Raw genomic sequence first — 53,761 nt, 5'->3', positions numbered from 1 at the left:
CCCCCTGTTGCACCGCATAGGCCACCGTCAGCGCGGCCATCCCCACCAAGCTGGGACGGGTCAGGGCCGGCATCAAGTAGGTTGTGAAGGCCAGCAGAAAGGGCAATGCCACCCACACCAGCGTCAGCTCAGTCATCGGTAGAAGTGCTCTGCGCCCCTGACGCGAGTGCCTGTTCGATGCTCTCGACTTCGAGGGTGGGATGATTGCGGGAGAGCTTCATCACCCCCACCAACATCAAGGCTTGTACCGATAGGCCGATGACGATGGCCGTGAGGATGATCCCCTGAGGCACCGGGTCGGCATAGTCCAGCTCGCGCCAGGGTTTGTAGATGGGGGTGAACACACCGCTCCGGGCTGCCCAGATCACGAAGAAGGCGATGACCCCGGTGCTCATGACATCCATAGACAGGATCTTCATAATGAGGTTGCGCTTAACCACGACTCCCCAGAAGCCAAGGAAGATCGTGAGGATGACGGCGGCATTTAACATAGACACCTCGCTTGCTGCACTCGAGCTATCCGGTGGCTCAGTCGTCCTAAGGCTACGCCCGCTACGCGACCAGTATCCAGCTTCCGCAGTCACAGCAGCCAGATAGCCTATGGCCGGTTGCAACGCTGCCGGGATCCCCATCTCCCCAGCAAGACCGGGATCCCGAATTCGAAAGAGCTGCAGCTCCCAATGGGCAACTTGCTGCGACTTCTTGCCAGCTCTGGGGCTTGGTGGGATCCTGGTCATACACCTCTCATGCCAAGGTCGGAATTCATGGCTGCTGTTCGCAGTTTAAGTTGTAATTTAATGGCCTTGGCGGAACCGACTTCTGGATGCTGAAGAAAGGTGTTGGAGAAGGGGGTTTAAAAGCCGTGATGCTGCCGGTGGCGGAAGCAGAAGCCCTGATTTTGCAGGCGGCTCAGCCGCTGGGCCCAGAGTGGGTGGAGCTGGGATCCGCCCAAGGCCGCGTTCTCAGCCAAACTGTGTATAGCCCCCAGGATTTTCCGGCCCATCCCACCTCCAGTATGGATGGCTATGCCGTGCGCCATGAAGATGTGCAAGCGGGGATCCCTTGTGAGCTGCAGGTGATTGAGACTCTCCCCGCCGGAAAGGCACCCACCCGAGAGCTCCAGCCTGGACAAGCGGTGCGTCTCTACACCGGCTCCCTCTTGCCCAGCGGTGCGGACACCGTGGTGATGCAGGAATACACGCAGCAACCTTCGCCAGGAACCGTTCGCCTCTTGCAGCGTCCGCAGCGGGGCCAATTTGTCCGGCCTCAGGGAGACTTTGCCCGCCAGGGGGATCCCCTCCTGCCGGCAGGGCAGGCTTTGGGCGGAGCGGAGCTAGCCGTTTTGGCCGCCATCCGACAGGCGATGGTGCCGGTGTTTCGTCAGCCCCGGGTAGCCCTGTTCTCGACAGGGGATGAGCTAGTGCCCATCCAGCAGGTGCCGGGGCCGGGGCAGGTCGTGGATTCCAACCAGTACGGCCTGGCGGCTCTGGTCAAGGCAGCGGGTGGGATCCCGATCCAGTTGGGCATCGTGCCGGATCGGCTCCAGGTGTTGCGGCAGGTCGTCCAGCAGGCCCTGGCCTCCGCCGATGGGGTGATCTCTTCCGGAGGGGTATCGGTGGGGGATTTTGACCTGGTGGAAAAGGTGCTGGAGGAGTTGGGAGGCGAGATTTTCATCCGCAGCGTGGCCATCAAGCCGGGCAAACCCCTGACGGTGGCTCGTTTTCCCAATCCCCACGGCCCCCCCAAGCTCTACTTTGGCCTGCCGGGCAACCCTGCCTCTGCCCTGGTGACCTTCTGGCGCTTTTTGCACCCGGCCCTGCGAAAAATGGGCGGATCCCTGCCCCCCTACTGGCAGATCCTCTCCGCCTTCAGCCCGGTGGATCTGCATGCCGACGGTCAGCGGGAACACTACCTCTGGGGACGGCTGCAGGTCAAGCCCGAAGGGATCCAATTTCAGCCCGCCGCCAACCTCAATTCCGGCAATCTCATCAGTCTGGCCGGCTGTAATGCCTTGGCTGTGCTGCCAGTAGGGACAACCCAGATCCCTGCTGGTTCGCCCGTTCAGGTGCTGCAACTGCCCTGAAGATCCCTAGCCCTCCTCTCGCTGCTGCTGGAATAGCCGCCATAGTCAATCCAAATAACAATGAGACGCTAGCCAGTACAACAGTTCCGTCTGCAACAGCGGACCGCAGGCCTTATCACTTCATCCACAGAAGTTCCTCTATCAGCATGCATCCTTGCCCTCTTGAGAGCACTAAAGTCACCCTCAATCTCATTCAAGTCTGGCGAGGGCCTCAGCAAAAAACCACCTCCTGCCCTGCCGCTTTCATCAAATCCTTTATCCTTCCCTTCCGTTCGCCGAGCAGGCCCTAGGCCTTTGAATCGGCCCATTGCCTAGAGTCAATACAGATGTCCTCTCCAAACTCGGCATTTAGTGTCCCTCAAATTCTTCCGCATTCGAGCTACTTGAAAAAGCGTCGGGGCTATCAAACCCCCTCTCTCCTTCCTCCTACCGGCTACTCAGCTCTCTCTCTTCCCATAAACTTTCTCCCCTCTCTTTGGCCAAGCATAAAACAGGTGCGTATCTCCCCAAACCCTGTCTCGTCATTCTCTCATCATTCGCGTCAGCGGTGCAGAGCCCATTGTAAGCTAAACTCTCACTTCCATACTTCTGAACCAACTCCCTCAAGACCCTAGAGTCGTTGATTCTCTCTTGGATTCTCTCTTGCCAATCCCGCTCTCGGTGCCTTAACTCTTTTTTTTCGCGTTGTTTTCATCTTCCTAAGAGCATAGTAAATAGCGCTGGGATGGACGCCAAACCTCTGGGCTCTATCCTTCAGTCGAGCTTCTGGGTACTGTTCTACGTCTTGCTGCAGAGCGACCAAGTCTATCTTTCGCTTCCGAGTCTTGACTTTTGTCGGCCTCAGGTCTTCTCGGTTCAGCCAGCGATAAACCGTTGCACGACTGACTTTGTACATCTGTGCAGCTGCAGTGGGGCTGCCCCCTTCCTGGACATACCCTACGACTCTCTCTCTCAGGTCTAAGCTATAGGTCATGAAGCTTCCTCCTGAGGTCTACCCCCACGTCATCTTGCCTTTAACACCGTCTCATTGTCAACTGAATTGACTACAACTACACAGACCTGCTTTGTGGTCATTTCAAATGGCACCTGTCTTGCCTTTTGTCTGCCGTCGTCGAGAGAGGGGGCAGCGGCACAGAGGACTAGGAAGGAGGGGGGAGACCGTCTCGAACAGACCTAGAGTAGGCCTGCTGCACCGCCTGGTAGCGCCGTTTGAACGCCTGCTGCTGCACCTTGTGATCCACAATGGGATCCGGATAGCCACAACTTCGCCGTTCCCGCAAAGCCCAGGCTCCCTTGGGGTCATCTCCCACCCACAGCAGAGCCGGCGTATCCAGCCGTGCCAGCTCCGGCAGATAGCGGCGGATGTACTCTCCTTCCGGGTCATAGCGGGCTGCTTGCGTGGCCGGGTTGAAGATGCGCAGGGGCTTGGGATCCGTGCCCACACTGGCGCTCCACTGCCAACCGCCGTTATTGGCCGCCAGATCCCCATCCACTAGCTTTTGCATAAAGTAGCGTTCCCCCCAGCGCCAATCGATAAGCAGATCCTTGGTCAGGAAGCTGGCCACAATCATGCGGCAGCGGTTGTGCATCCAGCCAGTTTCGTTCAGTTGGCGCATGGCCGCATCCACGATGGGGTAGCCCGTCTGACCGGTGCACCAGGCCTGAAACCAGTCCTGCCGATTGTCCCACTCCAGGGCGTCGAAGGCTCGTCGATAGGCTCCGGTTTCCACGTGGGGCCAGTGGGCCAAGACATGCTTGTAAAACTCTCGCCAGCACAGCTCCTGCCGCCAAGTTTGCAAGCTGCTTTCGGCCTCTTGGCTGCGCACCTCGGCTTCCACCTCCCGCGTGGCTTGCCACACCTGGCGAATGCCGATCGTTCCCCAGCACAAGTGGGGGCTCAGTAGAGAAGTGCCCGGCTCAGCCGGGAAGTTGCGGGCTCGCTCGTAGTCCAAAATGCGCAAACCCTGACAAAAGTCTTCCAAAAGGGCTTGAGCCGCTGCTTCCCCCGCTGCTGGGATCCGCTGGTCGCAGACAAAGCCCAAATCTGCCAAAGTCGGTAGAGGCTGCGCTTTTAGTCCCGATACCGGCTGCAGACCCTCGGGGGTTGGGTAGGGATCCCGCTTGGGCAAGCTCGCCCACCTGCGCCAGAAGGGAGTGAAGACCGAATAGGGCTCCCCCGCCTGGGTCAACACTTCCCCCGGCCCGTGCAGCAGCATATCTTGGTAGGAGAAGGACTGGATCCCGGCTGCGGCCAAACTGGCCTGCACTCGACTCTCTTGCTGTAGGGCGAACGGCTCCCCATCGGCATTCCAAAACACGGCCCTGGCTCCCAGGTCTGTGGCCAAGCACCGCAACTCCACCGAGGGATCCCCCAGCCGCCAGATCAGTGGGATCCCCATCTGGGCGTAGCGCTCTTGGAGCTCTTGCAGAGCCTGAAGCAAAAAGGCCACCCTAGCTGGGGCCATGTCCGACCGTCTCAGCATCTGCGGGTCGAAAATGAAGACAGGCACCACCTGAGAGCTGCGCTGGGCTGCCTCATGAAGAGCTGTGTTGTCCCCTAACCGCAGATCGCGACGATGCCAAAGCAAAACGGGGGAAGTCATAGGCTGCCAAGCAATGGGATCCCATCTTGGCTGGTTTCCACCGCCTCTTTCAACTCACCCCCCCCAAGGCTGGGAGCCGGGGCGGCCAGAAGCTACATTCTAAAGAACCTTGAAGAACCCTATCAAAGCTCTAGACTGTCGAACACCCGACTGGGACAATAGCGGCAGCGCTCCTCTGGCTTTTGCTGGCCATCGCTGTATCCCATCGCGTAAGCTGTATCCCCCAACATCACCACCAGCTGAGTCAGCTTCAGCGAGAGCAACGGGTCAAGCGGCTCCGTCACATTCAGCATGAACTGCTCAATGGAGCGCCGCAGCGCCTCTGGCGTCTTGATCATCACGTCTCCATCCATCCATCGATGGCTTTAGGTATTCATACTCAAGGCAAGATGGACATGGACTCAGGATAAAGGTGGAAGGAAGAGATGCTCGTAGCATTGGCTACTGTTCTTGGGATCGAGCCGGCAAGGGCTGAGCTCCACACCAGCCAGAGCAGGCTTGCGGATGATGTTAGCCTAGGTATCCAAAAATGGCGACAGCGCGACGAGTGGCACGGGTAGCAGAACTGATCAAACGAGAGGTCAGCCAAATCCTGCTCTCGGAGATCAAAGATGACCGGGTCGGGGCAGGGATGGTCAGCATTGTGGATGTCGAGGTTTCCAATGACCTGCAAAATGCTCGCATCTTCGTCAGCATTTATGGGGATGAGACAGCTCAACACCGGGCCATGGAAGGGTTAGCGGCGGCCACACCCTTTGTGCGGCGGGAAATCGGCCAGCGCCTCAGCCTGCGACGGGTGCCAACGGTGGTGTTTTTGCAGGATCGCTCTTTGGAGCGGGGATCCCGCGTTTTGGCCCTGCTCAACCAACTGAGACCGACCTTTGAGGCCAAGGCCCAGACTGGGGTTGAGGAACCGCTAGAGAACACCGCCGAGGGCGAAGAAAACCCATCGGGCGGTGAATAATTGCACCGATGGCTAAGCAGACCAGATAGAGAGGCCTTTGCTTTGCAGCAATGCGGACAACATGAAAGAAAGATTTTTTACCGTTCGTGTCGCGTAAGCGGGCCCTGAAGTTTTTGGATTTGTTAGGCTTAAGGGAGCTATACAGCCCTTCCCCCGATCGTCTATCCGTACAGGACTCCATGTCTGCGGCACACTTGCGCAAACCAGAGCGCTCTGCTCCAAAGGGCAGCGGCGTTGTTGTGGTCAACCTGCGAAAGGGCTGTAAGGTTGCTGTCCATGCCTTTCCTGCCTTTTCATGGATGTTCAAAGCCCACTGCAACCGGATCCCTCTCTAGGGGGTGCTACTCCACTCCAAGCTCTGCAGGCCCTAAACCAGAGTGTTGCCGAAGCTTTGGTTTCCTGCTTGAAAGGGCAACCCCAACAGGCCACTCAGCACCTTTTGCTGGCTCTGCCGCAGCTCATGGCGGCTCTGGGGGCCTTGAGGCAAAAATCTTCCCTTCGCGTGAGCGGGCCGGAGGCCTTGGCCGAGCCTGCAGGTTGCCCTTCAGAAGCCAAGCCCAAGCGCATCATGCACATCGAAGGCAATCGCGTGGAAGTGTGGGTGGATAACCAAATTCGCAGCAGTTGGAGCATTTGGTCGGTGGGAGATCTCAAGGAAGTCTGTCGGCTGGCAGAAGAGTTCGACTGTGGCCTCAGCTATTCTCTAGGAGGAAACTCAGAGTCTCAGTCGGAGATGCTGCTGTTGCCCTCCAATTCTGCTGGTGTGTCCGACCGGCTCTCCAACCCCGTTCACGTAAGCGGGCCGGAGGCCCCAGGCTCTGCCGCCTAGCACCCCCAGCTTCGGTTGCTGCTTTTGCTGTTCAAATCCCCATGGCAGAACCCCAACGGCTACAGAAGCTCTTGGCTCAGCAGGGATTGGCCTCGCGTCGCCAGGTGGAAGCCTGGATCCTGGCCGGGCGCGTTCGGGTCAATGGGAAGGTGGTCACTGAGCTGGGCTCCAAAGCCGACCCAGAGCGGGATTGCATCGAGGTGAATGGGCAAGTGATCCCTTTGGCCAAGGATCCGGCGCGCTATGTTTTGCTCCTGCACAAGCCAGTGGGGGTTTTGTCAACCTGTGCAGATCCTTGGGGACGCAAGACGGTGCTGGATCTGCTCCCCCCATCTTGGAAACGGCAAACCCGCCTCTACCCGGTGGGCCGGCTGGATGCGGACAGCAGTGGCGCTTTGCTGCTCACCAATGATGGCGACTTGACCTTGAAGCTGACCCATCCGCGCTATCATCTGCCCAAAACCTACCGGGTACAGGTACAAGGGCATCCGAGTCAGGCCACTCTGCAACATTGGCGAGACGGAGTAGACTTAGAGGGGTACACCACTCTGCCGGCGGAGGTGGAGTTTTGTCCTGCCCCGGATTTCCGGCAAAGGGAGCATCCCAATTGCTCCTGGCTGAGGGTGGTGTTGTTTGAGGGACGCAACCGGCAAATTCGGCGGGTGGCGGAGCGTCTTGGGCATCCGGTGCTCAGCTTACATCGGGAAGCCATTGGCCCACTGGGCTTGGGCAACCTGAAAGCAGGCCAGTTCCGCCAGTTGGATCCCCATGAGCTCCAAGCTTTGCTGGCCCCTCTCACCGGGCACAGCAGCTCATCCTCGCTCGGGAAGCGCCCTCTAAGGCCTCCGGCCCGCTCACGCGATTAGCTCGTCAGAGCCTCTAACTGAGTGCAAACTCTCACAGTAGCCTCCTTTCTTCCGCAGGTGGCCAAATGATGCAAGAGCCAGCACACTCTTTAGAAGCCCTGGGATCCCTGTTGCGGCAAACACGGGAGGCACGGGGACTGACGTTGACAGAAGTAGCTAACGATACCTTCATTCGCTGCCAATATCTGCAGGCGCTGGAGGAAGCTGACTTGAGCCGGTTACCGGAGCCGGTGTATGTGCAAGGGTTTCTCAAGCGCTATGCCGACTATTTGGGGTTGGATGGCGAAACCCTCTCTCGGCGTGCCTCTCCGCTTTTATCGGCCAAAACCCCCCGCGCGCCAGCTCCTCTTGCTGTTGTCGGCCAGCAACCTGCCTTTGCCCTGCGCCCTCTCCACCTTTGGGCTGCTTATGTGGTGCTGATTGTGCTGACGGTGGGGGGATTGTCGGCTCTTTTGGAAGGCACAGGCAATCCCTTTGGGCGTTGGCTGGTGAGCCTGTCAACGGTCAGTCGGGAGGGATCCGGCCAGCAACCGCCTGCTGCCAACTCCCCGGATCCCACTCTGTCGGCAGCTCAGCCCACGGCCCGCCAACTGTTTCCCACCCTCGACCAATGGACGCGCATTCAGGGCGTCTTCCCCGAGGTCTTGGAAGCTCACTCAGGGGGGGCGGGGCGCAAGCCGGTGCGTCTGGATATTCGCGTTGTGGAGCGCCCTTCCTGGTTGCGGGTCATCGCCGATGGGCAAACGGTTTTTGAGGCCACCTTACAGCCAGGGGCCGAGTTGAATTGGGAAGCGGAGCAGTCAATCGTGTTGCGTACCGGCAATGCGGGCGGTGTGTTGGTGACCTTTAACGACCGGGAGCTTGGAGTGATGGGCCGATTTGGGGAAGTGAAAGAGCTGATGTTCGAGCCGGGGTTGGATATTCAGTCGCTGCAGTAGGAACCCAGCCAAATGATCATCCCGTTGCGCTTGGCGTTATCGGCGGCAGAGTAGGAGCAATCTCCCACCCTTGGGAGCCAAGCTGCTGCAGCAGGTGCCGGACTTTGTCGATGTCTTTATCGCCTGGCCGACGTTCCACACCACTGGAGAGGTCGATGCCGCTTGGCTGCAGGTGGCTGAGCGCCTGCAGAACATTGTCCGGGTTCAGCCCACCAGCCAGTAGCCAAGGCAAGGGCAGAGCCCGCTCACGCGAAAGGCGAGCAAGTTCTGGCCAATTCAGGGTTCGCCCCGTTCCCCCCGCCTGTTGGGGGTGATAGGCATCCAAAAGCAGCATCTCCACACAGTCTCGGTAGAGATTGGCCACTTCCAGATCTTGCGGCTGGCGGACGCGCAGGGCCTTGATGCGGCGGATTCCGGGAAGCCATTCCCCCAATTGCTGACAATCTTGCGGGGATTCTTGGCCATGCAACTGGACAGCCGTGAGGCCCACCGTTTCCACCCAGGCGGCGATGGCGCGGGGATCCTGATCCAGGAAGACCCCCACCTTTTCCACAGGGCCGGGCAGGGATCCCACCCAACGGGCCATTTCCGAGAGGGGCAAATAGCGGGGGGTATTGGGCACCGCGATGAACCCAAGGGCACTCACCCCCAGCGCGGCGATGGCCTCCGCCTGATCCTGACGGGTGATGCCGCAGATTTTGACAAACAACCGGCCCATTGGGAGTGCTAGCTAATAAATAGCTAATAAACAAAGAATAAACACGGTTAGCTGCTGGTTCTTTAGATTTTTCTGAGGGTGCCGATACATCTACTTTTGTTCAGGGCGCATTTGCAAGGGATCCGGCTGTTCCGGGTGAAGCTTGTTGATCCGGCGCACCATTTGCCATAGCCGTCCGAAGTTGCGCTGGTTGAAGTGCATCACCAGCCGTGGCAGATGGGCAATATCTTCCTCGGCTTCCTCCGGCAAGGCCCCAGTTTGCTCGATCCGGCCCGAATCGAGAATGTCGGCAAACTCTTCGTTTAAAATCTCTAGGGCTTCCGGTGAAAGTTTGGTGTTCAAGCGCAAAACCAGGAGCTCTCGCACGTAGCGATTGCTGTGAAAGACGCGATAAAAATCGACAATCTGCTGACAGGCATCTCCCACATCGTCGGTTAGGGTGTAGAGGAAGAGATCTTCTGGGCTAATCAAGCCGCGACCAAGCAGGTGCTCCCGCACGTATTCGTCCCATTCTTTCCAGTAGCAGCCACCTGTTCTGTCCACCAGCACCAAGGGCATGAGCTTGGTTTTGCCGGTTTGCATCAGGGTTAGGCATTCAAAGGCTTCATCCTGAGTGCCGAAACCGCCGGGAAAAAGCACCAGCGCGTCGGTTTCTTTAACAAAAAAGAGCTTGCGCGAAAAGAAATACTTGAAGTTGATGACCCGATCGCTGGCAGCAATAACGGGATTGGCCATTTGCTCAAAGGGAAGCTGGATATTGAGCCCAAAAGAGTTTTCCAGCCCTGCCCCTCGGTTGCCGGCTTCCATAATGCCGCCGCCGCCCCCCGTCATGACCATGAATCCCCGTTGACTGATGCAGTAGGCGAACAACTGGGCCTGGCGATATTCGGGACTTTCTGGCCCCAGTCGTGCCGACCCGAAAACGGTGATCTTGCGTTGATGAGCGTAGTTTTGGAAGGCGGCAAACCCCTGCTCCAGATCCTCAAGAGTGGCCGCCAAGATCTTGGCATCCAAACGGCTCAGCTCTAGGGATCCCATGCGCTGCAGCGACTGCAAAATACGCAGCCAGGCCGTCCGGTTGGGGTGATGCTCCAACTGCTTTAGGCGGGTCTCAGCGTTGGAAAAAACTTCTTGCAGAAGGGAAGAAACGGAATCGGTCAAGCTGGGATCCTAAAGTTCTCTGGAATTACTTTAATCAGTTCTCAGCACAAAATGGCAGCTGGGTTCTAATCCAGAACCCAAAAGTTACATTCTGAAACACCCAAGGCATAGCCCTCAGGCTTCGGCAGGTGTGTCGAAGTGCTTTTCCAGGATCGTGGTCAGAGTTGCCTTGGGTACAGCGCCGACCACCACATCCACCTTCTGGCCGCCCTTGAACAACATCAGGGTGGGAATGCTGCGAATGCCGTACTGGCTGGCAGTTTGAGGGTTCTCGTCGGTGTTGATTTTTACAACCTTAACTTTGCCGACATACTGCTCAGCTATCTCCTGAACCACAGGAGCCACCATCCGACAGGGGCCACACCAAGGTGCCCAAAAATCAACCAGAACTGGAATATCGCTGCGCAGCACCTCTGCCTCAAAGGTGGCATCAGCGATATCTATTGCTGCAGACATGCCTGGATAACTCCTGAAACAACACCTGTCACGGTCTCTGATCTTAGCACAGCCCCCAGGCTGCTGGTGACCTCAGCCTGTTCCATTGCTACTACACGGAGCGTTCGCCAAAGGAACTGTCCCTTGGGATCCCGGCCTGAGACCTTCGCTCAGCCAACCGCAGCGCTAGGCAGTTTGGGGACGGCACCGAAAGCATCTGAGCCGTGCTGAAGCAGGCTTCTACGGCATCCATCAAAAGATTTGTCTTGGCAAGGTTCCCGGGATAGTTGAGTGCGTCATGACCAGGCTGCTCCTATCCTATATGGTCACTTTGATTCAAACTAGGACACTGCACCCACACCTAAAACCTTGGTCGCGTCAGCGTTGCGGAGCAATAATGCAAAGGGCTAGAAAGCTTTTCTCAGTAGCCTAGGCGTCTCACCCTAACCTGAAACGACTGTAGTCATTTTAACTAGGAATGAAACTGTTCCATTGGAAGAGGGGTTGAGGATAGTTGTGGAAGCGACGCGGAGTAGTTGGGAAGTGTCTCAGCCTAACTTGAAATGACCATGATCAAGGCATAAACCTTTGTCTAGGTGGTCATGTATGGAACTCCCTTTGAATAAAAGCCAATCTATACCAACCGATCTGGCCAGCTTGGCCTTGGCGAGCCGGGATCCCTCAGACGGCCTTCAGACAAACACCATCGGCTTATGACGGATTTTCTCGAAAGCAGCCGCATCAAAACGGTAGAGGGTTGCCGGTCTGCCTGTTCCTTGGGAACTTTTCTGGCCGGTATCTTGCAAGATACCCAGTTTCAGTAGGCGGGCGCGAAAATTGGAGTAGTCGGAGAACCCCTCGCCCAAAACGGTGCCGTAGAGCTGATAGACCTCCCCTAGCGTGAAGGTGGCGGGCAAAATGTCAAAGGCAATCGGACTGTACTCCAACTTGGCGCAGAGGCGACGGCGGGCATAGCGGCAAATCTCTTCGTGGTCAAAGGCCAAAGGGGGAATCTGGTCGGCGGGATACCAGGCAATGCCCTCCACTCCGTCTGCCAGCAATTCAGCATCCTGGAACCGCACCAGGGCAAAGTAGCTGACCGACAGGTAGCGCACTCCATAGCCATCCTCGGCCTCGCGGGGATCCCGTTCCGGCCCCCCAAAGGTGTAGAGCTGCTCCAGATAGAGGTTTTTAACACGAATTTTCTCCGCCAAGATGCGGTAGGCCGCTGCTTCTAGGGATTCTGAGCGCCGCACCAGCGTTCCCGGCAGAGCCCAGCAACCGCGGAAGGGATCCTCCCGCCGCCGCACCAGCAGCACCAGGAGGCGATTCTGCTCAGTGTCGATGGAGAAAATGACCGCATCCACGCCCACCCGGAACTCCGCCAAGGCGATCCGGTTCTCCGATGGGCCTGCCACGATGCGGGATCCCTGCATAGCTTGGCACTGAATCCTCCACCAACAGCCTACCCAGTTTGTCCCTCCAGAGGGAGCTACCAGCCTGGACCACCGTCTTGCCAGTCTAAGCCCTATCTGGGGCGAAGGCTTTCGTGTCGCGGGGAAGATGGGTTGCTAAAGGTGTGCAAAAGAACCCCGACTCAGGCAACACTTTTACTTTTTGCGCGATTTGGCTCTTTTTCAGCCACGGAGGACCCCTCAGCGAGGGGGAACAGCCGACCTTGCCCAACAGCAATGTGAACCCGCGCGCCCACAGGCAGGGCTTCCCGGGCTAGGGCGTGCAATTCTTTGCCGGCTGCTGTGATCAGGGAATAGCGGTACTCTCGCCCCAAAAACTGTCGATCCCGAATGACAATGCCTCCCTGAGGATCAGGGTGCAAATGCAACTCCTCCTGGCGAACCATCAACTCTGCGCAGCGCAAGCTGGGGTCGGGCTGATCCCTCAAAGCCTGGAATGGGATGTGCAGCAGCTCTTCAGCCTGCCAACCAAACTCCCGCCGCTCACAGCGCAGAAAGTTGGCCTGGGTAATAAACTCTGCCACGAAGCGAGTAGCCGGCTCCCGGTAAACCTCCTCCGGGGATCCCCATTGCTCAATACGGCCTTCCCGCATCACCGCCACCCAGTCGGAGAGGCAGAGAGCCTCCTCTTGGTCGTGGGTGACAAAAATGGCCGAGGTCTGGGTTTGCTTGAGGATTTTGCGGATTTCTTCCCGCAGGTAGTAGCGCACCTGCACATCCAAATTGCTCAGCGGCTCATCCAACAGGATCAAGCTAGGCCTGGGGGCCAAAGCCCGCGCCAAAGCCACCCGCTGCTGCTGCCCGCCCGAAAGCTCGTGGGGATAACGATGGGTGTAGTCTTCCAGGCCCACCAACCGCAACACCTCGTAAGCGCGTTCCCGCGCCTGTTGGGCAGCGCCTCGCAACTCAGCTCGCAACTCAGTTGAGGAGGAGCGATTGCCACCCCCTGCCGCCGACGCAAACGGGGTAGTGGGTCGGAGGCCAAACATCACATTGGCCAACACGTTCAAGTGGGGAAACAGGGCAAAATCCTGAAACACCAGCCCCACTCCCCGTCGCTCCGGTGGGATCCACTGCCCCTCCCCAGCCACAACCTGCCCCCCCAGCAGGATCCGCCCGCTATCCGGCTGCTCAAATCCGGCAATGGTGCGCAATAAGGTGGTTTTCCCACAACCTGATGGGCCCACAATGCTGAGGATGTCTCCTTGGGGCAGGCGAAACTCGACTTCCCGCAAAACCAACTGCCGCTGGCCGGGAAACCCCTTGCTGATGCCCTCAAGCTGAAGGATGTAGGAGGGATCCTCCCGCGCGGCAGTGGGGCTTGGAGAAAACAAAGACTCAGCCATGACGGTTGTTGTTGCAAAAGATTTTCACCATTTTTACCACACTACCATACTCCCAGACCCCACCTAGCCGGATCGAGGTTCAACAGCCAGCGGACGGATCTTGAGCAGGATAGGCTGAGGTCTCTGCGCCCTACCCTGATTCCAAGGGAAGCGATGGAAAATCAGTGTTACACTTAGTTAACGAAGTTTCTCAGGCCTGGGCGGCGCTTGCTTGTGTGGCGCACTCCAGAGGCTTGTTGTAAATGAGTTTTGAGACAAAGTTTCCCGAACGTGCTCTGATTACAGGGGCCAGTCGAGGGATCGGCAGAGCGGTAGCCCTAGCCCTAGCCCGACAAGGGATAGCGGTGGCTCTGGTGGCCCGCTCCCAACCTGATCTGCTGGCGGTGCAGGCCCAAATCCAAGACCAGGGGGGTAAGGCAGCGGTTTTTCCCATGGACTTGGCCGACTTAGCAGCTCTGCCCCAGCAGTTGCAGGCTCTCCTGGATCGATTTGGCGTCTGCGATGTCTTGGTCAATAATGCGGGCATGGCCCACGTTGGCCCTTTGGCCACCTTACCTTTGTCGGATTGGCAGCGAGTGATCGACTTGAACTTGACGGCAGCTTTTCTGTGTGCCCAAGCCGTACTTCCCGGAATGCGCCGGCAGCGCTGCGGCACGATTGTCAACGTCATCTCGATTGCGGGCAAGCGAGCTTTTCCCAACTGGGGAGCTTACTGTGCCAGCAAGTTCGGCCTAATGGGCTTTTCTCAAGCTTTGGCCGAAGAGGAACGACAGCATGGCATTCGGGTCACCAGCCTGTGCCCTGGTGCGGTGGACACGTCCCTCTGGGATACGGGCACGGTAGGGGTCAACTTCGACCGTTCCAAAATGCTCTCGCCGGAATGGGTAGCCGATTTGATTACCTATATTGTTCGGTTGCCCACAGGTGCGGTGGTGGAAGATCTCACCTTCATGCCTGCGGTGGGAGCCTTTTAGACCTGGCTGGTTTGGGGTTGCCCGTGACTTGGGAGGGTTTTGGCTATCGCAGCCTTTGACTGGATGCCCCTTGAGCTGAGTTGCATGCACCGAGTTCTCTTAGCCTTTCGTTAACCAAGGAATATCCTGCTATGACCCTTGCGAAACCCGGATCTGGCTCGCAATCTCGAATGGATGACAAAGCCCATTTCAAGTCTCGGGTGATTCGAGATCGAGCCACTTTTGCGGAAGAAGAATTGGGTAGCTCGGATGTCTCAGATCCGGCTATGGTGGCGGCGGTGGAGACGCTGCTGCGGGGGATCGGGGAGGATCCCCAACGGGAGGGGCTGCGAAAAACCCCGGAACGAGTGGTTGCGGCTTTGAAGTTTTTGACCAGTGGGTATTGGCAGTCTTTGGAGGAGCTACTGAACAGTGCCATCTTTGATGAGGGCCATGACGAGATGGTGCTGTTGCGGGATGTGTCTCTGTTTAGCCTGTGCGAGCACCATCTGCTGCCCTTTATCGGCAAAGCCCATGTGGCCTACATCCCCAAGCAAAAGGTGGTGGGCCTAAGCAAAATTGCCCGTATCGTCGAGATGTACTCCCGCCGCCTGCAGGTTCAGGAACGCCTGACACGGCAAATTGCTGAGGCCTTGATGGAGGTGCTGGATCCCTACGGGGTGGGGGTGGTTATCGAGGCTACCCACATGTGCATGGTGATGCGGGGGGTACAAAAGGCCGGCTCCTGGACGGTCACCAGCTCGATGGTGGGGGTGTTTCAGGAGGATCCCCGTACCCGTGAGGAGTTTTTGAGTCTTATTCGCCATCCGTCCAATTTTTAGGGAGCTTCCCGGAGCTTTGCCGGTGGTTGGGTTGAGTTAACCCTCTGCTCAGGCTGGGAATACTAGCCTAAGATTGACTCAAACCCTGCCAGAAGCGAGGCCCGTCATGAGCGAGGTCAGCCCTGAAAATCAATTTCCCACCGACGTGGAGTCCGATTGGAAGCCCCCGGCTCCGCCGGTCATGCAGCGTCCGCCTCGTCCGGCTGCTCAAACGCCCCCGGTGGAGCCTCCAACGCAACTGGATCCGGTGCTGGGTTCAGCTTCCCAAGGGATGGGATCCCGGCCTGTCAACGCCAAAAGCCCCCCCAACCCCATTCTGGGTCGGCCCCTTCCGCCTGGTGTGGCTGTCGCTCCCCCTCAGGTACCGGTGCCTGTGCCGGGCTCTGCCGCTTCTCCTCAGATGCCCCCGCCCACCCCGGCTCCGGCTGCTGCTGCTCGGCCTCCAGTGCCGCCGCCCAGCCCCAATCCTGCTGCCCCGCCTTTTGCGCCACCAGCTCGCCCAACGGCTGCCGGTCGGATCCCAGTGGCCCCGGCTACTCCTGCGGGCCTGACCCTGCGCCAACTGGTGCAGGAAGCCTATGACAAAGGCTACTCAGATATTCATTTGGGGGTAGGAGAAGTGCCCCGCTTTCGGGATCGGGGGCAAATGCTTTTGACCAACTACCCGGTCACCACCACCGAGATGTTCTATGGCTGGCTGCGGGAAAGCCTGCCGGAGAGCCAAATTCGCCAGTTTGAGGAATGTTTGGAACTGGATACTGCCATCCAGTACGAGGGTTTGGTGCGGTGTCGGGTCAACTGCTTTGTTTCCCTGCTTGGCCCGGCTATGGTGATGCGTCTGATCCCGTTGAAAATTTTGACGCTGGAGCAGTTGCGGGCGCCGGAAGTCTTGAAGCGCATTGCCGAAGAGCACAAAGGCTTGGTTTTGGTGACCGGCCCCACCGGATCCGGTAAGTCCACAACCTTGGCAGCGATGGTGGACTACATCAATTCCAACTTTCCCAAACACATCATTTCCATTGAGGATCCCATCGAGTTCGTCCACCAGAGCAAGAAATCGATGGTGCGGCAGCGGGAGGTCGGGATCCACACCCTGGAGTTTGCCAATGCCCTGAAAGCCTCTCTGCGGGAAGATCCGGACATCATCTTGATTGGGGAGATGCGGGATCGAGAGACAGTGGATATTGCCCTGAAGGCCGGCCAGACGGGCCACTTGGTCTTTGGAACCCTGCACACCAACAGCGCCGTCCGCACCATCGAGCGTCTGCTGGGGATTTACAAGCCGGAAGAACAGGAGCCGATGCGTCTGCAGCTGGCAGAAACCCTGGTGGCGATCATCGCTCAAACCCTGGTGCGCACCACCGATGGCAAGCGAGCTGCGGCCCACGAGATTATGCGCAACACCGATGCCATTCGGGACTACATCAAGCGGGGGGCGGTGGATGAAATTGAGGAGCTGATCGCCGACGGCTCCTATGAGGGCATGTGTACGATGAATCAGTCTCTGTTTAGGCTTTACCAAGAGGGGCGGATTACCGAAGAGGTGTGTCTGGAGGCTGCCCCGCGCCGCAATGAGATGGCCCAATGGCTGCGAGGCCGGATCTAGGGCCAGTCTCGAGATGGAGTCATGCCAAAGTGCTTGAGGGAAGGTTTGCCCTATCCTAAACTGGGAGCAGCCGGCGGCGCTGGCTTGCCGAGCTACCTGCTCATCTCTTGGGCCGACCTTGGGCTGGGGGGATGGGTTGCGAATTGATGAACCGAATTGAAAGCAAGTTAGAAAACAGGAGAATCCCTACCGTGAGCGTGATCAACCAGATCATCGAGACCGCGGATGACCAGCTGCGTTACCTCTCAGTTAGCGAACTGGAAGCCATCAGGAATTACATGACCACCGGCGAGAGGCGCTTGCAAATCGCTCAGGTGTTAGCAGAAAACAAAAAGCGCATCATCGACCAGGCCCAGAAGCAGCTATTCGCCAAGCGGCCCGAGTACGTGCAACCCGGTGGCAATGCCTACGGTGACAAGCGCTACAACCAATGTTTGCGAGATTACGACTGGTATCTGCGTCTGGTGACCTATGGCATTATTGCCGGCAGCAAAGAGCCGATTGAGTCTATCGGCCTGATAGGGGTGCGGGAAATGTACAATGCCCTCAACGTACCCATCGCCGGCATGATCGATGCGATTGTCTTTTTGAAGGAAGCTGCCCTCAGCTTGTTGGAGCCGGCGGCAGCCGCTGAAGCCGCCCCTTACTTTGACTACATCATCAATGCCATGAGCTAGGGAACTACAGGGATCCCAAGGCAGCCCGGGCATGTACGGCCACCTGTTCTTGGGAATCCTGGGCCAGCCGGGTCAGTCCGGCGCGAGCGGCTTCTGTTCCCAACTTGGCCAGGGCAATGCAGACGCGGTAGCGCAGTTGCCAGTCGTCGGAATCAATGAGGGGATCCAGGTAGGGGATGGCCCGCGGATCCCCCAGATCGCCCAAGGCAGCGGCAGCGGCTGTGGTGATCAGCTCGCTCTTGTCCTGCAAAGCTTCCACCAGAGTGTCGAAGGCGGCAGGGTTCCCCAGCTCTCCCAGGGCAGCGATGATGCTAAACCGTACCAGCCACTCCGTTTCTCGCCGATAAGCTTCCAGGAGATCGGCCAGGGCCTGTGGCTGCTTGAGATCCCCCAGGGCAGCGGCGGCAGCAGCCCGCACATCGAACTCCGGATCCTCTCGCAAAGAGCGCTGCAAAATGGGCAACAGTAGGTTCGGATCGACGCCAGACAGGGTGCCCATCTGGCTGATGGCAGCATAACGGACGCGGGCATTCTCGTCGTGAATCGCTCGCTGCAGCAATGTCAGGGCTTCTGGCCCAGGCAGTTCTCTGGCTTTGTTGACAGCGCGCAGCCGATTTCCCAAGTCTTGTGAGTTCAACAGCTCCAGCAAAGCGGGCAGTGCCGGAGGATCCCCAGAGGTTGTTGTCATATCCCATTCTCTCCATAACCCTCCTCGGCCATAGCGAGGGAGGAAAAGCCGATGTTATTATCTTGAAGCAGTGCATCCAGTCCCTTGATCTTATGGCCTTATTGCAACAAGAGAAGCAGCAGATCATTGAGAGCTATCGACTGCACGACACCGACACCGGTTCTGCCGAGGTTCAGGTGGCTCTGCTCACCAGTCGCATCAACCAGCTCTCTCAGCACCTTCAGAGAAACCCGAAGGATTTCAACTCCCGCCGCGGCCTGCTGATGATGATCGGTCGTCGCAAGCGTTTGCTCAACTACATCGCCAAGCATTCTCCTGACCGCTTCCGGGAGCTGGCCGAACGGCTGAACATCCGGGTGAAAAAGTAGGCAGCCCATCCAAAACGCTATCGGAGATCTGTCTTCGTGGGCAAATCCAGCCGCCAGTCCAAAACCTTTCGCCATCGCTCCCCCTCCGCCTCTGTTGAGGTGGAGAAGAAGCCGGCCAAGAAGGAGCCTGTTGCCGTGATTCCCCCTGAGGTCAGCCGGCGGATGGTGCGGCGGATTCTGGTGTTTTCTGGGATCCCTTCTGGGCTGGGCCTGAGCAGCTTTTTTGTGAATTACTATCTCTTGACCAACCATGTGGTCGCTCTGCCCCCTTACTTCACCTTGGCGGAGTCGCTAACTTTGTTTGGCCTTGGTTTTTTGGGCATCAGCTACGGTGTGTTCTCAGCTTCCTGGGATCCCGAGCCGGGATCCCTGCTGGGAATTGGAGAATTCCGGCGCAATTTGGGCAACATCATCCAACAGTGGCGGGAATCTGCTGCTCGATCTTCTGAATCTTCTGACTCTAGGGAAGCCTAACTGCTCTCCCGTCGCCTTTTCCAGGCCGGTTGCTGCCTACAATCAAGAGGGATCCAAGTCCATTCTGGCGGCAGCGGCTACCCCCAGTTCTCCAGCATGAAAATAGCCTACTTCGACTGTGCGGCGGGCATTGCCGGCGATATGTGTCTAGGAGCCCTGCTGGATTGCGGGGTGCCTTTGGAGTACCTCAACCGTCAGCTCCAGGCGTTGGGCATCGAGGGGGAATATAGCCTGCAGGTGAGCCGGGTGCAGCGGTGTGGGCAGCCTGCTCTGCAAGCTGTGGTGGAGGTGCTGGGATCCCAGAGTGGGGGATCCCCTGCTCGGCATTGGGCAGAGATTCAGGCTTTGATCGCGGGATCCCAGCTTTCCCCAGCCATTAAGGCCCGCAGCTTGGCGGTGTTTGAAAAGTTGGCGCAGGCGGAAGCAAAAGTCCATCAGATGCCTGTGGAAAAAGTGCACTTTCACGAAGTGGGGGCAGTGGATGCTTTGGTGGATATTGTCGGCACTTGCATTGGCCTGGATTGGCTGCAGGTGGAGCGGGTGTTGTCATCCCCCCATCCTATTGGGGGCGGCTGGGTGAGCACAGAGCATGGCAAATTGGCCGTGCCGGTGCCGGCGGTGATCGAGTTGTGGGAAATGGGCCGCGTGCCGGTGTTCAGCAACGGGGTGGAAGCCGAGCTGGTGACCCCCACAGGAGCAGCCTTGGCTGTGGCGTTGGCGGAAGAGTTTGGCCCCTGTCCGCCGATGCGGGTGGAAAAAGTGGGGCGTGGGGCCGGTGCCCAAGAGCTGCCCATTCCCAACGTGTTTCGTCTGTGGATTGGGGAAGCCGATGGGGGAGAGCTAACGGAAACGGTATCGGTGTTGCAGACCCAAATTGACGATCTCAACCCCCAAGTGATTGCCTACACCTGCGAGCAGTTGTTGGCCCTGGGGGCCTGGGACGTGTTTACCCAGCCGATCACCATGAAACAGGGGCGACCGGGGATCCTGCTTACCGTCATCTGTCCGCCGGATCGGGTGCCGGAGTGTCAAGATCTCATCTTCCGGGAGACCACCACCCTGGGCATTCGCCACTTCCAACAGCAGCGCACCCTGCTGGAGCGGGTCATTGAGCGGGTGGAAACCCCTTACGGCCTGGTAGACATCAAGGTAGCCCGCCACCATGGCCGCATCGTCAACGCTCAGCCGGAGTTTCGCGACTGTGTGGCCCGCGCCCAGGAGTTTCACGTGCCGGTTCAGACGGTGTGGCTGGCGGCCCAATCGGCTTGGCAAAACCGGTTGCAAGGTTGAAGAGACACTGAACCTGTTCCACCCCCAATGAATCCGCTCCTGTTGAACACAGATTGGCACCCATGGCCTGCTAGCCTGGGAGATGTCGATCTTGCTCTCTCCGCCGACCGCAAAAATGGAATCCCAAGCCTCTCAATTTAACTTCGACCGCAAACTGTGGGATCGGTTTATCACCGTGGCCCAGCCCTACTTTTACCCCAGAGTGCGCTATGGGGGCTGGATCTTTTTGGGCTTGCTGGCAGCGGCCATGGTGTTTGTGGTTGCCCTGATGTTCTTTGTGGAGATTGGGGTGACTTTGGTCGGTCAGGCCCTGTTCCCAGAGTTTTTTACCAATGTGGCAGCCGGATTGGTGGCCCAAACGGAGAGAAACTTGTCCTCGCCGGTGCTGTGGGTAGCCGCGATCAGCTTGGCTCTGAGCAGCCTTTGTTTTGGGGCGGCGTGGCGGCAGCTTTGCCAGCGCTGGTTGCAGTGGGCGCTGCTCACCTTTTTGCTGTTTCTGTCGCTGACGGTCAACCGGCTGAACGTGATGATTAGCTTTATCTTTCGGTTTATCGACACAGCTCTGCAGCAAAAAGAAGAGCCCACTTTCTGGCAGTTTTTGATTATTTATGGAGTGCTGATTATCTCAGCCATTCCGATTTTGGTGATCTACCGCTACACTCGCCTCAAGCTAGGGCTGTTTTGGCGAGAATGGCTGACCGATCATTTTCTGGATCGCTACTTCAATCAGCGGGCTTACTACGAGCTGGATTCCAACGCCGCCAACACCGAAATCGACAACCCCGACCAGCGCATTTCCGAGGATGTTCGCTCCTTTACCGGCACCACCCTCTCCTTCCTGTTGGACATTCTCGACTCGATTCTCACCCTCTATGCTTTTACTGGCATTCTCTATGGCATTTCTCGTCCGTTGGCGTTGGGGCTGGTGGTCTATGCCACCATTGGTACCGCCATTGCCATTTTGGCTGGTCGCAAGCTGATCAAAATTAACTTCGATCAACTGCGCTACGAAGCCGATTTTCGCTACAGCTTAGTGCACGTGCGGGATAATGCCGAGTCCATTGCCTTCTACCAGGGAGAGGATCAAGAACTCAGGCAAATTTTGCATCGCTTTGGTGCGGCCTTGCGCAATTTTAATTTGCTGATCATCTGGCAGGCCATCATCGATATTTTCCAATACGCCTACAACTATTTCACCCGCATTGTGCCCTATGTCATCGTGGCTCCCCTTTATTTCAGCGGCGTGCGAGACTTCGGCACCATTACCCAAGCCACCATTGCCTTCAGCCAGGTGTTGAGCGCCCTCTCCATTGTGGCCAACCAGATTCAAAGCATTTCCAGTTTTGCCGCTGGGATCAACCGCTTAGGCTCCTTTCACGAGTCTCTGGAAGATCCGGCGCTGCGCCACACCGGCGCTCGGGAAAGCAACATTCAAACTCGCATTGCCCAGCAATTGGCGCTAAACCACGTCACTTTGCTCACCCCCAATTCAGAACGAACCCTGGTGCGGGATCTCTCCTTCGCCTTGGAAGCCGGCCAGCGGCTGCTGATTGTCGGTGTTAGCGGCAGCGGCAAAAGTTCCCTGTTGCGGGCCATTGCCGGCCTATGGACCAACGGCCAGGGATCCATCGCCCGCCCAGATACTCAGGAGATGCTCTTTTTGCCCCAGAAACCCTATATGCTGCTGGGATCCCTGCGGGATCAACTGCTCTATCCCAAACGCCGCCGAGACCTCACCGATGAAGATCTCATCCGAGTCTTGGCCCAGGTGAACTTGGGGGACTTGCCGGAGCGGGTGGGCGGCTTTGATGTGGAGAAAGATTGGGCCAGCACCCTCTCCCTTGGGGAGCAGCAGCGCCTTGCCTTCGCCCGCATTTTGATCACCCAGCCCCGCTACGCCATCTTGGACGAGGCCACCAGCGCCCTGGATGTGGCCAACGAAAAACTGCTCTACCTGCAACTGCAACACTTGAACACCACCTACATCAGCGTCGGCCATCGTCCCACCCTCTTGGCCTACCACGACCTGGTTTTGGAGCTGCAGGGGAATTGTGCCTGGCAACTGTGGTCGGTGCAGGAGTACGGTGCCCGCCTAGCCCTGGCCAGCTAGCAGCGCCGACATCTCCAGCTGACTCAAATGACAAGCTTTGCGGGTTTGGAACAAAACCCGGATAGGAGGCTGACTTTTCCAACTGGACGCTCTTCAAAGGAGGTGATAGCTTGTTATTCACAAGTATTCCGACCGGTTTACTGGAGATTATCAATGCCCCCCATGATCCCATCCGAGGCCAAGCGTTCCAAGGTGGAGCAGATCAAGGCAGACAGCCACTTTCTACGGGATCCCCTTCAGCAGGAGCTGGCCCAAGACACCACCCATTTCAGCGAGGCGGCGGTGCAGGTGCTCAAGTTCCATGGCGCTTACCAGCAGGATGACCGGGATCGGCGGCAGCAGCGAAAGCAGGAGGGGCTGGAGCGGGCCTATTCGATGATGTTGCGCACCCGCATCCCAGGGGGACACGTGCCCCCCCAGCTTTACTTGACCTTGGATCGGCTGGCCGATGAGTACGGCAATGGCACCCTGCGAGCCACAACGCGGCAAACCTTTCAGTTGCATGGGATCCTCAAGAAAAACCTCAAGGCCACCATAGCCAGCATTCTCAAACAGATGGGATCCACCCTGGCCGCCTGCGGCGATGTCAACCGCAACGTGATGGCACCGGTGGCCCCCTACAAAAATCGCCCTGCCTATCGCTATGCCCAAGAGTATGCCCGCAAGCTGGCGGATCTGTTGGCTCCAAAAACCTCTGCCTACTACGAGATCTGGGTGGATGGGGAGCCGGTTCCCATCCCGCCGGTGGATGAGGAAGTGGTGGAAGCCGAGAAGTTTGTCGGCAACGGGGTGAGGTTAGAGGGCCCAGAACCCCTGTATGGCCCCGTCTATTTGCCCCGCAAGTTCAAGACAGCCATCACCGTAGCTGGGGAAAACACGGTAGATGTGTACTCCCAGGACCTGGGCTTGATTGTGCTCACCGACCGCAAGGGCAACCTCAAGGGCTTCAACATTGTGGTAGGTGGCGGGATGGGGCGTACCCACGGCAAGGAAGAAACCCAGCCCCTTTTGGCCCAGAAGCTCTGCTTTGCCCCTCCGGAGGCGGTGTATCGGGTTTGCCAAGCGGTTTTGGCCGTGCAGCGGGACTACGGCAACCGGCACGATCGCAAGCAGGCGCGGCTGAAGTATCTGGTGAGAGACTGGGGGATCCGCAAGTTTCGCCGTGTGGTCGAGCAGTACCTGGGGGAGAAGTTATTGCCCTTCCGGCGCATGCCCAAGTTTGTCCCCAACAGCGACGACTACCTAGGCTGGCACGAGCAGGGGGATGGCCGTTGGTTTTTGGGCATCTCCATTGAAAATGGCCGCATCCAGGACACCCCAGAGCGACAGCTCAAGACGGCACTGCGCCGGATTGTGGAAGCCTTTTCTCTGCACGTGCGGCTGACCCCCACTCAGGATTTACTTTTCATCGACATTGCGGAGCAGCAGCGGGATGCCATCAACCAGATCCTCAAATCCCACGGGGTGCTTTCCAAGGAAGAGATCCCTCAACTGGTGCGGCTGTCGATGGCCTGTCCGGCGCTGCCCACTTGCGGCTTGGCCATTACTGAGTCGGAGCGAGCTTTGCCGGGGCTGGTGCGCCAGTTGGATCAGCTGTTGCAGGAGCTGGATCTGCAAGATTCGCCCTTCTTGGTACGCATGACCGGCTGCCCCAACGGCTGTGCCCGACCCTACCTGGCCGAGCTGGGATTGGTGGGATCCGCCCCCGATGGCTACTACCAGATTTGGCTGGGAGCCAGCCCGCAGGGGGATCGCCTGGCGCAAGTGTTTCAGGATCGGGTACACATCAGCCAGATCGTGCCGCTGATGAGAGTTCTCCTGCAGGCCTACAAGCAGGAGCGCCGTCCTGGCGAGAGCTTTGGAGATTACTGCCATCGGGTGGGGATCCCCTATTTGCAGGCCCAAGTTCAGCAAAGGGATGGCGTTTTTGCCTAAAGGGATCCCTCAAAAACGAGACCAAGCCTGTAGCCATTCCCGGAGCGCTTCCAGCCATCCAAGCGGTTCAGGCTTGGTTGCTTCTGGAGCTTGCTCCTCGCCAGTCGGCAAGCTGACGGGGTTGGGATGCACCCTGTAGACTCGGATGGGTTTGGCGTTGGGAACGGGTTTCACCGAAAGAGGCTCCACCTGCAGGAGTTGCCCTTCCACGGCTCGATACACAGCTGCCGAGATGAGCAACCGGGAGCTCTGTTCCTCAGACTGTTCCCCCCCTTGCGAAACATCCTCAACCGACTCCAGCCAGGTGGCAACATTGACCGACTTGCCAAAGGCAGACAGCCGCTGCGGATCTTGGGGATCAATGGGGAGCAGAAGAACCGGGCCGTGGTGGATCCCGAGGGTGAGCTTAACCTGGGGGTAGGAGAGTTGCCGCAGAGACCTATTCAACTCCGCCGCCGACTGTCCAAGCGCCAATCCCGCCTGCAGTGCCTGCTGTACGGCCAGCTCGGGTTGTTTTAAGCCAAACAAAGCCAGACTTCTCAGCCCGCTCTGGTTGGCCAGTACTCCCCCATATTGCTGCACCAAGGCCCCCATTTGGGCGAAGTAGCGACCCAAGGTGTAGACAACATCGTAGGGAAAGTTCTCCTCGTCGAAGTTGGCCGTCCCCCGCAGGGAAGCGCTGAGAATGGCGGCGGTAAACTACCCGACACCCGCGCTATGCGCAGGGTGCGGGCTTTATCCCAATCCCTAGCGGCCCCAGAGGACAGCTAAGTTTCGGAATTTCAGGCGAGTTTACAGTCGCCCCAAGGAGAGAGATTACTTGAGCAGCGTTATGGTCAGCATCCCCTTCCCACCCACAATGTCCACACTTGAACGACTTGCCATTGCGGTAGGATTTACCCCGCTCAGGGTGGATGTGCAGGCATTTGTGGCAGGTCTGACTGGTATAGGCAGGCGGCACCAGCACCACAGGCACCCCAGCAATGGCAGCCTTGTAGGCTACAAACATCCTGAGCTGGTAGAACGCCCAGTTGTTAGTCCTGCGCCGCTCAGTCTTGCTCCGAGGTTTCTGATTCAAGCAATCTCTGATCCCTGTCAAGTCTTCAAAAGCCAGTGCTGCACCAATAGCCTGGGCATCTCTGACCAAGGTTTTGCTGATGTTGTGGTTCAGCCATGTCTGGTAGCGCCGTTCTCTCCCAGAGAGCCTTCTCAGCAGCCTCCTAGAGCTGCGAGTGCGTTTGGATTGAACCTTGGCGCGTACACGGCTGAACCGGTCACGGACGGCCTGGATGTGCTCTCCACTCCAAGAGCGCCCGTTGCTAGCGGTGGCGATATCCCGCCTGCCCAAGTCAACTCCGATTACCTTTGGAGTTTTGCCGGTTGGGGGAGTGTCCAGCTCAACAGCGATGTTGATGTAGTAGTCCCCTTGCTTGGTCTTGGACAGAGTAGCGCTGGTGGGCGTTTGCCCCTGCAGCAAAGCGATTTGATAGCTGCCAATCTTGAGCTTGAGCCAAACCCGTCCGCTCATCAGGGTCACGCCCACGGCTTGGTCGGACTCTCGGTACTTAAAAGTACGAGCGTCCAAGGTCAGGCTGGTGGGGCGGAACTTGTGGACTTGCTTCACCGCCTTGGCATTGCTAATCACCCGACGGAGCGCCTGACAGACGTGGTTGGCTTTCAGCCCCGTTGCTGCCCTTACCGGCCGATAGACCAAGTGGTGCAGCTTGGCGGTGTTCCAGCAGTTCTTTTGTTTGGCGGTGTCGAGAATCTGGTTGCAAGCGTTCGCAAAGCCCTGCAAAGTGCGGTCAATTTCTTGACGCAACTCTTGTGGGACTATCAGCTTGCAACGTACAGAGATAGTCTGGCTCATGGGCTTATTGTAGTTTATCCAGACTTTTGACCAGCAAACCTATATGGAGGAGGGCTTTCCTCCCGACACCAAGCCTGCGGCTATGGTGCGGGCCTCCAGCCCGAAAATTTGGTGATCCGCATGGTTAAGAGGGAGTGAGGGGTGGCAAAAACGTTCAGCAATACCTAAACTCGGTACGGCATTGCCCTCCCCTTGGATGCTGTTTTCAAAAGTTTTGGGTATTGGGTAACCTCACCCCGCAGCCTGCCCCGGCGCCGATGATAGAGTACAGAGGAGTCTTCTGCGCGAGCCCTTTATGCCTCAGTCCAAACCCCAAGAATCCCCAGCCCGCAAGCTCCTCAACATTTTGCTGCTGGTGGTGGGCACGGTAACTTTCTTGGGCTTCTCCTTTGGCCCGCTATTCCAGGCCCTCGGGCCTTCCGAATCTCCAGAGGCCAGCCTGGTAACCGAGCAACTGCGGGCCCAGGCAGACGGCTATCGCGTCGTGCTGGAGCGGGAGCCGGATAACCCCATTGCCCTGCGGGGGTTGATCGACACCCAACTGCAGCTCAACGAGCCGCAAGGGGCCATTGAGCCGCTGAAGAAGCTGGTGGAACTGGAGCCCAAAAATCGGCAACTGCGAGCTTTTTTGGCCCAAATCCAACAGGATACGGGGGATTTTGAAGGGGCATTAGAACAGCTCCAGATCCTTTACGAGGGGGATCCCAAAGATGGCCAGGTGCTGCAGCAGTTGGTGGATGTGCAGCTAACCCTGGGCCGCACCTCTGAGGCCATTGCCCTGCTGGAGAAGCATCTTGAAGAAGTGCCGGAAGATAATGATGTACGTTTGCGCTTGGCCTTTGTCTACGCCCGCAACAACCAGACTGAGAAAGCTGTAGTCCTCTACGACAAGTTGATTGCGGCGGATCCCAGTGATTTCACTCCCGTGCTCGGCAAAGCCATAGCCCTCAGCTCTGCCACCGATGAAAACCTACGGGCAAAAGCGCCTGAGCTGTTTGAGCAAGCAGCCCGGCTGGCCCCGCCCCAAGTTCGGGAGCAAATCCAGCAGCAAGCAGAGATTTATGCTCAGGTGAACCGGCCCCAGACGGTCGAGAACCAAAACAGCAACCCCTCCCCCTGAGCAGGTTTTCAACCGTTAGGCTAATCCAGGTGTTGAGAAGCTGATCCCTGACGGTTCTCAGTTGACCCGATAGGGAGAGCTACGGAAAAGACTCAAGCGCCTTTTCTACAGAGGGGTAGATTTCGTAAATGGTATCCAAACCGACGATGGAGAAGAGCAGCTTGACTTGCTCCTGCAGGCCGCAGAACTTGAGTTGATAGCCTAAAGTGCGGCAATGGCGATGCGCCCAAACCAGAACCGACAACCCCATGCTGTCGATCAGGCTAACCTGACTAAGATCCAACAAGAAATGTCCCGGTTTCTCGGTGAGAATTTGGCTTAGCTCTTTCCGTACCTCGCGGGCAATCGCGGCGTTGAGCCTTTCACTGTGCAATTTCACAACCGTAACAGGGGATCCCTTGTGGCTGAGCTGGATGAAGACATCCATGAAAAGCCCGGCAGGTTTGACGGGGGATGGGCACAGGCACGATGCAACCAGACTGATTTTGAATTGCTAAATCACCATGAGTATGAGTTTGTCCTCCCTGGGCTTCTCTTGCAAGCATTCTTGGACACTTTTCCCTTACAGGTTAGAACTGGCATGAACGGGATCCCTGCCTGGGCTGGAGATGCTGCCGCCCTGAGCCTATTGGTTATGCAAGTGCCGATGCTGGCGGTGCTGCTGGCGCGGCTGCTGCCCTCTTTGCGGCGCCCTTCCCCTCTGCCTCCCGGTCAGCCTGGGATCCCTTTGCAGCCGGGCTTGGTCAGCGTGTTGTTGCCCACCCTCAACGAAGCCGAGCGCATCGATCCCTGCCTGGAAGGATTGCACCAACAGAGCTCCGTCCTGCGGGAGGTGCTGGTGGTGGACAGCCGCTCTCAAGATGGCACCCCCGAAAAAGTGCTGCAGATGGCCAAGCGGGATCCGCGCTTCCGTCTGGTAACCGACGATCCCTTGCCCAACGGATGGGTGGGCCGCCCCTGGGCCTTGCACTATGGATTTCTCCAGTCGGATCCGGCCTCTGAGTGGATCCTGGGCATTGATGCCGATACCCGTCCCCAGCCAGGATTGGTGGAGCGCCTGCTGGAAACCGCCCAGGCCCAAGGTCTGGATCTAATCACCCTGGCACCGCAGTTTATCCTGCAGCACTGGGGGGAAGGCTGGCTGCAGCCGGCTCTTTTGGTGACCCTGATCTATCGCTATGGGGCAGCCGGAGACAGGGCTACCCTGCCGGAACGGACGATGGCCAATGGGCAATGTATGCTAGTGCGCCGGTCGGTGCTGGAAGCCATGAACGGCTACACGCTGGCGCGGGCCTCCTTCTGTGACGATGTCACCTTGGTGCGGCAGATTGCGGCAGCCGGCTTTAAAGTAGCTTTTTACGACGGTCGGCACCTGCTCAAGGTGCGCATGTACACTTCTTTTGGCGAAACTTGGCGAGAGTGGGGCCGATCCCTCGATTTGAAAGATGCCACCCCTGTGGCCCAGTTGTGGGGGGATATAGCTCTCCTCGTCCTCACCCAAGGGATCCCTGGGCCGGTGGTTGTAGGGCTGTTGGGCAAAGCCGGGATGGGGTTTCCCTTTTCCCTGACGGAGCAGGTGCTGCTGGGGCTTAACCTAGGCTTACTGATTCTGCGCTTAGGTGTACTGCTGGGCATTCGCGGCTCCTATCAGGATCCCCCTTGGACGTTCTGGATGTCGCCTCTGGCGGATCCCTTGGCCGTTCTGCGGATAATCCTATCTGCCCTCAGCCGGCCCCGCTCTTGGCGCGGGCGCACCTACTAGGAGAGCCCTCAATCGGCTATTGCCTCGGGATCCACGCCCAACTCCCGCAATTTCGCGGCTAGGCGCTGCTGTTCCAGACGGGCCTGTTCGAGAGCTGCCTCTGCCGCCTCGGCCCGTTGCCGTTCCTGTTCAGCCCGCTGCCGCTCCTGTTCGGCCCGCTGCCGCTCCTGCTCTATATGTTCACTCCCCCACAGCAGCAAACTCCCATCGGCAGTCCACCACCGCAACCAGTTGGCTTTGGTCTCGGCTTTTTGTCCCCGCCACACCCCCAAAAACAAGCCAATCTCCGGGATCCAGTAGCGACGGTTTTCATCCGCCGATACAGGGGTATAGCGGCCATTCTCCAGGCGGTAGACATCCAGCTCACCGGTTTTGGGATGAAAGATTACATAGACAGGCACCTGCAAAATGCGCTCGTAGAAATACCATTTTCCATAGGGATAGTGGGGATTGATGGAGTACTCGCCGCCCTCGGTTTCGGAGATGAATTCCATCACAATCGCCGGGGGATTCCCTTCTAAGTGTGGGGTATAGCTGCGGCGGATCTCTCCTTCGGGAATCGGCTGTACTGCGGGCACATAAACCCAGTCGGGGGCTTTCACCACCACCTTGTCCCCGACAGTGCTGCAAAGGCCAAAGTTGGAGGCGATCAAAGCCTGGGCAGGGATCATCTGAGCGAGTTCCAATGCCTCACGCAGAGCAGCAGCCAAAAGGGGCTGTAAGGTGCTTTCCACAGGCTCATCCGGCAAGGGAAAGTCTTCCGGCAGTTTTTCCCATCGAATGGGAGGTAGGGGCGGGGTGAGCCGAACAGGAGAGAGGGTCATGGCTTAGGATACTCATGGTGAGAAGGTACATGAATGCCTTTTGAATAACTCAAAGCACTTGCTGATATCAACCCCAGGCAATTCCACAAGGCTGTTGCAGGCTAGGACGGATTCAGTCATCTCGACTGCCAATCCATACGGTTGAGATATGCTTGGGGGCAATGAGCAAGTTTTTCGGCGTCTTCCTTGGATTCAGCAAGAGAGCGTATGCCAGAACTTGAACCCACTTCTGCCCACATCCTGGTGATCGAAAGCGAATCCAAGCTGGCCCGTTTCCTAGAGACCGAGCTGGCCGGTGAGGGATATCGAGTCAGTGTGGCCAGCGATGGCACGGCGGGGTTGGCGGCAGCCCGCAACCATAGCCCTGACTTGGTGCTGCTGGACTGGATGTTGCCCGGGATCTCAGGCCTGGACCTTTGTCGGCAGCTGCGCTCAACGGGCAACCGCGTGCCCGTGGTGCTGATGACCGCCAGAGATGAGGTGGCGGATCGGGCAGCAAGCTTGGACGCTGGGGCGGATGACTACGTGGTCAAGCCTTTCAGCATTCAGGAGCTGCTGGCTCGGATACGGATCTATTTGCGGCAGCCAAGGCGATCCCGCGACGGCCAGTTGGTGTTCATGGATCTGATTCTGGATCCCGTAACGCGGGAGGTAACCCGGGGAGAGCGACAGGTGGAGCTGACGGCCAAAGAATACGACCTGTTGCGCTACTTGATGGAACACCCCCGTCAGGTGCTCACCCGCCAACAGATCTTAGAGCATGTGTGGGGCTGCGACTTCACGGGCGACTCCAATATCATCGAGGTCTATATTCGCTACTTGCGCCTCAAGATCGAAGGCCCAGGGGAGAAGCGCCTTATCCAGACGGTGCGCGGGGTAGGCTACGTGTTGCGCGATTGACATGCCCCCCGCCCCAAAGAGCAAGGATTCTGGTTCCTGGTTCTGCGACAGCACTTAGCTGTATCAGGTTTCCCCTCCACGACGGCGGTGCCTATCTCCCCAGTCGTTCCCCCAAGCGCTCCGCGCCGCTAGCGTGAAAGACTTGGCCAAGTGGTGATTTCTCACCAAGTTCTGCACCTGCAAGTCCTCATAAACCACAATGTCGTGAGACGTTCCCACACACTGGGCTAGCTCAATAACCAGGTCTCTACGCTGGCGCCAGACTTTGATTTGGTTGAAGTGTACCTCGCCAAGCCGCTTCCTCTACTTGTGGTAGTTGCTGTATTGAGGTTTTACCCCCTTCCTATTCACGCCAGCGGGCCGTGGGCCTAACTTTCTGCTCAGTCTTCTTTGCTGTTGCTTCAATCTCCTTTCGGCACGACGCAAAAACTGGAGACACGGCACAGCTTGCCCACTGCTGTCGCCCACATCCAGCCCCACCACCTGGCCGGTGTACTCTGTCGTCCAAGGCTTGGTACTGCGCTGGAGTGGCGTTGAGGAGTTTGGCTTCTCTGACCAGCGTGGGTGTATCTTATCGCAGGTCTAACAGGGCAAAAGCCGTCCTGGAAGGGCGGGGCTTCAGGCCTAGCTTCTTGGTAAAGTTTGGAACTGCCCGCATTCGGGATTGCCTTAAACTTCTCTTAAATCCTGTTTCACAGGTAACTGCTAGCATGAGGCCAACTTCACTCCCACCCCCGGAAAGGAAGGCCTTTATGAACTGGCTGATGCTGCTTGGTCTGCTTTGTCTTCCTGCCTCTCTGTTTTCGTTTGTTGAGTATTTGCGCTCCCAAAGGTTGGTTCAACAGCTCTCTGCAACTCGGTTGCTCAAGATAGCCGAGCTTCGCCATCTCGGTCAGACCAACCCCCAGGCAAAAGGAGCAAACTTGGCTCAAGTTTACGGCAGGGTTGTGTGCGATCGGCCTTTGGTATCGGAACTTTCGCGACAGCCTTGCGTCTACTACAAGTCTGAGATCTCTTGGGAGTATGACGAGATCGAATGCTATCGAAGGTATTTGAATAGCCAAGGCGATGTAGCGTATAGCGAACGGATCAGCGAAGGCGAATATCAGAACGCTCTACGCTTGGGATCCCGAGCAAAATCCTATCCGGGGGAGATGGTCGGGAAAAAGCCCGGCTTGGGCTACTCTGACTCCGGTTCTTTTCAGAAAAGGGTTGATCCCGACTACTCTAATTCTTTTCCACAAAAGCCCAACCCTGGCTACGCCGGTTCCGGTTCTTTCCAGAAAAAGCCTGGTTACCCCAACTACCCCCAGCAGCTTGGCTCTCCAGGCTATCCTCAAAAATCGCCGTTTTCCGAAGTAAGCTCTCCCCAAAAACACTACGCCAACGTGTATTACGATCCGAGCACAGGTCGGGAATATCTCCTTGAAAGAGAGACGAGAACGAGAGACGAAACCCTTCACTCGGTGGTTCGCCAGATCCCTTTTTTCATCGAAGACGAAACTGGAAGAGTGAGGGTGGATCCCACAGGTGCGGAGATAGAGGCTATGTCGGTTGTGGATGAGCATATTTTTCCAGGAAAAGGGTCCAGCCGGTTCAACTTCAATCTCAAGCGCTACCTTTCCGGAGTGAGAACAGAAAATCGCTCCACCCGAGCTTTTATCTATAAGGAATGGGTGATTCCGGTGGATGCGATGGCGTTTACCATGGGGCAGGTGCGTTTTGAGGCAGGGGATCCCGTGATCCGAAAACCCCTTTCTGGGGAAAGGTTTATGATTGCCCCCAAATCCCCTGAAGCCCTCTTGGAAGAGCAGCGCTCCAATGCCAGCAGCTACCTGGTGGGATCCGTCGTCCTGCTGGGTATCGGCATTTTCACCGTGCTCCACCTGCTGCAATCCTTGCAGCCTTATCGCTAGTTCCTGCCCAGGCAGAGGGAAGCCTACTGCCACTCACAACGACAAACCCAGCTTGAGCCCAAGCAGGGCATGGGCAAACAGTACACATAGAATGAGGCTGCCCACATAGGCATGGGTGGTGCGCAAAGCAGCGCGGTTGCCCCCAAAGCCGCTGAGGGACAAAGCTCCATTCACCGCCAACAACAGCAACACCAGGGATCCCGTCCAAAAATGGGGGCTGCTCAACAGGGGCTTCCCTTGCATCACCAGAGAAAGAAGGCCGCCAGTGTAGCCCAAGGCAATGAAGGTGGCCATCCAGGGGGCCAATTTGCGGTGGTCAAGCAGAGGCTTCTGGGCCGCTTCCGGCAGGGATCCCTCTGGCGCTGTGGAGGCGGCTGCCAGACGCAAGGCCCGTCCTCGCCACCCAGTCAGGCCGACAAAGCTGCCCATCACCACCACCACGATCCCCATCATCAAGGGGTGACCCCATTGCACAATGGGTTGGGGCAAGTTAAGGCCGGCAAAAAACTGGGCTACGGGCTGCAAGGTGGCGGCTAACCCATCCGAAGCTGCCGACAGATCCGGCAAGGCCAAGCTCAACAGGTTCATGGCGCTCCCTCTACCTCCGCAATAAATCTACAGCTGCTTAACAAATCTACAACACCCCAATTCTAGAATGGGAGGACATCAGTGATCTCCCTCAATTCGTTGAAGGGAGGACGTCAGCTGACCCATGCCAGCGGGAAGCTTCTGGTGGGCACCTGGCAACGGTAGAATGTTTGACGATGAAGCTGTGGTTGTGGGCGGCTCTCCCGCCACTGAATGCTGAGCAAAACGGAGTTGTTGAGATGGCCAAGTTGTTGTTGGGGGATCAAGCCTTTGAGGTCGAGCTGCTGACGGATGTGCCCACCAATTGGCCGGGAATTAAAGTCATGTCTAAGGGGGCCAAGCTGGACATTCCAGCGGGAACTGTGGTGAAGGTGGAGGCCGAGGATGACCACATAGCCGGCTCCTATAAGGTGGTCTATCGTTTGGCGCCTGCCTATCCCCGCAGCTGGCGGCTACTCCTGGAGCGGGAGAGCGTCGCCACGGCGCCTCAGGTGGCATCGGCTCCAGAACCAGAGGTTGCTCAGGCCAGCAGCTCAGAAGGAGGGCTGCCCAATAGCGATAAAATCTTCGCCATCAAGGTATCCGGCCTCGTGGGAGGAGGTGTGCGCAGAAGTGTTGTCGAGTACAAAGTGCCCTTCAGCCGCCTTTCCCAAGAAGTGAAACGGATCACCCAAATGGGAGGCAAGATCGTCAGCATTGCCGAGTCCAATCTGCTAAGCACCCTTGAGTAGCGGGCGGCTTCCTGGGAGGTTCTGGGTTCTTTCAGGCCACCCGTCCAGGCCGTTCTGGTTCAAACAATTTCAACGAGGGATCCCTGTAGAAAGCATGCGGCGATTTCTCCCCTATCCCCAACCTGAGGATGGGGTGGTAGGCTGGCGTTGGTTTTGCCGTTGCCTGGAAGGCTGCCTTTTCCTGCTGTCCTGGGGGTGGGCTTTGGGTAGGAAAAGGCGTTCCGGCGAGGGCTGAGCTTTTGCAATTGGGAGTGGGGAGTGAGGCCATGACATCTCGACGACAGCCGACGCGCTTGGGAGGGTCGATGCCCCAAGGCCATGCAGGCTTTGGGTCAGCAAGGGGATCCCAGCCGTACCCCTCGCCCACTCCACGACAAAGCTTTTCCTCTTCCTCTCGACGTCCGCTGGCCAAGTCTCGACCGAGGTTACTCCCCTTCTTAAGCTTGCTGGTGATCCTGCTGGGATTTGGGGCTGGGGCCCTGGTGGCCTGGGCAACTGCTCATCCCGACTGGGTCAGCCGCCTGCCGGGGCTCTCGCCACCTCTAGCGGAGATCCCTGCCCCCCGCGCCCACGCTAAAGCGGCTCAACAGCGCTTGCCCATCTCCTTAGAGACCCAACTGGAGCGGGATCCCTTTGCTTTGGATCCCTTGGCCAGCCTTTCTTATGTGCCCGCCATCATGTACCACGATGTGGTGGCCGGACGCAAACAGGTCTGGTTCGACACTACGGTGGCGGAGCTGCGGCAACACTTTGAGGCCATTAAGCAGGCGGGGTTGACCCCCATCCACATCGACCAACTGTACAAACACCTGCGGGACGGGGATCCCTTGCCGGAAAAAGCCATTTTGCTCACTTTTGACGACGCCTACCTGGGCCTGTACGAGAACGCCTACCCCCTTTTGAAGGAGTACAACTACCCCGCCACCTACTTTGTGCAAACCGGCTTTGTCGGCGTGCCCACCAGCAAGGATCACTTCACCTGGGATCAGATGCGGGAGATGGATGCCAGCGGGCTGATTGACTTTGCCGCCCATACCGTCAACCATCCTCCTGACCTGCGGGTGCTAGACGATGCCCGCCTACGGCGAGAGGTGTTTGACTGCAAGGCCAAGTTGGAGCAGGAGCTGGGCCACCCCATCCACTACTTTGCCTATCCCGAAGGCAACCGGGACGAGCGGGTGAAGCAATACCTGGCCGATGCCGGTTACCGGATGTCTTTTACGATGGATCCCGGTTTTACAGGACAATCGCCCAACTTGCTGGAGGTGCGACGCTTTAACCAGTTTCGCATCACCGAGGCCATCATTGGCGCCCGCACCTTCACCCTCAACCGCAGCCCCGACTACCGGCTGGATGTGACCCAACCGTTGGCCTTGACCGACGAAGTGATCGACCAGGTGCGTGTTCTCACCCTTCGCGGCGGGCGGGCGGCTACGGTGCATGCGGAGCGGCGCTACGAGGTCAGCACCCTGGCCCAGCGCTACCAGGCCGATGCCGGCATCAATGGCAGCTTTTTCTCCATCCCTTGGATCAACTCTGCCAGCAACGTCATGGTGGGGCCGGCGATGGCTGCCAACCACAAGACCTTCATCCCCGGTCGTCCCGAAGATGACCAGGCAATCCGCGGCCGGCCGCTGGTGCTGCTGGGCAGGGATCGCCTCCGCTTTGTGCCCTTTGATCCCGACACCATGACCCACTTGGAGAACATCCGCCAGTTGATGCCGGATGTCACGGATCTGTTTGTGGCCGGTCTATGGCTGGTTAAGGATGGCCATGCCCTCTCTCCGGCGGAGATCAACTCGTTCCGCCTTGCCAGCGCTGCTGAGTTTCGCCCCAGAGCTTTCTTTGGGGTAGATGACCAGGAGCGGGTGGTGATCGGAGTTACCAAAACCCACGTCAACGCCGCCATCCTGGCCAGTCTGCTGCCCAAAACCGGGATCCGAGAAGCCGTGCTGCTGGACTCTGGCTTTAGCACCTCCCTGGTCTACCAAGGGGAGATCCTCGCCACCGGCCATGCCGGTCCCAACCAGCCCAGCCGTCCTGTGCCCCATGCCATCTTGCTCTACGACCTGACTCGCCTTTGGCGGGAGGATCCCCATCCCGAGGCCAAGGCTGGCTCTGAGGGAGATCAGCTGGAAGGGCTAGTGCAACTTTTGCCAGCTAGCGACCAAGATGCAGCCAAAGCCCAGCTAGAGAGCGTCTTGGCCAGCCAACGCACTTTGAGGCGGGGGGATCGGGGGGCGGCGGTGGTGGCGGTGCAACTGGGGTTGAGCCACCTGGCCACTCAGCAGGGACGGCTGGATCTACTCCCTTCGGGCCCTGATGGGGTGTATGGTCAAGAGCTGGCCCAGGCAATGGCGGAATTGGTGCTGGCTGCACCTGAGCGCAGTGAGATGGGATCCCCCCTTCCAGCCACCCCTACCCCCCTGGTGGCCGGAACGGCGACAGCCCGCCAAGGGGTGGACATCATCGATGCTCAACTGCTGCGGCGTCTGCTGGAGCGCGTTAACTTGGCCTCTCCCTCGGTACTGGTGGATACGCGCTTAGAACGGCCTGCCCTGTCCCTGGAGCGCAAGCCAACCCGGAAACTGCTGCCCAGGGTTGCCTTCGGGCAGGACTAAGTCTTGTCTTCGCCTTCCAACCTAGGCCTTGGCGGGAAGCCTAGAAGACCCCCCTCCAACAGAGGCTATCTCTGAGAAAGACGGGCCTGCCGGCAACGAATACACCCATAACCTGGAAGGGTTTCTCCCGCAGCACCACTAGATCGGCTCTTAGGCCTGGGCGAAGGGCTCCCCGATCCTGCAGACCAACCGCCTGGGCAGGGTTGTGAGTGACCAAAGCTATGGCTTGGGGCAGATCCAGCAGCTGCTTCTCCGCCAAGGCAAAGGCAGCCCTCAAGGCTGAAGCGGGGGAGTAGTCAGTGGCCAAGGCGCCTAGGGCTCCTACTTGTAGAGCCTCCGAAGCGGAGAGATTGCCGACATGGGAGGATCCCCTCAGGGCATTGGGAGCCCCCATGACCACCAGCAGGCCCAGTTTCCGCGCTTCCAAAGCTGCTGCTAGGGTAACCGGAAACTCGCTAATTTTCAGGCCCATCTTGGCCATTAACTGAACCTTGGCGGGGCAGTCGTCGTCGTGGGAAGCCAAAGGTACCCCCAAAGCTTGCGCTTGCTGAGCCAATTGGGCAAAGCTCTGCAAGGTCTCCTCCCCCGCCTTGGCCGCCAAACTAGCGGCAACCTCCTCGGAAGGCCGGGCCAGCTGGCGAGCCATGTAGCGGATGTAGTCCTCCGGCGTCCGGAATTGGCCTTGGCCGGGGGTGTGGTCCATGAAGGAAAGGAGATCCACCCAGCCTTGGCTGAGAGCTTGGCGAACAGCTGCTGCTCCCAAGGGGCGCGAGAGTTCATAGCGAGCGTGGATCCTCAAGTCCAGAGCCAGCTGGGAACGCAGCGCCACCAACTGCTCTGCCATAGCCAAGGCCGTTTCTGGGCTGCGCCAGCCAGGCAGGCCTTCCCAAAAGGACAGAGTTACAAAGGCAGTGGTAATCCCCGCCGCCAAAGCTCGGTTTTCCCAAATCCCCAAGGCCATGTCCACCGCCAGCTGTACCCCTGGGCGCGGCTCCAGCTCGGGCTCCAGGCTATCGGTATGGAGGTCGACTACGCCGGGCACCAGGGTAAGTCCTCGCAAAGGGATCCCTTCCCCCACTTGCCCCTGCCGAATCTCGGCAATCCGCTCCCCCTCCAGCCGCAGGGATCCCACCGGGAGGACACCATCGGGGAGAACTAGCTTAGGCCCTGCTAGCCACATTTGCCCTCACCTCCAGGGAATAGGTTTTGTCAACCAAACCCGACACATCGTCTAAGGAGTGAAAAACGCCAATGATAGCTGTTCCCTGCTGCTTCAAGGCTCGTAGGCGTTCTCGCAAGGCCAACTTGGCTGCAGTATCCAAGCTGGCGGTGGGCTCGTCCAGAAGCAGCAGCGGATAGGGGTGGATGAGAGAGCGAGCCAAGTTGACTTTCTGTTTCTCGCCCCCCGAGAAGCTGGTTGGAAAAGTCTCCAGCAACTCTGGCTTCAGACCCAGCTCCAGGAGCAGCTCTGCTGCTCGATGTCGCGCTTGGTTTTCCGCTACTCCCTGCCACAGCAAGGGCTCCGCAACCAGCTCCAAGGCCGTGGTGCGGGGCCTGGGATCCAGAAACTGGCTGACGTAGCCGATGCGCTCGCGGCGGATTGCTAACACCTCGCGATCCCCTAAGCGGGCCAGATCCACCGTTCCCAGAGGGGTCTGCAGGAGGGCTTGTCCTGCCGTAGGCCAATAGCTGCGGTAGAGGGTTCGCAGTAGAGAAGACTTGCCAGAGCCGTTGGGGCCCTCCAGCAGCAAAAACTCTCCGGCTTGCAGGGAAAAGCTCACCTGCTGGAAGGCCAGAACCTCTCGCCCCAGTCGGTGAAGAAAGAACCGCTTTTCTAAGTTAACGACCTGCAACACCTTGCCCTTCCTAAAGTCTTGCGGCAACCAGATCCTGGGTAAAGGGGTGGCGAGGATCCTCCAGCACTTGGTCGGCCAATCCCTCCTCCACTACCTCCCCCTGGTACAACACCACAATTCGATCCGCCACAGCCCTCACGACCGAGAGATCGTGGCTTACTAGGATGAGGCTCATCCCCAACTGCCGCTTGAGGCGGCGCAGAGTATCCAGAAAGGTGGCCTGCACCAGCAAATCCAAACCGGTGGTGGGCTCGTCCAAAAGAACAGCCAGAGGCTTTTGGACTAAAGCTTTGGCAATCTGTACCCGCTGGCGCTCTCCTCCCGAAAGAGAAGCTGGGGGATCCCCGGCTCGCTCTAAAGGAAAATCGGCTCGCTCCAAAGCCTCCTGCGCCTCCGCTTCCAGCACTCCAAACCGCCGTTCTTCTCTAAGGACAAGGGGCTCCGCAACATTAGTCAGGGCCGCAAAGCCCATGCGCAGGGCCTGGGCGGCATCCTGATAGACCATGGCCAGGTAGTGCCGCGCCGCAGGCTGCTCGTAGCGAGAGAGCAACAGCAGGTTACGTCCCTCCCAACCCGGCACGTTTAGCCGATACTCCCCCTGGGCTGTCTCCTGAAGGTAAAGGATCTTCAGAAGAGTAGTCTTGCCACTGCCGGAAGCTCCCACCACCCCCAGCACCTCTTGGGGATAGAGCTTGAGGCTGACGTTCTTAAGCGCCCAGCGATCCCCGTAGGCTTTGCAAACCTTGACCAGCTCCAGAAGGGGGGTCTCCTCAGCCATGCTCTTTCTCCACAAATAGAGGACCGCTCGTTTTCCCGGCCAGCAGCTTTTCCATATAGCCCTGGTCGGAGATTTCATAGGCCAAGCTGCCATCTTCTTGGGGAATGGCGTTGAGGAAGACGTGGCGGCAACCGCTGCGACGGCAGGATCCCAAAATGGGCTCCGGCTGGAAGGGCCGATCCACAAAGGCCAAGGGCTCCACCCGGGTGTAGGGAGGGACGGCATAGAGCCGCTTCTCCCGCCCGGCCCCAAAGAGGGTGATATGGGCTGCCAGATGCAGCTTGGGCAGATCCCAGCGGGGCAGAGGGCTGGGATCCATCCCATAGCGCCCATGGACCAGAACTGGGTAGGCCGCTCCCTTGCGGCTCTGGCCGTGGCGTAGGTGCTCCTCAAAAAGATCCACCCACAGCAGGCTATAGTCGCCCAGGGCATGTAGCTCCCGCGCCCTGGCGTCAGAGGGCTCCACATAGCGCAGAGGCTCAGGGATGGGAACTTGCAGGATTAGGATTTGACCTTCTTGGAGCCGCTCCTCGGGGATGCGGTGGCGGCTTTGGATGAGGGTGGCCTCCAGCGTGTCGGTGGTTGTTCGAGCGCCGCTGACCTGGGCAATGAAGCGGCGCAAGTTGGCGGCATTGACAGAGTCATCGGCCCCCTGGTCAATGACCTTCACCACGTCCTGCGGCCCCACCAGGCTGAGCGTAAGCTGCAATCCCCCTGTGCCCCAGCCGCGAGCCAGCGGCATTTCCCGGCTAGCAAAGGGAACTTGATGGCCCGGTATGGCCAGGGCCTTGAGAACCTTGCGCCGAATTTCTCGCTTGGCCTCCGGATCCAGGTAGGCATAGCTATGCTTGGGTTTCAAGGGAGGCCTCCTTTTGGAAGTGGCTCATCCAGTTGCTGAGAAAGGTTACGTAGTGGGGTAGCTTGTAGTGGAGGGCAAAGCCGGAGGCCTCCACGGGATCCGTATGCACCAGGACAAACTCCTCGCTGCGAGCCGGATGGCTGGGGCGATCCATTTCCAAATCCAGCATGGCGCCAGCGATGGCCCGCCCCTCGTTCCAACCCAGGCTAGCGGCAAAGCCCAAGCGGTATCCTTTTTCTCCGTGTCCCACCACCTCAGTAAAGACCAGGCGGATCCGCCCCAGGCGAAAGCTTCCCCCCCGCACAGGATGAAAGGCGCGTACCTCGAGATAGCCCACGCCCAACTCGGCAACCGTTGGGTGGGTGTGGACGTTGTAGGCGCGCATGGCGCTGTAGGCCAGAGCCAGAAGTCCCCCCGTATCTCCCCTGGCCAAAGCTTGCAGGCGGTGGGCCCGCGGCGCTGGAAACAGCAGTGGCTGCCGCGTCAAGTCGGGAATCTCTTCCCCTGGAGCAGGGCTACTGGCTTGCTGCTCTGCCGTGGGATCTTCTTCCAGCAGACCTTGCTCCCTCAGCCAGCTGCGCACAGAAGGATAGTGCTGGGCAGCAGCCACGGCCGCCGGCTCTAGCGGGGGGCTTTCAGAAAAGCCCAAAAGACGCAGGCTGTAGTCTAGGGTGGGCCCCAAGACCTGGCCGCCGGGAATGCTCTTGAAAGCCGAGGAAAGCCGACGCACCAGCAGGAGATCTTCCTTTTTCTGCAGCTGGGCTTTCCCTAGGCGGGGGAGAGTAGTCCGGTGTGCTCTCAGAAGCAGCAGGGCCTCGTAGAGGTCCCCCCCTGTCTGCACAAGGGCAGTGGCCGCCAGCTCCGGAGCCCACAGCCCCGCCTCTGCCATCACATGATCCAGGAGATAGGGCAGCCCAGCCAGCTGCTTTGTCCGGCCTCGCCTGCTTTTGGCTTCTGCCGCTGACAACAGCTCGCGAAAAAGGGCCTCGGCATTGAGAATGGCCTCTTGGCTGCCCCGCGCTACGACATAGCCCATCCACCCACCTCCACGCTTCGGGGTAAGCCTACCACTTGGGGGCCGTCAGTTAGCAGGATGTCCACTCCCAGCGGGTAGGCCAGGATCTGGGAGCGCAGCTGCCAAAACGCAGAGGGCAAGCCTACAGCCAACTGGATCTCCCCAGCTATGCCGGGCCCTCTGAGCAATACAGGGGATCCCTGGCCCAAGGGGGCCCCCAGGATAAGGGTCGCTCCCGCTTCAGGCTCAAGGTGGGTGCCTCTTTTGAGAGCCAAAAGGCTGTCTGGGCCAGCGGGCAAACTCTCCAGCTGCTCGGCAAAGACAAAGTCAGCAGCCTCCAAAGCCACGGGCCGGGGATCCTGCCCACGCAAATCCAACAGCAGCCAGCTTGGCGCCCAAACCCCTACATTGCCGTCCACCAGCGTCAGCCCAATGAGGCGAAAGGCTTGGCGAAGGGAGCGAGCGGGAAAGCTCTCCAGACGGCCAGGGTAGCTCAACGCCCTAACCAACGCCCGGAAGACCTGCTGGCTTTGCTTTTCTGCCAGTCCCGGTGTGGGGCCGTAGGCTTTGGACATCCCCAGGCTCACAGAGTCTCCACCTCCAGGCGAGTTGCAGCTACCTTGCGCCAGAGGCGCTCGTCTTCTTCTTGAAGATCCTTCTGGGCCGCTAGCGCCAAAGCCTGGATCTTCTCCACAGCAATTCCCGCCTGCAGAGCGGCGTCTAGGTAGGCCAGGGCGCGCGCCAGACGCGGCTTTTCCCCCAGCACCATCCCGTATCCTTCTACTCCCTTTTTTGGAAAGCGCAGCCAGACCTCGTAGACCAGCACTTCTCCCACGTAGAAGGGCGTCCCCGTGCGGGAGTCCTCAAAGGGGAGCGCCAGCAGCCCTGCCCCTTCCCTGAGCTTTTGGCTGGATCCCAGAGCAGGCCTGACCTCCCGCGCCAAAGCCAGCACCTCCTTCTCGGGGGCCTCCTGCAACAGCTCTAGCATCTCAAGGGGCTGCATCCCAGCCTCCTAAATCAAGGTCTGGCGGATCCGCGCCGAAACTTTGTCAATCGTAAATACAGCCAGCAGAATCAGGAGAACGACCGTGGCCGCATCTTGAAAGCGAAAGGCTCGTATGGTCTGCATCAAATCAAACCCAATGCCCCCTGCCCCCACCAAGCCCAAGACCGTTGCCGAGCGCACGTTAGCCTCAAAAAGGTAGAGAGTACTGGAGTAAAAGGCAGGAGCCACTTGTGGCCAGAAGCCATAGGCGATAACCAGGAGAGGGTGGGAACCTGTAGCCTCTACCGCCTCCACCTGCTTCATATCTACTGTCTCGATGGCCTCTGAGAGGAGCTTGCCTGCCACACCCGCCGTGTGCAGGGTCAAAGCTAGGATCCCTGGCAACGGCCCTAGGCCAATCGCGGCCACAAAAACCAATGCCAAGACCAGTTCGTTAAGCCCCCTGAGGACATCCATGAGCCCGCGCACAAGCAGGTAAACCGCAGGGGAACGCATGACATTTCTGGATCCCAGGAAGGCCAAGGGAACCGTGAGAAAAGTGGCCAGGAAGGTGCCCCAGAGGGCCATCATCAGGGTTTGCAACAGGGAGTAAAGGAAGTTGGGCAAGAAGTAAAAGCTGGGAGGAAAGAAGCGAGCCAAGAAGGCCGCACTCCTCCCCAAGCCAGCTAACAACTTTCCTGGCGAGATCCCGGCAGGCTCCGCCGTCAGCAAGAGAGCGAGAAAAACCCCCCCATACAGCACAACCGTGCTCAGCTCCCTGCGCTTAAGCTCTGCTGGCAGGGGGGGAAGTCTCCTAGAGTTGGCACTCAGGTTTCTTAAGAGCATCGTTGACCTTGCGGAAGGGATCGTAATCTGCGTCGCTAGCCGGCTCAAAGCCCTTCAGCCCACGAGCCTCCAGCCATTTCTGACCCTCCGGCGTGTTTTCGTACTCCAGATAGACCGTGCGCAAGGCCTCCTTGAGATCCTCTGGCAGATCTTTACGGTAGGCCCAGGGAGAGGAAGGAATGGGATCCGATCTCCAGATGACCTCAAAGTCCTCTATGCCTTTGATCTGCCCCTTCTTGGTGGCAAGGCTGATCCCGGTATCCCAGGTTACACCAACGGGAATGGTTCCCTGAGCTATCCCCAAGATGACCGACTCGTGGTTGCCAGCAAAAGCCACCTGCTTGAAATACTCCTTGGGCTTGATTTTGGCCTCAAGACAGAAGTGGGCCATGGGCACCTTGAAGCCAGAGGTGCTCTCTGGGTCGACGAAAGCAAAATCTTTGCCCTTGGCGTCTTCTAGAGTTTTGATGCCACTGCCTTTCTTGGAAAGTATCAAGGAGTGATAAACGGTACCCGAGCGCAGCGAGTCCTCTTTCACGAACGCTTCAATGGGAGCGTTGGCCTTTTCAATGGCATCTACGTAGGAGCCAGGGCCGTAGAAAGCTACGTGAGTTTGGCCTTGTGCCTGGGAGAGCATCACCGCCGTGTAGTCACTGCCCACAAACAGGCGGACGGGGATCCCCAGTTTTTGTTTGAGATAATCCAAAAAGGGAGCATAGCGAGCTTCGTAATCGGCAGCACTCTCCACCGGTACTTCAGCAATCACCAGCTCCTTGGGCCAGTTTTGCTTCTGAGCCAGCCCTGGAACCCAGCTGGAAATTCCCATGAGGAAGGCAGCAAGGAACAGAATTTTTCTTCTCCGCATAAGGTTTTCTCCTTTGCAGTTAACTTGCGGTTGAAGGTGGATCTTGTTAGACCATCAAGGTTGAGGAAAACCATTCGCTTGCCTCGTGGGTTTCCTTCTCCCCAAAGTAGAGCTCCTTTTCCTTTTCAGAGGTAAAATCGGAAAGCGGCCCATTGAAGAAAACCTGGCCCTCCTTGAAAGCAACGACTCGATCGGCGTAATGGCGCACCATTTCTAGGTGGTGCAGGGTAACCAGCAACGGAATCCCCTGGCGGCGCACCGCTCCCAGCAGCAGCTCCATAATTACCTTTGCATTTTTAGGATCCAAAGCCGAAATGGGCTCGTCGGCCAGAATCAGGGCTGGCTCCTGGATCAAGGCGCGAGCAATACCCACTCGCTGCTGCTGCCCCCCTGAGAGAGCGTCGGCCCTTTGCCAGGCATGCTCTAGCAACCCTACCTCTTCCAGCAGCTTTTCCGCCTTGGCCAAATCCTGAACAGAAAAGTGCTTGAAAAGACCCCGAATGGGACTCAGGTGAGGCAGACGCCCAACAAGAACGTTTTCCAGAACCGTCAGGCGCCCGATGAGTTGAAAGGTCTGGTAGACCATGGCCGTGCGCCTGCGCAGCTGTTGCAGGGCATCCCTTTGGCCTTCATGGAGAGGAAGAGAATCAACCCAAACTTTTCCGCCGCTGAGCTTGACCATCCCTTTCAAAAGCCTAAGAAAGGTCGACTTTCCTGCTCCCGAAGGTCCGATCAAGGCCACAACCTGCGCTCCATCGCCAAATAGGTCAAGGTAAACCTCCCTTAGGGCAACCTTGTTTTTGAAGGCAACCCAAAGGTTCTCGACTTGGATGCGCATAAGCTACCTCACGGCGGGAAAACCGGTAACAAACTTAGCAGATTGGCCTGATACTGAAGTTAAAACCAAGTTAAGCTTTGCTGGCCTGGGCAGCAGGACTTCTCAATGGCTTCTCGAAACTGGCTTTGGCCTGGAGGGCGCTCTTGGAGGTACCCCTGGGAGAGCTTGCTCTGCTATCCTGCTAATAATCTCGATTGGTTTTCTGCCAAACCCTTATGGCTGCTGCTGTGATCTCGGGCCTCTCTTGGCAGTCCCCCAGAGCCCTTTCACCGGAGGAGATGGCTTGGTTAGGCAGCCTCAGCTACAACGAACAGGGCCTGATCCCGGCCATTGTGCAGGACTACCTGGACGGAACAGTGCTGATGATGGCCTGGATGAACCGGGAATCGCTGCAAAAAACCCTGGAAACAGGCCGCACCTGGTTTTGGAGCCGCTCGCGGCAGGCGTTGTGGCCCAAGGGGGAAACTTCTGGCCATGTGCAGTGGGTCAAACAAATCCGCTACGACTGCGACGGCGACGCCCTGGTCATCCTGGTGGAGCAGGTGGGGGATGCAGCGTGCCACACGGGGGCGCGGAGCTGTTTCTTTCGCCCTTTGCAAGGGGATCCCCTTCCAGCAGCCGATACCCTGTCGCAGGTGTTTGCCGTGGTCAAGGCCCGCCAGGCGGATCCCCGTCCCGATTCCTACACCAGCAGCTTGCTAGCCAAGGGGGAAAATGCCATTTTGAAGAAACTTGGCGAGGAGACGGCTGAGGTGGTGATGGCGGCTAAGGATCAAGACCGCGTGGCTTTGGCCCGTGAGATGGCCGACCTCTGGTACCACTGCCTCGTGGCCCTTGCTCACTATCAGGTAGATGTTAGGGATGTCTATCGCCAGCTCCAAGCCCGCCGTTCCGCCAAGTGAAAGGGCCGTGTCCTCCGAAGGCGGCGCTCCCGCAGATCCCTCTCCGTCCTCTTGGGATCCCTCCCTGGACAAAGCCCACCTGGATTTGCGAGCCACGCGGTGTGGACAAGTGGATCTGGAAACCGATCGGGAGACCTTGGCCCGTTACCTGAGAGGCCATGCCCAGTGGATCCAGCGGTGCTTCAGGCCATTGCAGGTGGAAGCTTTGTCTGCCGAGACTTACAGGTTGCAGTTTTTCCGCATGGGCGGGCTGGGGTTTGAGCTGGAGCCCAGTTTTGGGGTCAAGATCTGGCCGGATAAAGATTACCGGTTTTGTCTGACCTCGATTGAGTTGCCCGGCGATGAAGGAATGCCTTACCGGGTCAGCTGCCAAGCCGATTTCCGGCTGGAGGAGCTACAGGGATCCCTGAAAGACCTGCCCACCACCCGTGTTCACTGGGCTCTTCATCTGGAGATTGGGCTGGCTTTGCCCAGGTTTTTGCAGGTTCTGCCCCGCAAGTTGGTTTGTCGAGTGGCCCGTCAAGTGGTGCAGCAGGTAACCCGCGGCCTCAGCGATCGCTTTACCGACAATGTCTGCCGGGATTTCTACCGCTCCATTGGCCGTCCAGATTGCCCCTATCGCCTAGTTGTTGTGGAAGAGAAAGCATGATACCCTGCAAGCGGGATCAGTTGCCGGTCGGCTTTTGAGCCTTGCTCCGGCAACCGGTGATGGAGTTCACCGCAACCGCCTCGCACCGATTCAGAATTCTTCTGGGATTGTTCTGACATCCAAGGCTGAGGCTGATGACTCCTACACTTCTGGGGGTATCCAGGGGGTAGGAGTTTTTGGCTTTGCGTCCGCACTCCCCAGAGGCTCTCCCCCCTGAGTTGCCCTTCAACACGGCAAGGAGAGAGGATCTGGTGATGCTGGGCAGTTGGCTGTGGATCCTGGTCATGGGCTTTTTTGTCGGCCAAATCGTGGGTCGGTTGGGGATGCCCCCCCTGCTGGGGATGATCCTCGTGGGGATCTTGCTGGGAGATGTCCTATCCCCGGAGGTGCTGGCAGCGGCGGGGGATCTGCGGGTGGTGGCGGTGATGATCATTTTGATGAAGGCGGGCCTGGGGCTGGATCGGGAGAAGCTGGCCCAGCAGGGATCCGTGGCGTTGCGGCTGGGGTTTTTGCCGGCAGCCTGCGAGGCGGTGGCAGTGGCCCTGTTGAGCACTGGGATCCTGGGGTTAGACTGGCCTACCGGTTTGCTGCTGGGCTGTGTGATCGGGGCAGAGTCGCCGGCTGTGATCGTGCCGGGGATGTTGCGCCTCAAGAGTTTGGGCTGGGGAGTAACCAAAGGGATCCCGGATGCTATTTTGACCGGCAGCGCCCTTTCCGACGTACTGCTGTTGTTGGGGTTTAGCCTGTTGCTCAGCTTTTTGGGCCAGGGCTCTGCAGAGAGCGTTCGCCTGCTGGGGCTGGAGCTATCGCCGCTGCAGTGGCTGCCGTTCCAAGTGGGGATGGAGATCCTGCTGGGCATAGCCATAGGCTACCTGGGGGCGCGGGTTCTGGTGTCGCTGCTAACCCAACAAAACTGGACTCGCAACAGCGTGCAGGAAGTGCTGCTGGCTGCCTGCATGGCCTTGGGCTTGGTGCTGGCGCCGCAGGTGTGGCCCTATTTTTCCGGCTATCTGGCGGTGATGGCCATGGGGTTTTTTCTGATTGAGCTGGATGCCCCTTTGGCGCGGCGGCTGCGGGGTGGGTTCGATGCCCTCTGGACGGTGGCGGAGATCGTGTTGTTTGTGCTGTTGGGAGCGTCGCTGGATCTGGGGGTGCTGGGATCTGTGTTTTGGCCGGGCTTGCTGCTCTTGACCTTGAGTCTGCTGCTGGGGCGGGGCCTGGGTTGGTGGCTTTCCACTCTGGGAAGCAATTGGAACGGGCGGGAGCGGCTGTTTTTGCTACCGGGCAACATGGCCAAGGCGACGGTGCAGGCGGCTATTGGTGGGATCCCTTTGGCCCAAGGGATCCCCGGTGGGGAGATCATTTTGGCTTTGGCGGCTCTGTCGATTTTGGTCACGGCCCCCCTGGGTGCTTGGCTGACCCAGGTGTGTGCTCCCCGGCTTTTGGAAAAAGGAGAGGTGGATCCCACCAAGGTAGGCAGCCAGGGCAAGGTGAGCTTTTTGGCAGCGGTGGACACCTCCCCTTTGGCCGAAGCCGTGCTGCGCAAGGTGGCCGATTTGGCGCGGCGGGTGGATGGGGAAGTGATTGTGTTGCATGTTACCGATAAGCCGCAGGGGAAAGGGGTAGAACTGTTGCGGCAACTCACCCAGCGTCTTTTGGCGGATATTCGCCACCAGTTTTGCCTGGCCTCGGGGCCCTTGGCAGAGACCATCGTAACCCTAGCTCAGGAGCGGCAGGTAACCGACATCGTCATGGGCAAGCGGGGCCACCGCGGCTGGGAGCAGGTTTTGGTGGGATCCACTTCCCAAGCGGTGTTGGAAACCAGCCCGATTCCGGTAATTTTGGTAGAGGAAGAGGACTTCAAGAGAAGCAGGATCCCTATCTCTGAGGGCAGAAAAAGCTAAGGATCCCACCTTTTCCGTAGGAAGTTCTGGGAACACAGTTCAAGGAGAATAGATGCGCTTGCAATCGGTGTGGGCTTACCTAAACCATGGCTTGGTCTCTCCCAGTTTGAGAGTTCCGTTTGCGGTTGCGTTGGGGGCTATTGGCGGATCCCTGAGTCGCTACTATCTATCCCTCTGGTTTGCGGAGCGATTTGGCCCTAGCTTTCCCTACGGAACCCTGTTCATCAACTTATCGGGTTGTGTGGTCATGGGTTGGTTCATGACCGTGGCTATGGAACGCCCTGAGATCTCACCGGAAATTCGCCTGCTGTTCGGGGTGGGATTCCTGGGTTCCTACACCACCTTTTCTACCTATGAACTGGATACCTTTAGCCTCTGGCAGCAACATCGCTTTGCTACTGGGCTTGTCTATTGGCTCGGTTCTTGCCTATTTGGAGCCTTGGCTATGGAGCTTGGGATCCTGTTGGCACGATTGTGGCGATAACGTTTAACGTAACCCCTATCAATCAGCAATCTATCCATCCAAAAGCCAGGTGCAGCAACTGGTCATTTTGGGCAATAACTTTTTTCTTAAAAGCACCGGGATCCCCACTAGTCAACCCCCTGGAATTTCTTATCTTAAGGAGCACTCTTCACCAAAGCAATATACAGTTTTTCCAGCGTTACTCACTACAGCCAATGCCAGCCAATCTCTTGCCTGACAAGGATCCCACTTCACTGTAGACCTTATGTGAAGCGGAAAATCTGTAACCATGACAATCGCAACAGCCCAAAAACAAAAGGGATACAAGTATGCTAGATGATGAACCAGAAGTTTATAAATTGGATATTTACATCGGCGAGTCAGACCGTTGGCAAGGGAAGCCTCTCTACCTGGCTCTGCTGGAGCTAGGTCGTCAGCGTGGGCTAGCTGGTGGTACTGTGGTGCGAGCTATTGCTGGCTTTGGTCGAAACAGTCATATTCGCAGCAGTAACCTTCTAGAGCTTTCCACAGATCTGCCCATTTTGGTAACTTTCATCGACACGCCGGAAAAAATCAAAGCCTTTCTACCGGAAGTAAAAACTCTGATGCATGACGGTCTAGTTACTTGCCATAGGGTACAAGTATTCCATCATGTTCCTCATCAACAACAATAGTCCAGATCTGAAAATAGATTCCCCATTGCCAAGGAGCTGGTTATGCCCGATTCCCCTTCTGCCCTGCGCTTTATTGTTTTGCTGGGGATCGTCAGCCTCTGCGCCGATGCCACCTACGAAGGGGCACGCAGCATTTCTGGAGCTTTTTTGGGATCCCTAGGGGCCAGCGGCACGGTGGTGGGCCTGGTGGCCGGCGGGGGGGAGCTATTGGCCTATGGCTTGCGGTTGGGGGTGGGCTATTGGAGCGACCAGCTGGGCAGGGATCCCGCGCACCGCAGTCGGGGTCACTGGCGGCTCACCACCTTGGGCTATGTCATCAACACAGCGGTGATCCCGGCTTTGGCCTGGGCGGGCAGTTGGCCTTGGGCCGCCGTGCTGCTCTTGGCCGAGCGGACGGGCAAAGGGATCCGCACCCCGCCGCGGGACGTGTTGCTTTCTCATGCAGCCCTGCAGGTGGGACGGGGCTTGGGGTTTGGCCTGCACGAGACCCTAGATCAAATTGGGGCGGTGGGGGGGCCGCTGTTGGTGGCGGCAGTTCTGAAAGTCGGCTATGGCTTCCGGGGTGGGTTTTTGGCCTTGGGGATCCCGGCAGCGGTGGGGCTGGCGGCTTTGGGGCTAGCGCAATGGCTGTATCCCAGTCCGCGCGACTTTGAGCCGGAGCCGGAGATGACTCCAGCAAAAGGCTTGCCCAAAGTTTTCTGGCTGTATCTTTTGGCAGCAGCCTGTGTGGCTATGGGGTTTGCGGATTTTCCCCTCATTGCCCTGCATCTGCAACAACAGTCAGGGAGCGATGGGGCAGGGATCCCTTTGCTCTATGCCCTGGCCATGGGGGTGGATGCCCTGGCCGCCCTGGGATGTGGCTGGCTGTTCGACCGCGTGGGGCTGTGGAGCTTGCTGGGAGCGGTGGCGGTATCGGCTGGATTTGCGCCGCTGGCCTTTTCCGGTACCTATGCTCTGACGGTGCTGGGCATGGTGCTCTGGGGCATTGGCTTGGGCGCTCAGGAATCGGTCATGAAGGCGGCAGTAGCCAGCATGGTGACCCCCCAGACGAGGGGCTTTGCCTTCGGCCTGTTTACCAGCGTCTACGGCCTGGCCTGGTTTTTGGGCAGCGCCCTGATGGGGGTGCTTTATGATTTCTCCCTTCCAGGTCTGGTAGCCTTCTCAGTGGCTGCTCAAGCTGTGGGAGCGGCTATCCTGCTGGCTGTAGCGGGACAGGCTGGGGCTGGGCAATGAAAAAGCCCTGCACCAGATCCACGCCGTGTTCGCAAACCCACTGTAGCTCCCCCGCAGTCTCGATCCCTTCCGCTAGCGTGGTGATCCCCAGGTCTTGGGCCAGCTCCAGCAGCTTTTGGGCAATCACCGCCTTGTAGGGATCCCGGTCCACCCCGCGAATGAGCTCTCCATCCAACTTGATCATGTCTGGCCGCAGCTGGTGCAGCAGGTTCAGGGATCCATAGCCAGCCCCCAAATCATCCAAAGCCACCCGAAAGCCTGCCTGCTGATAGAAGTGCAAAATCCGCTGCAAATGGTTCAAATCGGGGCTGCGGTCAGACTCATTGACCTCAAACACCACCCGCTGGGGCGGGATCCCGGCGCGGCTAATAGCCCAGACAGTATGGCGCAGGCAAAAAGCCGGGTCGTAGATGGCAGTGGGGCTGAAGTTGATAAAGAGATCCCCCTGCAAGTGGTGCTGCATGGCCGCGGCAATGGCCGTGCGGCGGGCGGCCAAGTCCAGCTGGTAGAGCAAATGGGCTTCCCGAGCCATAGCAAAGAGCAAACCCGCGTTGATCAACCGCCCTTCCTTGTCCAGTCCTCGCACCAGCGCCTCATGGCCTACCACAAAAGCGGGATCCCGCGCCTGGACAATGGGCTGAAAGTAGGTGGTGAGCCGGCTTTCTGCCAACACTTCCAGCAACAGCTCGGCCTGAGTGCGGTGGAACAACTCCTGCAACAACTCCACCCGGGCGCAATCCTGCCAACAGGGATCCCTATCTCCGGCCAAAAACAGAGCGCGGCTGGCCCGCATCTCCTGCTGCGAAAGAACCTCGGCCATTCCTTCTAGGGTTTTCTTGAGGGCCCCCTGGGCAATGGAAACCGCCAGGCCAAGGTTTTCCAAAAGTTGAACCGAAAGGGGGGCTGGGATCCCCTCCTTAGCCTCCAGAAGCCGCACCACCTTGCGCTGGGTGTGAGGGGTGGGCAGCCAGAGAAACAGACGCCCTGCCTCCTGCCAAAAGGTAGGCAGAGCCGGACACTCAGGACAAGACATAGGATTTTGGGGAATAGCTAGGCAGTCCCACCGACAGTATGCCCTCGCTCTCCCAGGAGAAAGCAAACTTTACAAACAGCGCTAGAACTGATCCTTCATACCTCGCAGCCGGGCAAAAACCCGCACCGGATCCTGAGCTCCGGTGGCTGCCTGCAAAGCCGGCTGATCCCAACGCAAGAAGGGATTGGTGCGGCGTTCCTCGCCAATGGTGCTGGGGACAGTCGGGGATCCCGTCTGGCGCAGGGCGGCCACCTTTTGGTAACGGGCCTGCAGGTCGGGGTTGTCTCCATCCACTGTCAGGGCAAACCTGAGATTGTTCAAGGTGTATTCGTGGGCACACCACACCCATGTGGCTTCCGGCAACTGCCGCAGTTGATCCAGGGATCCCACCATCTGCTCCGGCGTGCCTTCAAATAGCCGCCCGCATCCCCCGGCAAACAGGGTATCGCCACAGAAGAGATCCCCACTCTCGGAAAAGTAGTAGGCAATATGGCCGCGGGTATGGCCGGGCACAAACAGCACCTTTGCTAGCCGACCCGCAAACTCCACTGTTTCCCCTGCCTTGAGCTCCACCGTCTGGCCAGGGATCCGCCCCCGATCCGCCTCGCCGGCATAGACGGCAGCCTGAGGATAGCGGGCCAAAAGCTGCCGATTTCCCCCCACGTGGTCGTGGTGGTGGTGGGTGTTGAAAATGGCCACCAACTTCGCCCCCAGCTCGGCCAGCTTTTCCAACACGGGCTCAGCCACTGCCGGATCCACCACGGCTGCTGTTGCAGTGTCGGGATTGTGGAGCAGGTAGATGTAGTTATCGCGCAGGGCAGGCAACTGGAGAACGCGCATGGCTCGGCTAACTCTCAAAAATGGCCTGTTCTACGTCTTGCCGGCTGAGGGAATAGGGAAAAGATAAAGTTTTCGTGTTGCCGTCTGGGTAGGTGTATCGCACCCAAATGCTTGTTTCTTCCAGGCGCAAAATGGCTTTCCAGCCAGGCCGTTCGCAAAACCACTGCTCCACATCCTGCGGATCGCGGGTGCAGCCCTGATCCTCCAGCCAGCGTTCGATGGTGTGGAGCGGGTGATTGTACAGGGGCGTGGTTGCAGGAGGCAAAGGCATGGCGAGATTCAAGAAAAGCAATCAAACCCTAGAGTCAACGGGCTATGTTCATTCAAGCACTCCTGATCCAGAATCCGAAAACTCGATCCCAATGTCCTACCGAAGAGGGCAGGAAATGCTCGCAGAATCAGCTTGCCCCACTCTCTCGCAGCCAAGCGAGGACACCTGCCAGTAGCAAACACACGACTAGGGTGGATCCCATCAGCAGCAGGGCACACAGCTCGCCAGCCGAAAGTGGGCGGGTTTCCATACGCAGCTCTAGAGAATCGGCACCAAGGGATCCCGGCATGCCCAGAGATCCCGTCTTGGCGGTCACCGCCCGTAAGCTGGCATCGTAGATGGCCCGTTTCGCCGGGTTGCTAAGGACAAGGTAGGCCTCCTGCAACTCTTGGAAGCAGCGAATGGCCACTTCCGGAGCCAGGGGAGAAGTATCGGGATGGTAGCGCTTGCTCAATTGCCGGTAGGCCCGCCGGATGGCCTCAGGAGATGCCCCTGGAGACAGACCCAGCCGTTGGTAGTAGGTGAGGGAAGTCAAGGAGCGCATGCAACCTATGGAGGAGCAAGACTACAGGGGCAGCAAAACCGCTTTCAGGGGAGCACAGCTCTAGTCCAGTGTAATCACTCGCGCAGACACCGGGATCCCTGCAGCAAGCCTCTATTCTTCCTCATCCTCTTCAGACTTAGCTTTGGGATAGTAGAAACCGGTGTTGCGACCGCTGAGAATGGCGCGCCCAATGGTCATGGCTCGCTGGGCCTGGAGCTTAGCTTTGCCCAGCCAGACGGCGTAGCGCCTGCGACTGCGGGCTTTAGAAGTTTTCTTCTTAGGAACAGGCATGGCTTCGCACAAAAACACAGCTTTACTAGGCTAGCATTGAGGCTGCGCTGCCGATCCCAGCTTTATTCAGGCAAGTAGCCTATCAGTGGTTGACCAAAAGGCGCGGCAAGCCCCGTCCTTCAGGGCAGGGAAGGATAGCGCCGACCGTAGCCGACGCCCTTTAAAAACGCAGTGTCGGCCATGTGAATATCGTTGTCATCACGCATAGGCCAAGAATACGAT

56 protein-coding genes, 3 pseudogenes and 1 riboswitch (1 of these 60 cut by a window edge) are annotated in these 53,761 nt (G+C 58.3%); of the genes and pseudogenes, 27 read left to right on the top strand and 32 right to left on the bottom strand.

Translation table 11 applies throughout. The features are described 5' to 3' along the window. Both ACVW0B_RS07270 and ACVW0B_RS07265 read right to left on the bottom strand, forming a co-directional pair. Positions 1 to 136: the 5' portion of a cation:proton antiporter gene (locus ACVW0B_RS07270; RefSeq protein ID WP_457491322.1), read on the bottom strand. The gene continues 1,337 nt to the left of window position 1, outside the view; 136 of the gene's 1,473 nt are visible here — the first part of the coding sequence; the start codon lies at positions 134 to 136; its stop codon lies off the left edge, out of view. Next, positions 129 to 491: a cation:proton antiporter subunit C gene (locus ACVW0B_RS07265; protein ID WP_457444247.1), complete on the bottom strand. Its 363-nt coding sequence runs from the start codon at positions 489 to 491 to the stop codon at positions 129 to 131. Before ACVW0B_RS07265 ends, ACVW0B_RS07270 begins: the two co-directional genes overlap by 8 nt. 332 nt (positions 492 to 823) lie before the next feature. On the opposite strand from ACVW0B_RS07265, the gene ACVW0B_RS07260 reads away from it, so the two are divergent. Beyond that, positions 824 to 2,083, top strand: coding sequence for a molybdopterin molybdotransferase MoeA (locus tag ACVW0B_RS07260; RefSeq protein ID WP_457491321.1), 1,260 nt, complete (start codon positions 824 to 826; stop codon positions 2,081 to 2,083). Between the two features lie 68 nt (positions 2,084 to 2,151). On the opposite strand, the pseudogene ACVW0B_RS07255 reads toward ACVW0B_RS07260, so the two are convergent. From ACVW0B_RS07255 to ACVW0B_RS07245, 3 genes and pseudogenes are all read right to left on the bottom strand, one after another. Beyond that, positions 2,152 to 3,056: pseudogene (locus ACVW0B_RS07255) on the bottom strand (IS630 transposase-related protein). A gap of 166 nt (positions 3,057 to 3,222) precedes the next feature. Further along, positions 3,223 to 4,686 carry a cryptochrome/photolyase family protein gene (locus ACVW0B_RS07250; RefSeq protein ID WP_414328962.1) on the bottom strand — a complete coding sequence of 488 codons (1,464 nt, stop codon included), beginning with the start codon at positions 4,684 to 4,686 and terminating at the stop codon, positions 3,223 to 3,225. A gap of 122 nt (positions 4,687 to 4,808) precedes the next feature. Then, positions 4,809 to 5,024 carry a hypothetical protein gene (locus tag ACVW0B_RS07245; protein WP_238376842.1) on the bottom strand — a complete coding sequence of 72 codons (216 nt, stop codon included), beginning with the start codon at positions 5,022 to 5,024 and terminating at the stop codon, positions 4,809 to 4,811. A gap of 191 nt (positions 5,025 to 5,215) precedes the next feature. On the opposite strand from ACVW0B_RS07245, the gene rbfA reads away from it, so the two are divergent. From rbfA to ACVW0B_RS07220, 5 genes and pseudogenes are all read left to right on the top strand, one after another. Then, entirely contained in the window at positions 5,216 to 5,650 is a 435-nt protein-coding gene (rbfA, locus tag ACVW0B_RS07240) for a 30S ribosome-binding factor RbfA (RefSeq protein WP_414382476.1), read from the top strand. 295 nt (positions 5,651 to 5,945) lie between these two features. After that, positions 5,946 to 6,479 carry a hypothetical protein gene (locus ACVW0B_RS07235; protein WP_414419853.1) on the top strand — a complete coding sequence of 178 codons (534 nt, stop codon included), beginning with the start codon at positions 5,946 to 5,948 and terminating at the stop codon, positions 6,477 to 6,479. A gap of 41 nt (positions 6,480 to 6,520) precedes the next feature. Then, entirely contained in the window at positions 6,521 to 7,345 is an 825-nt protein-coding gene (locus ACVW0B_RS07230) for a pseudouridine synthase (RefSeq protein WP_011431867.1), read from the top strand. A gap of 65 nt (positions 7,346 to 7,410) precedes the next feature. Beyond that, a pseudogene (locus tag ACVW0B_RS07225) lies at positions 7,411 to 7,623 on the top strand (helix-turn-helix domain-containing protein); the annotation flags it as partial. A 132-nt stretch (positions 7,624 to 7,755) separates the two neighbouring features. Continuing rightward, on the top strand, positions 7,756 to 8,283 hold the full coding sequence (locus ACVW0B_RS07220) for a DUF4115 domain-containing protein (RefSeq protein ID WP_414406348.1): 528 nt from the start codon (positions 7,756 to 7,758) through the stop codon (positions 8,281 to 8,283). A gap of 16 nt (positions 8,284 to 8,299) precedes the next feature. Here ACVW0B_RS07220 and ACVW0B_RS07215 read toward each other — a convergent pair whose 3' ends face one another. The 5 genes from ACVW0B_RS07215 to ACVW0B_RS07195 all read right to left on the bottom strand — a co-directional run bounded on the left by ACVW0B_RS07215 (position 8,300) and on the right by ACVW0B_RS07195 (position 13,418). Continuing rightward, positions 8,300 to 9,001 (bottom strand): phosphoribosylanthranilate isomerase, encoded by a 702-nt coding sequence (locus ACVW0B_RS07215; protein ID WP_011431865.1) that lies wholly within the window; start codon positions 8,999 to 9,001, stop codon positions 8,300 to 8,302. Between the two features lie 90 nt (positions 9,002 to 9,091). Beyond that, entirely contained in the window at positions 9,092 to 10,162 is a 1,071-nt protein-coding gene (locus tag ACVW0B_RS07210; RefSeq protein WP_457491320.1) for an LOG family protein, read from the bottom strand. 114 nt (positions 10,163 to 10,276) lie between these two features. Further along, on the bottom strand, positions 10,277 to 10,618 hold the full coding sequence (trxA, locus tag ACVW0B_RS07205; RefSeq protein WP_011431863.1) for a thioredoxin: 342 nt from the start codon (positions 10,616 to 10,618) through the stop codon (positions 10,277 to 10,279). A gap of 671 nt (positions 10,619 to 11,289) precedes the next feature. Next, a complete protein-coding gene (locus tag ACVW0B_RS07200) occupies positions 11,290 to 12,033 on the bottom strand; it encodes an NUDIX hydrolase (protein WP_414406347.1) in 744 nt (247 codons plus the stop codon). 161 nt (positions 12,034 to 12,194) lie between these two features. Next, positions 12,195 to 13,418 carry an ABC transporter ATP-binding protein gene (locus tag ACVW0B_RS07195; protein ID WP_457393250.1) on the bottom strand — a complete coding sequence of 408 codons (1,224 nt, stop codon included), beginning with the start codon at positions 13,416 to 13,418 and terminating at the stop codon, positions 12,195 to 12,197. A gap of 242 nt (positions 13,419 to 13,660) precedes the next feature. On the opposite strand from ACVW0B_RS07195, the gene ACVW0B_RS07190 reads away from it, so the two are divergent. From ACVW0B_RS07190 to apcD, 4 genes and pseudogenes are all read left to right on the top strand, one after another. Continuing rightward, positions 13,661 to 14,392 (top strand): SDR family oxidoreductase, encoded by a 732-nt coding sequence (locus tag ACVW0B_RS07190; RefSeq protein WP_414341872.1) that lies wholly within the window; start codon positions 13,661 to 13,663, stop codon positions 14,390 to 14,392. A gap of 251 nt (positions 14,393 to 14,643) precedes the next feature. Further along, positions 14,644 to 15,213: pseudogene (folE, locus tag ACVW0B_RS07185) on the top strand (GTP cyclohydrolase I FolE); the annotation flags it as partial. A 271-nt stretch (positions 15,214 to 15,484) separates the two neighbouring features. Then, a complete protein-coding gene (locus ACVW0B_RS07180; RefSeq protein WP_457441953.1) occupies positions 15,485 to 16,819 on the top strand; it encodes a type IV pilus twitching motility protein PilT in 1,335 nt (444 codons plus the stop codon). Between the two features lie 191 nt (positions 16,820 to 17,010). Next, positions 17,011 to 17,496, top strand: a complete 486-nt coding sequence (gene apcD / locus ACVW0B_RS07175; RefSeq protein ID WP_011431857.1) for an allophycocyanin subunit alpha-B — start codon at positions 17,011 to 17,013, stop codon at positions 17,494 to 17,496. A 4-nt stretch (positions 17,497 to 17,500) separates the two neighbouring features. Here apcD and ACVW0B_RS07170 read toward each other — a convergent pair whose 3' ends face one another. After that, complete coding sequence (locus tag ACVW0B_RS07170; RefSeq protein WP_414329553.1) at positions 17,501 to 18,184, bottom strand: HEAT repeat domain-containing protein; 684 nt, start codon at positions 18,182 to 18,184, stop codon at positions 17,501 to 17,503. Between the two features lie 92 nt (positions 18,185 to 18,276). Between ACVW0B_RS07170 and rpsO the strand changes: the two genes are divergently transcribed. The 5 genes from rpsO to ACVW0B_RS07145 all read left to right on the top strand — a co-directional run bounded on the left by rpsO (position 18,277) and on the right by ACVW0B_RS07145 (position 24,361). Further along, positions 18,277 to 18,552, top strand: coding sequence for a 30S ribosomal protein S15 (gene rpsO / locus ACVW0B_RS07165; protein WP_011431855.1), 276 nt, complete (start codon positions 18,277 to 18,279; stop codon positions 18,550 to 18,552). 36 nt (positions 18,553 to 18,588) lie between these two features. Then, a complete protein-coding gene (locus ACVW0B_RS07160) occupies positions 18,589 to 19,026 on the top strand; it encodes a photosystem II biosynthesis protein (protein ID WP_457491319.1) in 438 nt (145 codons plus the stop codon). A 96-nt stretch (positions 19,027 to 19,122) separates the two neighbouring features. Then, entirely contained in the window at positions 19,123 to 20,316 is a 1,194-nt protein-coding gene (larC, locus tag ACVW0B_RS07155; protein WP_457491318.1) for a nickel pincer cofactor biosynthesis protein LarC, read from the top strand. Between the two features lie 82 nt (positions 20,317 to 20,398). Further along, positions 20,399 to 22,426: an ABC transporter ATP-binding protein/permease gene (locus ACVW0B_RS07150; RefSeq protein ID WP_457491317.1), complete on the top strand. Its 2,028-nt coding sequence runs from the start codon at positions 20,399 to 20,401 to the stop codon at positions 22,424 to 22,426. A gap of 153 nt (positions 22,427 to 22,579) precedes the next feature. Then, positions 22,580 to 24,361, top strand: coding sequence for an NADPH-dependent assimilatory sulfite reductase hemoprotein subunit (locus ACVW0B_RS07145; protein ID WP_457491316.1), 1,782 nt, complete (start codon positions 22,580 to 22,582; stop codon positions 24,359 to 24,361). 9 nt (positions 24,362 to 24,370) lie between these two features. Here ACVW0B_RS07145 and ACVW0B_RS07140 read toward each other — a convergent pair whose 3' ends face one another. Both ACVW0B_RS07140 and ACVW0B_RS07135 read right to left on the bottom strand, forming a co-directional pair. Beyond that, positions 24,371 to 25,048, bottom strand: a complete 678-nt coding sequence (locus ACVW0B_RS07140) for an adenylate/guanylate cyclase domain-containing protein (protein ID WP_457474372.1) — start codon at positions 25,046 to 25,048, stop codon at positions 24,371 to 24,373. A gap of 28 nt (positions 25,049 to 25,076) precedes the next feature. Continuing rightward, on the bottom strand, positions 25,077 to 26,231 hold the full coding sequence (locus ACVW0B_RS07135; protein ID WP_457491315.1) for an RNA-guided endonuclease InsQ/TnpB family protein: 1,155 nt from the start codon (positions 26,229 to 26,231) through the stop codon (positions 25,077 to 25,079). A gap of 295 nt (positions 26,232 to 26,526) precedes the next feature. Between ACVW0B_RS07135 and ACVW0B_RS07130 the strand changes: the two genes are divergently transcribed. Next, entirely contained in the window at positions 26,527 to 27,351 is an 825-nt protein-coding gene (locus ACVW0B_RS07130; protein ID WP_457474411.1) for a tetratricopeptide repeat protein, read from the top strand. A 79-nt stretch (positions 27,352 to 27,430) separates the two neighbouring features. Here the strand turns inward: ACVW0B_RS07130 and ACVW0B_RS07125 are convergent, their stop codons facing one another. Then, complete coding sequence (locus tag ACVW0B_RS07125; protein WP_457491314.1) at positions 27,431 to 27,778, bottom strand: STAS domain-containing protein; 348 nt, start codon at positions 27,776 to 27,778, stop codon at positions 27,431 to 27,433. 153 nt (positions 27,779 to 27,931) lie between these two features. Between ACVW0B_RS07125 and ACVW0B_RS07120 the strand changes: the two genes are divergently transcribed. Next, positions 27,932 to 29,113, top strand: coding sequence for a glycosyltransferase (locus tag ACVW0B_RS07120; RefSeq protein WP_457491313.1), 1,182 nt, complete (start codon positions 27,932 to 27,934; stop codon positions 29,111 to 29,113). An 8-nt stretch (positions 29,114 to 29,121) separates the two neighbouring features. On the opposite strand, the gene ACVW0B_RS07115 is transcribed toward ACVW0B_RS07120, so the two are convergent. After that, entirely contained in the window at positions 29,122 to 29,937 is an 816-nt protein-coding gene (locus ACVW0B_RS07115; protein ID WP_457393272.1) for a Uma2 family endonuclease, read from the bottom strand. Positions 29,938 to 30,144: 207 nt separating this feature from the next. Between ACVW0B_RS07115 and ACVW0B_RS07110 the strand changes: the two genes are divergently transcribed. After that, a complete protein-coding gene (locus ACVW0B_RS07110; RefSeq protein WP_457393274.1) occupies positions 30,145 to 30,837 on the top strand; it encodes a response regulator transcription factor in 693 nt (230 codons plus the stop codon). A 63-nt stretch (positions 30,838 to 30,900) separates the two neighbouring features. Here the strand turns inward: ACVW0B_RS07110 and ACVW0B_RS07105 are convergent, their stop codons facing one another. Further along, complete coding sequence (locus ACVW0B_RS07105; protein ID WP_457491312.1) at positions 30,901 to 31,056, bottom strand: hypothetical protein; 156 nt, start codon at positions 31,054 to 31,056, stop codon at positions 30,901 to 30,903. 491 nt (positions 31,057 to 31,547) lie between these two features. Between ACVW0B_RS07105 and ACVW0B_RS07100 the strand changes: the two genes are divergently transcribed. Beyond that, positions 31,548 to 32,753 (top strand): E3 ubiquitin ligase family protein, encoded by a 1,206-nt coding sequence (locus ACVW0B_RS07100; protein WP_457491311.1) that lies wholly within the window; start codon positions 31,548 to 31,550, stop codon positions 32,751 to 32,753. A 33-nt stretch (positions 32,754 to 32,786) separates the two neighbouring features. On the opposite strand, the gene ACVW0B_RS07095 is transcribed toward ACVW0B_RS07100, so the two are convergent. After that, positions 32,787 to 33,341, bottom strand: coding sequence for a DUF4079 domain-containing protein (locus tag ACVW0B_RS07095; RefSeq protein WP_011431843.1), 555 nt, complete (start codon positions 33,339 to 33,341; stop codon positions 32,787 to 32,789). 239 nt (positions 33,342 to 33,580) lie between these two features. On the opposite strand from ACVW0B_RS07095, the gene ACVW0B_RS07090 reads away from it, so the two are divergent. Together ACVW0B_RS07090 and ACVW0B_RS07085 are read left to right on the top strand one after the other, a co-directional pair. Continuing rightward, positions 33,581 to 34,072, top strand: a complete 492-nt coding sequence (locus tag ACVW0B_RS07090) for a phycobilisome linker polypeptide (RefSeq protein ID WP_071818135.1) — start codon at positions 33,581 to 33,583, stop codon at positions 34,070 to 34,072. Between the two features lie 266 nt (positions 34,073 to 34,338). Then, positions 34,339 to 36,693 carry a polysaccharide deacetylase family protein gene (locus ACVW0B_RS07085; protein WP_457491310.1) on the top strand — a complete coding sequence of 785 codons (2,355 nt, stop codon included), beginning with the start codon at positions 34,339 to 34,341 and terminating at the stop codon, positions 36,691 to 36,693. Between the two features lie 40 nt (positions 36,694 to 36,733). Here ACVW0B_RS07085 and ACVW0B_RS07080 read toward each other — a convergent pair whose 3' ends face one another. The 10 genes from ACVW0B_RS07080 to ACVW0B_RS07035 are packed head-to-tail and all read right to left on the bottom strand — an operon-like array spanning position 36,734 to position 44,735. Then, positions 36,734 to 37,873: an alpha-D-ribose 1-methylphosphonate 5-triphosphate diphosphatase gene (locus ACVW0B_RS07080; RefSeq protein ID WP_414342139.1), complete on the bottom strand. Its 1,140-nt coding sequence runs from the start codon at positions 37,871 to 37,873 to the stop codon at positions 36,734 to 36,736. Continuing rightward, positions 37,854 to 38,549: an ATP-binding cassette domain-containing protein gene (locus tag ACVW0B_RS07075; RefSeq protein ID WP_011431839.1), complete on the bottom strand. Its 696-nt coding sequence runs from the start codon at positions 38,547 to 38,549 to the stop codon at positions 37,854 to 37,856. The genes ACVW0B_RS07080 and ACVW0B_RS07075 overlap by 20 nt, the downstream gene beginning before the upstream one ends. A 10-nt stretch (positions 38,550 to 38,559) precedes the next feature. After that, positions 38,560 to 39,327 (bottom strand): ATP-binding cassette domain-containing protein, encoded by a 768-nt coding sequence (locus ACVW0B_RS07070; RefSeq protein WP_414342141.1) that lies wholly within the window; start codon positions 39,325 to 39,327, stop codon positions 38,560 to 38,562. Further along, the gene (locus ACVW0B_RS07065; protein ID WP_414401843.1) at positions 39,320 to 40,186 is read right to left on the bottom strand and encodes an alpha-D-ribose 1-methylphosphonate 5-phosphate C-P-lyase PhnJ; all 867 of its coding nucleotides are present in this window, start codon (positions 40,184 to 40,186) and stop codon (positions 39,320 to 39,322) included. The genes ACVW0B_RS07070 and ACVW0B_RS07065 overlap by 8 nt, the downstream gene beginning before the upstream one ends. Then, positions 40,170 to 41,222 carry a carbon-phosphorus lyase complex subunit PhnI gene (locus tag ACVW0B_RS07060; protein ID WP_011431836.1) on the bottom strand — a complete coding sequence of 351 codons (1,053 nt, stop codon included), beginning with the start codon at positions 41,220 to 41,222 and terminating at the stop codon, positions 40,170 to 40,172. Before ACVW0B_RS07060 ends, ACVW0B_RS07065 begins: the two co-directional genes overlap by 17 nt. Beyond that, complete coding sequence (gene phnH, locus ACVW0B_RS07055) at positions 41,207 to 41,776, bottom strand: phosphonate C-P lyase system protein PhnH (RefSeq protein WP_457441947.1); 570 nt, start codon at positions 41,774 to 41,776, stop codon at positions 41,207 to 41,209. The genes ACVW0B_RS07060 and phnH overlap by 16 nt, the downstream gene beginning before the upstream one ends. Positions 41,777 to 41,784: 8 nt before the next feature. Further along, positions 41,785 to 42,204: a phosphonate C-P lyase system protein PhnG gene (gene phnG / locus ACVW0B_RS07050; RefSeq protein WP_011431834.1), complete on the bottom strand. Its 420-nt coding sequence runs from the start codon at positions 42,202 to 42,204 to the stop codon at positions 41,785 to 41,787. Between the two features lie 9 nt (positions 42,205 to 42,213). Then, positions 42,214 to 43,032, bottom strand: a complete 819-nt coding sequence (gene phnE / locus ACVW0B_RS07045) for a phosphonate ABC transporter, permease protein PhnE (protein ID WP_457482560.1) — start codon at positions 43,030 to 43,032, stop codon at positions 42,214 to 42,216. Next, a complete protein-coding gene (phnD, locus tag ACVW0B_RS07040) occupies positions 43,001 to 43,897 on the bottom strand; it encodes a phosphonate ABC transporter substrate-binding protein (RefSeq protein ID WP_457491309.1) in 897 nt (298 codons plus the stop codon). Before phnD ends, phnE begins: the two co-directional genes overlap by 32 nt. A 46-nt stretch (positions 43,898 to 43,943) precedes the next feature. After that, the gene (locus ACVW0B_RS07035; RefSeq protein ID WP_414388969.1) at positions 43,944 to 44,735 is read right to left on the bottom strand and encodes a phosphonate ABC transporter ATP-binding protein; all 792 of its coding nucleotides are present in this window, start codon (positions 44,733 to 44,735) and stop codon (positions 43,944 to 43,946) included. A 278-nt stretch (positions 44,736 to 45,013) separates the two neighbouring features. Here ACVW0B_RS07035 and hisIE point away from each other — a divergent pair, with 278 nt between their 5' ends. From hisIE to ACVW0B_RS07005, 6 genes are all read left to right on the top strand, one after another. Next, positions 45,014 to 45,637, top strand: a complete 624-nt coding sequence (hisIE, locus tag ACVW0B_RS07030; protein WP_457491308.1) for a bifunctional phosphoribosyl-AMP cyclohydrolase/phosphoribosyl-ATP diphosphatase HisIE — start codon at positions 45,014 to 45,016, stop codon at positions 45,635 to 45,637. 7 nt (positions 45,638 to 45,644) lie between these two features. Then, on the top strand, positions 45,645 to 46,286 hold the full coding sequence (locus tag ACVW0B_RS07025) for a DUF1997 domain-containing protein (RefSeq protein WP_457491307.1): 642 nt from the start codon (positions 45,645 to 45,647) through the stop codon (positions 46,284 to 46,286). Positions 46,287 to 46,332: 46 nt separating this feature from the next. Next, a riboswitch (Fluoride riboswitch) is annotated at positions 46,333 to 46,437 on the top strand. Positions 46,438 to 46,540: 103 nt separating this feature from the next. Further along, on the top strand, positions 46,541 to 48,190 hold the full coding sequence (locus ACVW0B_RS07020; protein ID WP_457491326.1) for a cation:proton antiporter domain-containing protein: 1,650 nt from the start codon (positions 46,541 to 46,543) through the stop codon (positions 48,188 to 48,190). A 52-nt stretch (positions 48,191 to 48,242) separates the two neighbouring features. Then, entirely contained in the window at positions 48,243 to 48,674 is a 432-nt protein-coding gene (crcB, locus tag ACVW0B_RS07015) for a fluoride efflux transporter CrcB (protein ID WP_414351171.1), read from the top strand. A 308-nt stretch (positions 48,675 to 48,982) separates the two neighbouring features. Beyond that, positions 48,983 to 49,327 (top strand): DUF190 domain-containing protein, encoded by a 345-nt coding sequence (locus ACVW0B_RS07010; protein ID WP_011431825.1) that lies wholly within the window; start codon positions 48,983 to 48,985, stop codon positions 49,325 to 49,327. Between the two features lie 42 nt (positions 49,328 to 49,369). Next, positions 49,370 to 50,560, top strand: coding sequence for an MFS transporter (locus ACVW0B_RS07005; protein WP_457491306.1), 1,191 nt, complete (start codon positions 49,370 to 49,372; stop codon positions 50,558 to 50,560). On the opposite strand, the gene ACVW0B_RS07000 is transcribed toward ACVW0B_RS07005, so the two are convergent. The 5 genes from ACVW0B_RS07000 to ACVW0B_RS06980 all read right to left on the bottom strand — a co-directional run bounded on the left by ACVW0B_RS07000 (position 50,517) and on the right by ACVW0B_RS06980 (position 53,539). After that, positions 50,517 to 51,593, bottom strand: coding sequence for an EAL domain-containing protein (locus ACVW0B_RS07000; RefSeq protein WP_414398746.1), 1,077 nt, complete (start codon positions 51,591 to 51,593; stop codon positions 50,517 to 50,519). The two genes, ACVW0B_RS07005 and ACVW0B_RS07000, sit on opposite strands and share 44 nt — an antisense overlap. An 81-nt stretch (positions 51,594 to 51,674) precedes the next feature. Further along, positions 51,675 to 52,433 carry a hydroxyacylglutathione hydrolase gene (gene gloB / locus ACVW0B_RS06995; RefSeq protein WP_457491305.1) on the bottom strand — a complete coding sequence of 253 codons (759 nt, stop codon included), beginning with the start codon at positions 52,431 to 52,433 and terminating at the stop codon, positions 51,675 to 51,677. Positions 52,434 to 52,440: 7 nt separating this feature from the next. Beyond that, complete coding sequence (locus ACVW0B_RS06990) at positions 52,441 to 52,704, bottom strand: DUF3143 domain-containing protein (RefSeq protein WP_011431822.1); 264 nt, start codon at positions 52,702 to 52,704, stop codon at positions 52,441 to 52,443. Between the two features lie 127 nt (positions 52,705 to 52,831). Beyond that, positions 52,832 to 53,248 (bottom strand): J domain-containing protein, encoded by a 417-nt coding sequence (locus ACVW0B_RS06985; RefSeq protein WP_457491304.1) that lies wholly within the window; start codon positions 53,246 to 53,248, stop codon positions 52,832 to 52,834. Between the two features lie 111 nt (positions 53,249 to 53,359). Further along, complete coding sequence (locus tag ACVW0B_RS06980; RefSeq protein WP_011431820.1) at positions 53,360 to 53,539, bottom strand: 50S ribosomal protein L32; 180 nt, start codon at positions 53,537 to 53,539, stop codon at positions 53,360 to 53,362. Positions 53,540 to 53,761 lie beyond the last annotated feature (222 nt).

This window comes from Thermostichus sp. MS-CIW-23, from assembly GCF_054059455.1.
The sequence above is the reverse complement of the archived record's forward strand: the minus strand, read 5'-3'. Positions and strand labels throughout refer to the sequence as shown.

What these genes read in the sequence shown, in the direction of transcription:
- rpsO (WP_011431855.1), top strand. Translation starts at nt 18,277, where the DNA reads ATGGCCTTATTGCAACAAGAGAAGCAGCAGATCATTGAGAGCTATCGA.
- ACVW0B_RS07150 (WP_457491317.1), top strand. Translation starts at nt 20,399, where the DNA reads ATGTCGATCTTGCTCTCTCCGCCGACCGCAAAAATGGAATCCCAAGCC.
- ACVW0B_RS07190 (WP_414341872.1), top strand. Translation starts at nt 13,661, where the DNA reads ATGAGTTTTGAGACAAAGTTTCCCGAACGTGCTCTGATTACAGGGGCC.
- phnG (WP_011431834.1), bottom strand. Translation starts at nt 42,204, where the DNA reads ATGCAGCCCCTTGAGATGCTAGAGCTGTTGCAGGAGGCCCCCGAGAAG.
- rbfA (WP_414382476.1), top strand. Translation starts at nt 5,216, where the DNA reads ATGGCGACAGCGCGACGAGTGGCACGGGTAGCAGAACTGATCAAACGA.
- ACVW0B_RS07245 (WP_238376842.1), bottom strand. Translation starts at nt 5,024, where the DNA reads ATGATCAAGACGCCAGAGGCGCTGCGGCGCTCCATTGAGCAGTTCATG.
- ACVW0B_RS07130 (WP_457474411.1), top strand. Translation starts at nt 26,527, where the DNA reads ATGCCTCAGTCCAAACCCCAAGAATCCCCAGCCCGCAAGCTCCTCAAC.
- ACVW0B_RS06980 (WP_011431820.1), bottom strand. Translation starts at nt 53,539, where the DNA reads ATGCCTGTTCCTAAGAAGAAAACTTCTAAAGCCCGCAGTCGCAGGCGC.
- ACVW0B_RS07090 (WP_071818135.1), top strand. Translation starts at nt 33,581, where the DNA reads ATGGCCAAGTTGTTGTTGGGGGATCAAGCCTTTGAGGTCGAGCTGCTG.
- ACVW0B_RS07060 (WP_011431836.1), bottom strand. Translation starts at nt 41,222, where the DNA reads ATGGGCTATGTCGTAGCGCGGGGCAGCCAAGAGGCCATTCTCAATGCC.
- ACVW0B_RS07145 (WP_457491316.1), top strand. Translation starts at nt 22,580, where the DNA reads ATGCCCCCCATGATCCCATCCGAGGCCAAGCGTTCCAAGGTGGAGCAG.
- ACVW0B_RS07170 (WP_414329553.1), bottom strand. Translation starts at nt 18,184, where the DNA reads ATGACAACAACCTCTGGGGATCCTCCGGCACTGCCCGCTTTGCTGGAG.
- ACVW0B_RS07070 (WP_414342141.1), bottom strand. Translation starts at nt 39,327, where the DNA reads ATGGCTGAGGAGACCCCCCTTCTGGAGCTGGTCAAGGTTTGCAAAGCC.
- ACVW0B_RS07100 (WP_457491311.1), top strand. Translation starts at nt 31,548, where the DNA reads ATGAGGCCAACTTCACTCCCACCCCCGGAAAGGAAGGCCTTTATGAAC.
- ACVW0B_RS07200 (WP_414406347.1), bottom strand. Translation starts at nt 12,033, where the DNA reads ATGCAGGGATCCCGCATCGTGGCAGGCCCATCGGAGAACCGGATCGCC.
- ACVW0B_RS07110 (WP_457393274.1), top strand. Translation starts at nt 30,145, where the DNA reads ATGCCAGAACTTGAACCCACTTCTGCCCACATCCTGGTGATCGAAAGC.
- ACVW0B_RS07230 (WP_011431867.1), top strand. Translation starts at nt 6,521, where the DNA reads ATGGCAGAACCCCAACGGCTACAGAAGCTCTTGGCTCAGCAGGGATTG.
- ACVW0B_RS07265 (WP_457444247.1), bottom strand. Translation starts at nt 491, where the DNA reads ATGTTAAATGCCGCCGTCATCCTCACGATCTTCCTTGGCTTCTGGGGA.
- ACVW0B_RS07085 (WP_457491310.1), top strand. Translation starts at nt 34,339, where the DNA reads ATGACATCTCGACGACAGCCGACGCGCTTGGGAGGGTCGATGCCCCAA.
- ACVW0B_RS07020 (WP_457491326.1), top strand. Translation starts at nt 46,541, where the DNA reads ATGCTGGGCAGTTGGCTGTGGATCCTGGTCATGGGCTTTTTTGTCGGC.
- ACVW0B_RS07120 (WP_457491313.1), top strand. Translation starts at nt 27,932, where the DNA reads ATGAACGGGATCCCTGCCTGGGCTGGAGATGCTGCCGCCCTGAGCCTA.
- phnD (WP_457491309.1), bottom strand. Translation starts at nt 43,897, where the DNA reads ATGCGGAGAAGAAAAATTCTGTTCCTTGCTGCCTTCCTCATGGGAATT.
- ACVW0B_RS07095 (WP_011431843.1), bottom strand. Translation starts at nt 33,341, where the DNA reads ATGAACCTGTTGAGCTTGGCCTTGCCGGATCTGTCGGCAGCTTCGGAT.
- trxA (WP_011431863.1), bottom strand. Translation starts at nt 10,618, where the DNA reads ATGTCTGCAGCAATAGATATCGCTGATGCCACCTTTGAGGCAGAGGTG.
- ACVW0B_RS07115 (WP_457393272.1), bottom strand. Translation starts at nt 29,937, where the DNA reads ATGACCCTCTCTCCTGTTCGGCTCACCCCGCCCCTACCTCCCATTCGA.
- ACVW0B_RS07010 (WP_011431825.1), top strand. Translation starts at nt 48,983, where the DNA reads ATGCTAGATGATGAACCAGAAGTTTATAAATTGGATATTTACATCGGC.
- ACVW0B_RS07080 (WP_414342139.1), bottom strand. Translation starts at nt 37,873, where the DNA reads ATGTGGCTAGCAGGGCCTAAGCTAGTTCTCCCCGATGGTGTCCTCCCG.
- ACVW0B_RS07180 (WP_457441953.1), top strand. Translation starts at nt 15,485, where the DNA reads ATGGGATCCCGGCCTGTCAACGCCAAAAGCCCCCCCAACCCCATTCTG.
- phnE (WP_457482560.1), bottom strand. Translation starts at nt 43,032, where the DNA reads ATGCTCTTAAGAAACCTGAGTGCCAACTCTAGGAGACTTCCCCCCCTG.
- ACVW0B_RS07000 (WP_414398746.1), bottom strand. Translation starts at nt 51,593, where the DNA reads ATGTCTTGTCCTGAGTGTCCGGCTCTGCCTACCTTTTGGCAGGAGGCA.
- crcB (WP_414351171.1), top strand. Translation starts at nt 48,243, where the DNA reads ATGCGCTTGCAATCGGTGTGGGCTTACCTAAACCATGGCTTGGTCTCT.
- ACVW0B_RS07135 (WP_457491315.1), bottom strand. Translation starts at nt 26,231, where the DNA reads ATGAGCCAGACTATCTCTGTACGTTGCAAGCTGATAGTCCCACAAGAG.
- ACVW0B_RS07260 (WP_457491321.1), top strand. Translation starts at nt 824, where the DNA reads ATGCTGAAGAAAGGTGTTGGAGAAGGGGGTTTAAAAGCCGTGATGCTG.
- phnH (WP_457441947.1), bottom strand. Translation starts at nt 41,776, where the DNA reads ATGTCCAAAGCCTACGGCCCCACACCGGGACTGGCAGAAAAGCAAAGC.
- gloB (WP_457491305.1), bottom strand. Translation starts at nt 52,433, where the DNA reads ATGCGCGTTCTCCAGTTGCCTGCCCTGCGCGATAACTACATCTACCTG.
- ACVW0B_RS07195 (WP_457393250.1), bottom strand. Translation starts at nt 13,418, where the DNA reads ATGGCTGAGTCTTTGTTTTCTCCAAGCCCCACTGCCGCGCGGGAGGAT.
- ACVW0B_RS07235 (WP_414419853.1), top strand. Translation starts at nt 5,946, where the DNA reads ATGGATGTTCAAAGCCCACTGCAACCGGATCCCTCTCTAGGGGGTGCT.
- ACVW0B_RS07215 (WP_011431865.1), bottom strand. Translation starts at nt 9,001, where the DNA reads ATGGGCCGGTTGTTTGTCAAAATCTGCGGCATCACCCGTCAGGATCAG.
- ACVW0B_RS07005 (WP_457491306.1), top strand. Translation starts at nt 49,370, where the DNA reads ATGCCCGATTCCCCTTCTGCCCTGCGCTTTATTGTTTTGCTGGGGATC.
- ACVW0B_RS07125 (WP_457491314.1), bottom strand. Translation starts at nt 27,778, where the DNA reads ATGGATGTCTTCATCCAGCTCAGCCACAAGGGATCCCCTGTTACGGTT.
- ACVW0B_RS07035 (WP_414388969.1), bottom strand. Translation starts at nt 44,735, where the DNA reads ATGCGCATCCAAGTCGAGAACCTTTGGGTTGCCTTCAAAAACAAGGTT.
- ACVW0B_RS06985 (WP_457491304.1), bottom strand. Translation starts at nt 53,248, where the DNA reads ATGCGCTCCTTGACTTCCCTCACCTACTACCAACGGCTGGGTCTGTCT.
- hisIE (WP_457491308.1), top strand. Translation starts at nt 45,014, where the DNA reads ATGGCTTGGTTAGGCAGCCTCAGCTACAACGAACAGGGCCTGATCCCG.
- ACVW0B_RS07250 (WP_414328962.1), bottom strand. Translation starts at nt 4,686, where the DNA reads ATGACTTCCCCCGTTTTGCTTTGGCATCGTCGCGATCTGCGGTTAGGG.
- ACVW0B_RS06990 (WP_011431822.1), bottom strand. Translation starts at nt 52,704, where the DNA reads ATGCCTTTGCCTCCTGCAACCACGCCCCTGTACAATCACCCGCTCCAC.
- larC (WP_457491318.1), top strand. Translation starts at nt 19,123, where the DNA reads ATGAAAATAGCCTACTTCGACTGTGCGGCGGGCATTGCCGGCGATATG.